The following is a 57457-nucleotide window of genomic DNA, read 5'->3' on the forward strand; positions in this document are numbered from 1 at the left end:
CACCCAGGCCCGCTGGCAGGAGAGCGGCACCATCGACGCTCACGGCGTGGTCAACCGTACGCTGCGCGAGCTGGAACAGGCGTCAAAAAGCCGCTTTGCCGAACTCGATACCCCGGTGCTCAACGCCACACCGCTGATTCGCGAGTTGATGGATCACGACACCACCGAGCAGACCGTGGCCGCCGTGCTGGCGGTGGAAAGCGATGACAGCTGGTTCGCTCGCGCCCAGAAAACCCTGGCCCACGGCAGCCCGGTCTCCATTACGCTGATCGATGAGCAGCTCAAGCGTGCCAGGTACATGTCGCTTGCCGAGGTGTTCCGCGCGGAGCTTGCACTTTCCGTGCAGTGTTGCCGCCACCGGGAATTTCCTGAAGGCGTGCGCGCGCTGCTGGTCGACAAGGACGCCAGCCCCGCCTGGGCCTACCCGGACGTGGCCTCCGTAGAGCAGGGTTTCATCGACGAACTACTGACCTCGCCCTGGGAGCAGAGTCCGCTCGCCAACCTGGGCGAATGACCCATCATCTTCATATAACAAGGACAATATCATGACCACGATCGCCTTCATTGGCCTGGGCAACATGGGCGGCCCCATGGCCGCCAACCTCTCCAGCGCCGGCTTCAACGTGCGCGCCTTCGATCTCTCCCAGGATGCACTGGACGCCGCTGAATCCCACGGCTGCGAAGTCGCCGCCTCGGCGGTTGATGCGGCCAAGGAGGCGGATGTCATCATTTCCATGCTGCCCGCCGGCCAGCAGGTGCGCGGGCTGTTCGTGGATGGCGAGACGCCGCTGTTCGAAGTGATCAAGAAGGGCGCGCTGGTCATCGACTCCTCCACCATCGACGCTGATACCGCGCGCAGCGTAGCCGCCGTCGGGGCGGAAAAGGGCATCGGGTTCATCGATGCGCCGGTATCCGGCGGGGTAGGCGGCGCCCAGGCGGGCACCTTGACGTTTATCGTGGGTGGAAGTGTGGAACAGTTCGAGCAGGCCCGGCCACTGCTCGAGGTGATGGGCAAGAACATCTTCCACGCCGGTGATCACGGCGCCGGGCAGGTAGCCAAGGCCTGCAACAACATGCTGCTCGCGATTTTGATGGCGGGTACCTGCGAGGCGCTCAACATGGGGGTGAAAAACGGCCTGGATCCTGCGGTGCTGTCCGACATCATGAAGCAGAGCTCCGGCGGTAACTGGGCGCTCAACGTCTACAATCCGTATCCCGGCGTGATGGAAAACGCCCCGGCCTCGAAGGGCTACCAGGGCGGCTTTCTGACCGACCTGATGATCAAGGACCTGGGGCTTGCCATGGATATCAGCCAGCAAAGCGCCGCGGCCGTGCCCATGGGGTCCGCCGCCCGGGCGCTGTTTACCCTGCACAAGGCAGAGGGCCACGGCCGGCTGGATTTCTCCAGCCTGATGACGTTCTATCAGGGGAAGAAGGGGCAGTAGCACCGACGTGCGGCACCCGAAGGTCGCCTTGCCACCCAGTCATGCCCAAGGCACACTCAGGGCGCTCTCATCCAGGACTCTCTCATTCAGGGCGCTGTCATCCAGGGCTCTGTCACCACCAAAACAAGGATTGCCATGATCACGCTTTGGGGCCGCAACAACTCTACCAACGTCAAGAAGGTGCTGTGGGTACTGGAGGAGCTCGAGCTGCCGTTCGAGCAGATTCAGGCGGGTCTTCAGCACGGTGTGAACAACACGCCGGAATACAAGGCCATGAACCCCAACGGCCTGGTGCCGCTTTTAAAGGATGATGCTTTCGAGACCCTGCTGTGGGAATCCAACACCATCATCCGTTATCTGGCCGCGCAGTACGGTGAAGGCAAACTGTGGATTGAAGCGCCCGCCAGGCGCGCCCAGGCGGAAAAGTGGATGGACTGGGCCAACAGCACGCTTTCACCCGCGCACCGCGTGATTCTGATGGGCTACGTCAGAACCCCGGAGGCCGAGCGCGATACCGCCGCCATCGATGCCGGCATGCAAGCCTGCGAGAAGCTCTTTGCGCTTTTGGATGGAACCCTCGCCAAGCAAACCTACTTCTCCGGCGATGCCTTTGGCCTTGGCGATATCGCCGTTGCCCCTTTCATCTACAACCTCTGGAACATCGGCCTGACCTGGCAGCCCCGTCCCCACCTGGAGCGCTGGTACCAGCAATTGACCGAACGCCCCGCGTTCCAGAACGTGGTAATGATCCCCGTCACCTGATCTTGTTGATATGCCAAGAACCTGAAGGCAGATACAAACGCGTAGCACGCGGTAACGCGCACCGCGTGGCACCCACGTCTGGCTGCCCAGAGGCTGAAAGATCCTGCCTGGCCGAAACAGAAACTTTCCTCCATATTTACAATAGGTCAGATGAAAGGCCACCGACGTACAACCGGCGGCAACGATAATGAGCGATCGCTCGAGTGAAAGGGGATGCATCAATGACAGGGACACATACATCATCATCGGCAGGATTCTTGAGCGATAACCGGGTAAGAGTCCTTCTGGTTCTCGTACTGGTTGCGGTGGCCTGGGCCGTGGTGGCGCATATCATTGCAAGCTCGCGACAAGACGATATTGAGGCACTCGAGGCGCGCCTGGCCGATACGGAGCGCGAGCATCAACAGATTCAAGCGCAGATGACGGAAGTCGAAGCCGCCGAGCTCGACCTTGCCACCTTGCGTCAGCGTAGGGAAGCTCTCGAGGTCGAACAGGCCGAGGCAGAGGCGGCGCTGGCGTCAACCCGCGCCGATATTGCCAATGCTGAAGACGATTTGACCGCGTTACGTGGGGAGCGTGAAACTCGTGAAGAAGAGATCCAGGACCTCGATGAGCAGATAGACGAAAGGCAGCGCCGTCTTGAGAAGCTCGATGAGGATGTCGCCGCGTTGGAAGACGAAGCCCAAGAGGCGCAAGCTGCCCACGATGACGCAGCACAGTCGCGTCAAAATGCGCAAGAAGCTCGCGACCAGGCCGAATCAGACCTGGAGGCTCTTGACGCTGATATCGAAGAAGCCAATGCCCGGCTTGCCGAGGCCAATAGCCAGCGCGATGCCATGGTTGAAGAGGTAAGGGCACTGGAGCGGACACGGCAGGCGCTTTCAATTGAAATCACGGCACTGAACGTGATGCGCCGTACAGCGCAAACACCTTGACGATGAAGGCGCTGGCGCTGGCGCATTACAGCTACACTACTGCCAGTATTCAATGCCACAATGCGCTGGGCGACTCTTCGTTAATGAAGGGAAGGGTCGCCGGTTACCAGCTTGAAACAACCAGCCACTTCGCTGCTACTGGTGTATTGAAAAACTACAGGTCATTGGAAAAGCGCTGTACAGCGTCGACTACCTGCCTGGCGCCTTCCTGAATCTCGACAATCACGCTGCCCGCCTGACTTGCCAGCTCCAGCCCTTGCTCGGCTTCTTCCCGGGTATTGAACATCTGACGCATGACGTCATTCGAGAGTGCCTGGTTTTTCTCGACGACGCTTACAATTTCCACGGTGGCGGCACTGGTGCTTGCCGCCAACTTGCGCACTGCCTCGGCCACTACCGCGAATCCGCGCCCCTGTTCACCGGCCCGGGCGGCTTCGATGGCGGCGTTTATCGCCAGCAAATTGGTCTGCACCGCGATATCGCCGATGGTCTTGACGATGGCATTGATCTGTACAGACTGCTTGTCCAGCGCTTCGATGCTGTTGGAAGCTACCTGCATTTCCGAGGCTATCTGGCGCATGGTTTCGACCGTCTGCTGCACCACCGTCGCTCCCTTTTGAGCGCTGATATCCGTCTGCTGTGAAACGTCATAAGCCACGTTTGCGCCCTCGCGCACCTGCGCTTCGCGAGCCACCTGGTCGGTGATCACGCTTGCAAACTTAACCACCTTCCACAAGTAGCCATCGGTGTCGTAGACCGGGTTATAGGTGGCTCTCAACCAGACATCGCGACCTTGGCTATCGATCCGCTGGAAACGGTCTGCCACATACTCGCCGCTATTCAGTTTTGCCCAGAAGGCGGTGTATTCGGGGGAGTCAGCCTGCTCCGAGGTACAGAACATGCGGTGGTGCTGACCGATTAGTTGTTCAAGCCGATAGCCCATGGCCTGCAGGAACTGCTCGTTGGCGGTGATGATGGTGCCATCGAGGTTGAACTCGATAACGGCGGTGGAGCGAAGCAGCGCGGCAATGAATGCCTTGCTCTCCGTTGCCCCCTCTACCTTCTGGGTCACATCGCGGCCGTACCCCTGCACACATTTGAGTTTGCCGCCTGCTCCGCGTATCGGAAGCCAGTCGACGTTCAGCCAGACGAGCGAGCCATCGGCACGCAAGTAACGGTAGTTGTCATTGATGGGTGCGAACGATGCAATGGCTTGATTGAAGTCTCGAAAGCAGGGTAGCTCCGTGACGTAGGATGGCACGATTTCTGACATTGGCCGCCCCAATAGCTGCTCTCGCGGGTAACCGAGGGCATCGGCAAAGCCCTGGTTGAGAGCAGAGATACACAAGTCGGCGTTCAGCGTGATGGACAGCAAGCCCCGTTCCATCTGGTCATGCAGTTGGCGCAGTGCCGTCAATCCACCAAGCTGCTGCTTGGGTTCTTTGTTGAGGCGAAGATGAAACATCAGAAAGCTCCAGGCGACGATAACAGTTAGCTATCGGCAGACTGAACCGGCGCTTGAGGTTTCCAGTTCAAAAATGGTGGGTATCCGAATGGATAGCTGGAATAGAGAAGTGGTATTGAAGTGCTGACACTGGATGATGAGATATTTACGTCTGACCTGAATCAACAATTCGCTTTAAATGATTAAAAAAAACTTGATCTTGCTGGCGCAGGCGGAGTCATGCAGTAGGCTGAAACCATAGGTTGGTTCTCATGCCCCCATCTTGCTGGGCAGCATCTTGCAGTCTTGATCAGCCTATTTCCTCGGCTACTTGAACCTCTTTTCAAGTGGCCCACATGCAAAAGCGCAATTAAGAGGCAATCACCATGGCGACGAAACCTAAAGGTAACGGTAGCGGCGGTAAGTCTTCTAATGCGAACTCTCCCATCCACTCGGTCGCCTGCGGGCCGGAGCGGCTTCTGTTGGCCGCGCTGGAACGGGGCGGTAACTGTTCGGAGACCGGACGCTATCTGGTCAGCTACCGGCAAGGCATGTTGGATGAAGGAATAAAGGCTCTCAAGGATCAGCAGTTTCGTGTCGCCGATGCGCGCGACTTCAACGCTCAGGCGGCCAATCTGGAAGATACAGGAGATGCCGAGGTGATGGTGTTCCCGGAGCTGGGGGTGGCGCTGCTGGGCGGGGATGCCCTGGAGCAGCGTGGGCTGCGTACGGACGACAAGCTCTTCGCCCAACAGGCCATCGAGTGTATCGAACCCGAGTATTTCGTGTTTGCCGAAAGCGCCGAATACCTGAGAGGGTTTCTACGCGCGGCCAGCACCATCGCTGAAGACCTGGGTAACCTCGAAAGAGAAGAAGGGCGTTTCGAGGCGAGCGTTGATCAGGTGACCTGGGGGCTTGCTCGATGCCGAGTGCCACAGAGCATGTGGACCGGTGCAGGTATCAACGTTGCTGTGCTCGATTCCGGCATGGACCTGGGGCACCCGGATTTCCTGGGCCGCTCGATGGAGAGCCGCTCCTTCGTAGGCCAGCCGGTTCAGGATCTGCACGGTCACGGCACGCACTGCATCGGCACTGCCTGTGGCCCGAGAACGGCATCCGGGCGCATACCGGGCTATGGGGTGGCGCATCAAGCGCAAATTCTGATCGGCAAAGTGCTCACCAACGCCGGCGGTAGCGCGGGGGCGAGTGTACTTTCGGGAATGAACTGGGCAATCGCCAACCGCTGCGAGGTGATCTCGATGTCGCTGGGTGGCCAGAGCCCGGTGCAGACGGCATTTACCAACGCCGGAGCCGCCGCACTGCGTAATGGTTGTCTGGCCATTGCCGCCTCGGGCAACGAAGGGCTCAATACCGGCTCGCCGGCCAACTCGCCCACCATCATGTCGGTGGCGTCGCTGGATCCTGACTTGCGACCTTCCAATTTTTCCAACTATGGCAAGGTGGAAATCGCAGCGCCGGGGCGAGACGTGCTTTCCTCCTGGCCGCGTCCGGTCAATTACCGCTCGATCAGCGGCACCAGCATGGCCACGCCCCATGTGGCAGGGTGCGCCGCGCTCTGGGCGCAGTCGGATGCCTCGCTCAGAGGCATGAGCCTGTGGCGGCGGCTGGTGGATTCCGCCCAGCGCCTGCCTTCCTCTGAAACCCGTGTTGGTGCGGGGCTGGTACAGGCGCCCTGATAGACCGATAATCCCTGGGCAGCTGCTACAGGCTGCCCAGGGCACTTATCTTGGAGACAAGACGATGCAGAAGATCGAGTTATGGGTCATCACCGTTTCAAGCGACCGGTCGATCACCGAGACCGCGGCACGACTCAAGGCCGAAGGCCTGACGATCTGTGATCTGCTGGAAGATATCGGCTGCATTACTGGTGAAGCAGATAACGCCACGGCCCAGCGTCTGAAACATATCGACGGCGTGGTGGATATCGCCCCGGATATGCCCATTGACCTGGGCCCGCCCGGCTCTGGTCAGACCTGGTAAGCGCCGGGCTGGCCAGTACGCTCATGTCTGCGCCGTCACTCTTGCTGCTTGCTGATATCATCCTGATCGTTCACGTCCTGTTCGTGGCCTTCGTGGTGCTGGGGCTGCTTGCCATCTACGCGGGCTGTTTTCTTGGGTGGCGCTGGGTGCGCAACAAGACCTTTCGCATCGTTCATCTGTGCGCCATTGGTTACGTGGTTGGTCAGGCCTGGGTCGGCGCCATCTGTCCACTCACCACCTGGGAAATGGCCCTGCGCGAGCAGGCCGGCGCCGCTACCTATTCAGGCTCCTTCATTCAGCACTGGCTGCAGAGCCTGCTTTACTACACCGCGCCTGAGTGGGTCTTCATCGTGCTCTACTCATTGTTTGCTAGCCTAGTGCTGGCAAGCTGGTGGGTGGTGCGGCCCGGTGGTCCGGGCAGGAATAAGCGTCAGAGATAATCCAGCACGTCGAAGTGATCACACCCTGGTACATCCAGAAACCTTGCCTGCACCTGGGCATCGCGAAGGGCCACGACAAAGTCGTGGCTCTGCTCTCGAAACGTGGGTGGGTCGTTTTCCGCCACCACTACCTGGCAGGGAGGAAGCTGGTCGAGCCGGCCAAACCGCGGACTGAGTGCCTGCGCCTGGGCGCTGCTCAGGCCTAGCGGCTGGTTGACGTAGGTATCTACCAGCGGTGTGAGATCGAACACGCCGCTGACCAGCAGCAGCTTGTCTATCGGCACCTTGCCCGTGGCGGCGACCCAGTACGCCAGCTGGGCGCCGGCACTGTGCCCGCCCAGGTGAATCGTCCACTCGCCGCCGTGCTCGGCCAATACGTGGCAGGTTGCCGCCACTCCCTGCTGGCACTGCTCGATCATCATTTCTATCGATGTGCCGGGGGCCAGTCCGTACTCGAGCGAGGCAAAGGCCATGCCGCGGGCAAGATAACGCTCGGCCAGAAAGTCCGTCGCCGTGTGATCCAGCGCCTGCCAGTAGCCGCCGTGGATGAACACCATCAACGGCCACGGGCCTTCGCCTTCGGGTATGAACAGGTTGAACTTGCGCCCTTGGCCTGCCTCGATTGACACCGGCGGATGGCGCTCGGCAAAGGCCCGCCCGGCTTCGGCCTGACGGGCGAGCGTGGCTTCATGATCCCGGGCGAAGCGGCTGGGCGAATAGGCGATATCCTGAGGCGTTTGCGTCATGGCGATATCTCAGGTCACCGCGCCGCGCACGTGAAACTGCGGGTGCTTGAACTCACCACGTTCCACCACTTCGCGGAAATGCCGGGCAGCCTGCCACACGTCCTCGAAACTGAGATAAAGCGGGGTGAAGCCAAAGCGCATCAGTCCCGGCTCGCGGTAATCCCCGATCACCCCGCGGGCAATCAATGCCTGCACGATGGCGTAGCCGTTTTCACCGTCGATGAGCGATACCTGGCTGCCGCGCTTGTCGGCGCTCGGAGTAATGTCCTTGATGCCGTGGGCATCGAACAGATCGCTCAGGCAGGCACGGAACAGGTCCGTCAGGGCGAGGCTTTTCTCGCGCAGGCCCTGCATGTCCACCTCGTTCCACAGCGCAAGCGAGGCTTCTAGCGCGGTGTAGGCAAGGGCCGAGTGGGTGCCGGTGCGAAAGCGCGAGATATCGCCGGCGGGGGCGTAGTCGGCATCAAAGGCGAAGGGCGCGGTGTGGCCGTGCCAGCCGGAGAGCGGCTGCCAGCCGCCGTCCTGTACGTTTTGCTGAACGTAGAGAAACGCCGGTGCGCCGGGGCCACCGTTCAGGTACTTGTAGGTGCAGCCCACTGCGAAGCGCGCCCCGCTTTCATTGAGACGAACCGGCAGTGCTCCTGCGGAGTGGGCGAGGTCCCAGATGACTTCGACGCCGTGGTCGTGGGCGAGCCTTGTAGTGGCGGCCATGTCGCGAAGTGCGCCGGTGCGGTAGTTTACCTGGCTGAGCACCACGACCGCTACGCCCTCCAGGTGTTCGGCAAGCTCGGCGCCTTCGGGTAGAAAGCGGTGTTCAAGGCCGCTGACCTGACAAAAGCCCTGGGCAATGTAGCCATCGGTAGGGAAGTTGCCGCCTTCGGAAAGCACTGCGCGGCGCTCGACCGGCGCCTGCTGGGTGATGTAGCCCAGGAGCTTGAAGATATTGAGCGTGATGTTGTCGGTCACGCAGACTTCACCCTGGCCCGCGCCGATGACCGGGGCCAGTAGATTGCCCAGGCGCTCGGGTGAGTCGAACCAGCCCTGGTTCCAGCCCTTGATCAGCTCGTCGCGCCACTGATCCAGCGTGGCGTTAACCGCCTGCCTGGCTGCGGTGGGCTGGGCGCCGAGCGAGTTGCCATCGAGATACAGCACGCCTTCCGGCAGGGAGAAGTGCGCCTTGAAGCCAGCCAAGGGGTCGTTTTGGTCGCGCTCTTGAACGCTTTCCAGGGTGATGCCGTTCAAATCTTGCGTCATATCCGCTACTCCAGAAAATCGAATATCGCTGCGGTGTATCACCGCCCGCCTAGATAGTGGTGCGCACGCTCCAGAGCTCCGGGAAGAACTGCAGGTCCAGCGCCTTGACCAGGTAGTTGACGCCCGCCGTGCCGCCAGTGCCACGCCGGTAGCCGATGATGCGCTCCACGGTCTTCATGTGGTTGAACCGCCAGCGCTGAAAGTTGAACTCCACGTCCACCAGCTTCTCGGCAAGTTCGTACAGATCCCAGTACTGTTCGCTGTTGCGGTAGATCTCGGTCCAGGCGGCTTCCACCTCAGGGCTTGCGGTGTAGGGCATGCTCCAGTCGCGTTCGACTTTATCCTCGGGAATATTGAACCCGCGGCGGGCCAATAGCTGCAGCACGATATCGTAAAGGCTCGGTGCCTTGAGACACTCCTGTAGCTTCTGATAGTGCTTGGGCTTGGCGCGGTGGGCCTCGATCAGCTTGGCGTTCTTGTTGCCCAGCAGAAATTCGATTTCACGGTACTGGTAGGACTGAAAGCCCGAACTCTGGCCCAGGCTATCGCGAAAGCTCGCGTAGTCTGCCGGGGTCATGGTGACCAGTACTTCCCAGGCCTTGATCAGCTGTTCCTGAATGCGCGATACCCGGCTTAGCATCTTGAACGCCGGGGAGAGGTTGTCGTTCTGGATATGTTGTGCCGCTCCGTGGGCTTCGTGCAGGCAGAGCTTGATCCAGAGCTCGGAGACCTGGTGAATGACGATGAACAGCAGTTCATCGTGCTCGCTTGATGCCGGGTTCTGGCAGGCCAGCAAGGGCTCGAGGTCCAGGTATTGGCCGTAGCTGATGTCCTGGTCCCAATGGATGGCTTCGTTATCGACGCTGTTTTTAGTGGTCATGGTGGTCTGCGCCTTTAGAAAGGTGAGTGTGTGCCTCAAGTTCGCCCAGGTCCCAGAATACCCCAGCGGCCATCTTTAACCCCTGCTCGAGAATGCTTTCCAGCAGGTGCTCGTCAGGCGCGTGCTGGTTGCAGGAGGGGTAGGAGTGGGGCAGCCATACCGTGGGAAGATTCAACGCATCGGAAAAGCAGTGGTTGGGAATGGTGCCGCCTAGATTGGGCAGGATATGTGCGGGTTCCCCCAGGCTCTGCTGGGCCGACTGCGCCACGAAACCGACCCAGGGATGGCCGGGGTCCAGCCGGGTAGCGGCGTAACCGCCAAGCATGTCGAGTTCGATGGCGTCGAAGCCGTGGGCATCCAAATGCGCGCGCAGGTTCTCTTCCACCGCCTGCCAGTCGGTGCCTTTCACGAAGCGCAGTTGCATGATGGCCTCGGCACTGGCGGGAATTGCGCCGACCGGCTTGTCCGTACGGCCCGCGCTCATGCCCAGCACTTCCAGGGTATTGGCACCGTACAGGCGCTCGCCGTTGGTCAGTGCCTTTTCGCCCCAGTCGGGATTGATGGCAGGGTCGGTGCTTCCGCCGCCGACCGGAAGATCACGAATCAACCGAGACAACGCCTCGGTCATGACCGGCGCGCGGAGGAAATCGACCTGAATGCAGCCCTCGCTCGAGAGCAGCGTCGCGATGGCGTTGCACAGCACCACCGCCGGATTGGTAATGACCCCGCCCCAGTTGCCCGAGTGGCGCCCACCGTTGCCTGGGTTGAGGGAGAGCTTGAACTGCACCACACCGCGCGAGCCCAGAAACAGGGTGGGCATGTCCGCACGAATACGCGGGCCGTCGGAAGCGAGAAACAGATCCGCCGCCAGCGTTTCCTGATAGGTGCGGCAGACCTCTTCGAGCCCTGGTGAGCCGATCTCTTCGCTCATCTCGAACAGAATCTTGACGTTGTAGCCCAGTCTGCCCTCACGTGCCTTTATCACCGCTTCGAGCGCAGCCAGATTGACGCTGTGCTGGCCCTTGTTATCCGCGGTGCCGCGCCCGTAGATACGGTCGTCGACAAAGGTCAGTGCCCAGGGGTCGATGCCGTCGCCCCAGGTTTCTTCCTGGCCATCGGTCACATCGCCATGACCGTACAGCAGTAGCGTTGCAAGGGCCGGGTCTTCGATGCGCTGGCCGATCAACAGGGGCGGGCGGCCGGGCAAGGGGTTATCGATGATATCGCAGCCAAACCCCAGCCGACTCAGAAGCGGCACCATTTCCCGGGTGAGATAATCGTGCAGGATGGATTGGCGAGCGGGGTCCTGGCTGACCGTCTGCATGGCCACCCGGCGCGCCAGAGTGGCGTAAAAGGTGCCATCCGTCAGAGTGTCAGTGGCAAGCTGGAGCGCGCGCTGGCGGCCTGAAAGTGATTGATCCATAAACTGCCCTTGTCGTTGTCCTTGCAGAAAAGCGGTGCGGGTAACCGTTGACCTTGAGCCTAAATCTTGCCGTGCCTTGCGACCATCATTAATATTTCAAGTATTCTTTCTAATTCTGGAAAGGCGAGGTTACCCATCCTCGGAGGCGATATGCTGGAACTCAACTTGCGTTATTTTCATAGTGTGGCGAAAACCGGCTCGCTCTCCGCTGCTGCAGAAGAGCTGCACGTCGCCGTCTCGGCGGTGAGTCGCCAGATCACCAACCTGGAGCAGCGCCTGCACCTCAAGCTATTCGAACGCCAGCCTCGTGGCATGCAGTTGACCGAGGCGGGCAGGCTGCTCCAGGCCTATGCACTGCGTAACCAGCTGGAAGTGGAGAGCGTGATCACCCAGATGAAGGAGGTCACCACTCGCCAGCAGAAAAGAATCAATGTGGCCTGCCCGGATGGCATGGCCTGGCACTTTCTACCCAGCGTGATGTCGGCGTTCATTCTCGAATACCCGGATACCCGGTTCGATCTGCAGGTGGTCGACTCCGTGCGTGCATCGAAGCTTGTGCAAGAGGGGGCGGTGGACATTGCCCTGACATTCAGCCTATCGCCGGATATCGGCATCCAGGTTGTATCAAGCCACAGCGCGGCAATTGGTGCGCTGATGTCCCGCCAGCACCCCCTGGCCGAACGCGATAACCTGTCGGTAAAAGCGCTGAGCCAGTATCCCGTGACCATGTCGCTCAACGGCTCGACCGTGCGCTATCTGTTCGACGTGGCGTGCAGTCTGGCCGGGGTCAAGGTGCAGCCGAGCTTCGTGTGTGATTCGCTCGGGGCCACCTACACCATGGTAAGCGAACACCCGAACATGGTCGGCCTGTGCAGCGCCGTGGCGGTGAGCGGCAAGACCGAAAGCGAAGGCCTGGTCTTCAAGCTGCTCAAGGAGCCGCAGCTGGCGCTTCGAAGTCTGCAGGTGCAGGTCATGGCCGAGCGTCATATGCCTGCGCATATCGACGCTTTTTTAACCTTTCTCGAAACGCGGCTGAAGGCGGCCTGCCTATAAAACATGCCGCCCCTGAGCTGCATGAATATCAGAAGGGACCGTAGTTGATGCCCACGGCCACCGCCACGAACACACCGCCGGTCACGACCCAGATCGCGACCAGGGGTAGTACAAACTTGAACCATTCGACGTAGGAGATGCGCGCGATGGCAAGGCAGGCCATCAGCGTACCGGAAAGCGGCGTGATGATGTTGGTGACCGCATCACCCAGCTTGAAGGTAATGAACGTTGCCTGGCGGGTAACGTCAAGCATATCGCCAATGGGTACCATGATGGGCATGACGATGGCCGCCTGACCGGTGCCGGAGGTGATCAGCCCGTTGAAGATCAGGTTGAACACGTAGAGAAGCTCCATCGCGACGATCTTGCCGTAGCCATCCAGTGACGTGGCCACGCTGTGCACCAGGGTGTCGATAAGCTGGGCCTGCCTCAGCAGCACGATGACCGCCGCCGCCACGCCGACCACCAGGGCGCCGTACATCACTTCACCTGCGCCGCTCATCAGACGTTTGATAAAGTCGTTGGGTGAAATCCGCCCGATGAACGCCGTGACGATTCCGAGTATCAGGAAGGTGGCTGAAAGCTCGGGAATGCCCCAGTCCCGGTCGAAGGCGCCGAAGAGGAAAAAACCGATAGCCAGGGGGAACAGAGCCAGCACCAGCTTGTGAGTCAAGGTAAAGCTGGGATAAACGTCCGGCTGGCCATTCTGACCTGCGCTTGCGAACGCCTCGACGCCCATCACGCTCAAGTTAGGGTTGTGCTTGATACGTTTGGCGTAGCGGCAGATATAGGCGGCAGTAATCGCCAGAAAGACCACAAAGATCGCCCCGCGGTAGAGGAAACCCGAAAACAGCGGAAGCTCGGCGATGGTTTGCCCCGTAACGGTCACGGTGGGGTCGAATACCCCGGCGCCAAAACCGGCGTAGGAGCCCAGGAAAATGATCCCGACGCCAACGACCGGGTCAAGCTTCATCGAGCGGGCTAGAATCAAGCCGATAGGAATGAAGGCGATGGCCAGATTGGCGCCCACGCCCACCGAGGCAAGCGTTGCGAAGGTAGCGCAGTAGATGAAGATCAGCAGGTTCTGACGGCCTTTTGCCAGGTTGAGCAGGCGGTAGATACCGGCGCTGATCGCGCCGGTCGACTCGATGACCTTCAACACGCCACCCACGATCAGAATGAGAAAGATCAGCGTCGAGGCGGCCACCAGTCCGTTATGGATAGCGGTGAACAGATCCATCAGGTCAAGCGGCGCGGCCTCGATATAGCGAAAGCTGTCCGTGGCCACTTGGGTAAGGCCATTGGCGGTACTGCGCTCGTAGGTGCCCGCCGGAATAAGGTACGACGCCAGCAGAACCAGCACCATGAAACCGAACAGGATGATGAAAACATCCGGCATGGGCAGCTTTTTCTTTCGGGGCGCCATGGCGCCTGCCTCACCGGGGGTAGTCTTTAGGGGCATGAAGAGTCTCCACTTTCAGGGGATTATCGTTTTAATGGGTAAAGCAGGCGTAGAGAAGCGTGCTTGGGTCGCGCCGCTGCTGGCTGTCGTGCCCGGCGCTTTCGTTAGCGACCTTGTAGTTGGAATAGTAGTGTTATTGAAAACCGCATTATGGCTTGAAAATCAAGCTACCAAGGAAGCCAAAAGCGGACAATTGTAAATAAAACAAACCTGTTTTCTGTTTTTGGCAAGGTGGGGCGCCTCTATCTGATCGCGACGATACAAGACTGCTGCAGTGGAGATTGGCCGGCGCATGGCCAAGCGGTATATCAGCGTCTATACAGAAGATGACACCGCTTGGGTGATGTCATCGTCGGGTTTTCAACAAGTTAAATAAAAGGGCTTAAGCGATGGAGTTGATCCGCAGTACCCTCATTGCCGAGTTTTCCGATTTCAACGACATCAGTGAATTCATAGTCGTGATGATCCGCTTGTTCATGGCGGCGTTGCTGGGCGGGCTTTTAGGGCTTGAGCGTGAGCTGAGCGGTAAACCGGCGGGGATACGTACCCATATGCTGGTGTGCATGGGGGCGGCGCTGTTTGTGTTGATTCCCGAACAGACAGGAATTTCGGATGCCGAGATGAGCCGAGTCATTCAAGGGGTCATCAGCGGGATCGGCTTCTTGTGTGCGGGCAGCATCATCGTGCGCAAGAACGAGCTGTATGCAACAGGGCTTACCACGGCAGCGGGGCTTTGGTTTACCGCGGCCATTGGCGTTGCCGTAGGCCTTGGACGTGAGCAGACGGCGTTCGTGTGTGCGTTGCTTGCGTGGGTGGTGCTTTATGTAGTGCCTTTCTTTTCACGCGCGATCACCGGGAAAAAGCCGGTTCGGCCAGCATCGAATGGCGTGGATCCGGACAGGAAGGCCGATTGAAGTAAACCTGTGACGATACAAACGTCAGGGCGTTTTACATCAACCTGAACTTATGCCGACATTCCATGCACATCGACACTCCTGCACAAGTTGGATAGGGGTAGGCTTCTATTTTTGGATAAGTGATAATTAATCTTTATTTGGCTCAAGAGATGCATTATGGGTGTCAAGGCTAGGACATTGGTCATGGCTGCCGCTGGTGTCGCGGTGGTGGGGATAGGTGGGTATCTGGCCGCTCAGGCAGTGGTGGGTAACGAAGTCGAAAAGGCGCTGGTCGAGAGCTTCGAACGCCTGGATCGTTCCCCCTCCTTGAGCGTTTCGGATGTCCATATCGATAAAACCCTGTTCAGTACGACCGCGACCGCCACGCTCGCCATGGCGGGGTACGAACAGACCACCGCCGAGCTCGACATGCACATCGATCACGGAATATTAAAAAGCCCGGTAACCGGCACGATTCATCCCAATGAAGCTTTCATTACCGGCGATATCGATATCGACATGATCGCCTCGATGAGTGGTGTGGAAGGGCAGTTGACTGCGGATACGCTCAAGCCAGCGGAAGCGGCGGTCGATGGGGCGATGACGGGCTTGGTGATCGATGTCTCCTATACCGATGAAAACCGTTGGCGCGTCGACACCCAGGCTGACGAAATCGCGTTCACGCGCTGGGTCGATATACCGCCGTTTCGAGTGATTTCTCCCCACTGGGCGATGAGTACCCAGGACGAGGAGAGTGAAAGCGTTGTCCAGCGTATGGACATACCCCGCCTTGAAATCACCACCCAGGGGCTTGACGTATACCTGGAGGCCATCGAGTTCGAAGCCGTCATGGAGCCTTCCGCCAAGGCTGACGTTACCCAGCGCCCGGTGCAGAACCAGAACGGCTCTTTCCGCGTGGCGGATATCGGCATCGACGATACGTCCATTGGAAGTCTCTCGATGACGATCCTTGCCAACAACTGGGACGGGCAGGCATTCCAGGATTACCACGAAGATTATGCCAATCTCGTGTTCATGAAGAACCGCTTCGAGGAGGAGCCCGAAAGTGTCGATGAAGCCCTCTATCGCCAGACGATCGATCGGGTCATCGAGAACGGTTATCTCTTCCTGTCGGCAAGCCCTGAGGTCGCCATCGCGCCTCTCGACGCTCATATTGCCATGCCGACACTTGGCCTGGATTTCAAACCCCACCTGAGCGCACAGATGCGCTTTGATGGAGAGGCGCTTTCCCGGGAAGCGCTCGACAGCCTTGCCTACACGAGCGATCTGGTATTGATCGACCCGCCCGCAGCGCAGGGCGGCATGAACGAGGAGCAGGCGAACGCGTATCTACTGAACCGGATCTACTTCGATGTTCGCCTGACCACTCCGCCGCGGGAGGTGCTGATGCAGCTGCCGCTGCTGGTTGGTTTGATGATCGACCCGGCGCTCGAGGAGCAGACACTCACATGGGATCGAGGGCAGTTGACCCTCAATGGCGAAACCGTGATGTAAGTGTTGAGCCCTATTGAATCGAAACTGTCGAGGGACCGAACATGTTGGCTATCAAACTTCTAAAGGGCGTGTTCTTGCTGTTGGGCGCCGTTTTTCTGGTACTGGCGTGCTTTCTTTACCAGCAATCGCGCGCGTTCTACGATCAGGCCGTTTCCGCCGAGGGGACGGTAATCGAGCTCGTCGAGCGGCGCTCCGAGGACTCGATCACCTATCGCCCGGTGGTCGAGTTCGTCACCGGGGACGGTACGCAAGTGGAGTTCACCTCCCGGGTAGGAAGCAACCCGCCAGGCTACGCGATTGGAGAGCGTGTCGAGGTGCTGTTCGACCCCGACAACCCGAACAACGCACGCCTTGACGGTTTTTTTGAATCGATGGGCGCCTGGCTGATCTTCGGCGCAATCGGCGCCTTGTTCTTTCTGAGCGGCGTCGGGTCGCTGCTGTATTCGCGCTTTACCGCGTCTCGAAACGCCAGGCTGCTCGAGCAGGGGCTGCGTCTCGAGACCACTTACCAGGGGGTTGAACTCAATACCAGGATATCCGTCAACGGCCGCCACCCGTACCGCATCACCTCCCAGTGGCTGAACCCGGAAAGCCTCGAGGTGCACGTGTTCAAGAGCGCCAATCTCTGGTTCGACCCTTCGCCCTATATCGATACCGACACTGTCGCGGTCTTCATCGAACCGGGCAATCCTAAAAAATATCATATGGACGTGAGTTTCTTACCTAAACTTGCCAAGTAGCGACAAGGCCACGCGCAAGGGCGCATAGCCTTGTCGCTTGCGTCACGTGCGCATCTTTCATCAATCAAGATGTTCATCAATCCTGACGTTCATCAATCAAGACAAGGATCCGTTATGGTAACTACCCTGATCATCGTGGCCATCATCGCCCTCATCGTTTTCTACATCATTGGTGTCTACAACCGCCTTGTGTCGCTGCGCAACCGCTTTCAAAACGCCTTTGCCCAGATCGAAGTCCAGCTCAAGCGGCGCCATGACCTGATCCCCAATCTGGTCGAAACTGCCAAAGGCTATCTGTCGCACGAGCGTGAAACGTTGGAGGCGGTCATTCAGGCGCGCAACTCGGCGGCGTCAGGGCTCAAGGCCGCGGCGGCCAATCCGGGAAGCCAGAAGGCGATGGCCGAACTCGGTGGTGCCGAGGGCGCGCTTACCCAGGCAATGGGGCGGCTCAACGTGGTAATGGAAGCCTATCCGGACCTGAAGGCATCACAAAACATGCAGCAGCTCTCGGAAGAACTGACCAGCACCGAGAACAAGGTGGCCTTCGCCCGCCAGTCCTTCAACGATGCCGTGATGCAATACAACTCCTACCGTCAGAGCTTTCCTCCCGTGGCAGTCGCGCCGCTGGTGGGCCACGGCGAGAACGCGTCGTTTCTGGAGTTCGAGGACAGCGCGCAGATTCAATCCGCGCCCAGGGTATCGTTCTAAGGCGTTCTACAAGGAAAGTAGCGCATGGATTTCTTTACCGCACAGGATAATGCCCGGCGCAAGACCGGGCGGCTGGTCGTGCTGCTGGTCGCGGCGGTGATAGCACTGATCGCGATGACCACACTGGCGATCACCATCGTCGTCTATTTCATGAGTAACCATCAAGGCGAGGTGACGGCAGATAGCCTGCTGGCCGGGCTGTCACCGGAATTGGTGGGCGCTGTAGCCGTTGGCGTGGTGGCGCTGGTGGTGACCGGCGGGCTTTACAAGCGCTACCAGCTGCGTCGCGGTGGTGGACGCGTAGTGGCCGAGGCTCTGGGCGGACGGGAAATTCCTCCCAACACCGACAACCCCAGCGAGCGGCGTATTCTCAACGTGGTGGAGGAGATGGCGATTGCCTCGGGCATGCCGGTACCGCCGGTGTATCTGCTTGACGAGACAGGCATCAACGCCTTTGCCGCCGGTTTCGATACCCGCGATGCGGTGATCGGCATTACCCAAGGCGCGATCGATCATTTGAGCCGCGACGAGCTTCAGGGCGTGGTAGCCCACGAGTTCAGTCATATCCTGCATGGCGACATGCGCTTGAACATGCGTCTGATCAGCGTGCTTCACGGAATACTGCTGATCGGTCTTCTAGGCTATATCCTTCTGCGCAGCACGGCCCATCGCGGGCGTTCTGTGCGCAGCAACAATCAAAATGGCAAGGGCGCTGTCGTGGTGCTTGCGCTGGGCGCGGCTCTGGCGGTCATCGGCTATTCAGGGACGTTCTTTGGCAACTGGATCAAGGCAGCGGTAAGTCGCCAGCGCGAATACCTGGCAGACGCCTCTGCCGTGCAGTACACCCGCAACCCCGCCGGCATCGGGCATGCCCTGATCAAGATCGGCTCCCACGCGCAGGGCGCCCGGCTTGAGGCCTCCCAGGCCAGCGAGTACAGCCACCTGTACTTCGGCCAAGGGATGAAGCTTGGTTTCAACCGCCTGCTGGCCACTCATCCGCCGCTGAACAAGCGAATCAGGCGCGTTATGCCGAACTGGAATGGCCAGTTCGATGCGGCATTCAGCGCGCCTGCCGCCGACGATATGGCCAGTAACGCAGCGCCATCGGCGAAAGGCGTTGCCGGCCCGGGCGTTGCTCAAGCCAGTGCAGTGATGAGCGGCGCTTCGGCCAAGGCGGCGATTGCTTCCATGGGCCAGCCTGGCCCCAGGCATCTGGTGGAAGCTCGTTCCACTCTCGCCAAGCTGCCCAGTCGGCTCAGGCAGGCCGCCCAGGATCCTTACGCGGTGCGCGCGCTGATGTATGGACTGCTGCTGAGTTCGGACACACACGTGCGCAAACGTCAGCTCGAATCGCTCCAGCAGGCTGCCTTGCCTGATGTATATCGGGCGGTCATGAGCCTTGCCGGGGAAGTACTGATGCTCAAGGCGTCGCTTCGCCTGCCTTTGGTTGAACTGGCGCTACCGGCGCTCAAGAATCTCTCCACGGACCAGGCGCTGCACTTTCGCCAGTGCATGAAAAGGCTGATCGAAGCCGACGGCCAGGTCAGCCTGTTCGAGTGGACGCTGTATCACTGGCTCGTTCATCACATGGGGCTGGCGTCAAACGACCGCGGCCAGGGCGTACGCAAGCTGAAAGACTCTCAATCCGAGTGTCAGGTGCTGCTCAACGTACTGGCAAGTGCCGGCCAGGATGACCTGGCCGAGATCAGCGCGGCGCTCAATGCCGCCGAACAGGAGTTGCCTTTTGCGTTGAGCGCCGAGAACAGCAGCAGCGATATACGCGCACTGGGCCAGGCAGTAAGCCGACTACGTCACTTGCCGCCCCGGCAGAAGCCTGCACTCTTGCAGGCCATGGCGCGCTGCATCGAACACAGCGGGCAGATAAAACCAGCAGAAGCGGAGCTGTTCCGTGCCACCGCCGATATGCTGGACTGCCCGGTGCCGCCGTTATTGATAGAGTGATGGGCTCAATACGGAGGTGCGGATATCGCTGCATGGGATTTCCGCGCCTTTTATTCGACTACCAACCTTCTGATACTGCTCAATTTATACCGTTATCTTGATGGGAGTTTTCAAAAAAAATCGACGTGCTTGCTTTTAACTGCTTCCAAGCCACGTTATTCAAATAAAAAAAGAGGGCACCAAGGGTGGCGGAAGAGCGTGGGAGTCGAACCCACCAAAGACTGCTGGCAGCCTTTGCCAGATTTGAAGTCTGGCCGCCCCACCGGGGGTCGATCCTCTTCCGTGAGCGTATCGTGCGTATTACCTAGTTCCAGAGGGTAGTGCGGCGAATGCAGCGTTCATCCTGTACCCGGCGCGTGAAACCTATCCTATCAAAGAATTCGAGGATGTGAATGGCCAGTTTGCGCCCCGTACCGATACGGTTGCGAAATGCGGCAACGCGGATGGTGCCGTGCTGCTCCATGACGTCGCGGGCGATGGCTGCCAACTCATGTGTTGCAGCGGCGAGGTAGAAGTGATCCTTGCGTACCTGATAGAGCCTGCCGAGGCGAGCACAGGCGGTGAGTACCTGGCGTATATGCTGTTCGTCGAGCCCGCTGATGGCGGCCAGGTCGCGAACCCGCGGTGGCTGGAAGGGCGATTCAGACAGCAGAGGCTCGAGCCGTTGCCAGATCGTCTCGTCTTGATCCTTGAGTGCAGCGCGATGACCGGGTAGAGAAATGAAGGGGCCACTGCTGTCGAGTTGGCCTGATGTGATCAGTTGCTTGAGCAGGCCGCGGAAGAGCGGGGCGGGCAACCGGGGAGCGGCCTGGCGATTCAGGCGCTCGCGCTCGGTACCCAGCATGGCGGGCTCGGCCTGATGGTTGTCCGCGACCACCTGGGTAATCCGCTCCTTTAATGACTCGATGGCCTCGCGGGAAAAAGCGCTTACTTCACCTTCGGCAGCGAGAATCTGACCTCCGGCTAATTCGACCAGCGACGCCAGCTCGTGAACGCTGATATTGAGGGTTCGCGCCATACTGTTGAGGCTCTGGCCTTCGGGATGCAGAACGAGTGCGGCACGCAGTGGTTCATGGAGGTCGTAGGGAGGGGCGGCGCTTGCGCATTCTGCAAGCGTTGCCAGCCAGGCCAGACGAGCGGGCGTGCGCTGGCCGCGGCGCGGCGGATCGCCGTCCAGAGCGATTCCTCCGCCGAGGGTCATGTGCCCGCCATGATCACGGATGACGAAGCGATCTCCCAGGCAGGCGTGTACCGGGTCGTCACAGACCAGTTGCCCCAGCATCTGCTTGCCGGGTTCGAGTCGTTGCCCTTCGAGCAGCGAAACCCGCCCCATGAGGTGGGCGGCCCCCAGGTGAATATGCACTGGCGTCCAGTGCTTGAGCGGTGGCGCCGAGTCGAGCAATCTCAGCTGCACGTCGAGCCGTTTGAGGGGAGGCGTTGGTAGCGTATCGGCGACGATCCAGTCGCCTCGGTTGATGCGATTTCGCTCTATCCCGGCACCTGCCAGGTTGAGCGCTACCCGGTCACCCTGGCGAGCCTGCTCGCTTTCCTGGTTCTGACGGCGCAGCTGGCGGACTCGGGCCTTGTTGCCGTCGGGTACCAGGCGCACCGTGTCACCCTTGGCGATACAGCCGCTGAGGGCGGTACCGGTCACTATCAAGCCAGCGCCCGGCATGGCGAAAACGCGGTCCACACCCAGACGAAAATTCCCATGGGGAGAAGGCGCCTGCTGTCGGGCTGCTTGAGACCATAGCGCGTCGCGCAGCGCCGCCACGCCTTCACCACTGTGGCTCGAGACATCATGCAGTGGCGCCCCGGCGAGCCGGGTGCCTGCCAGCAGTCGGGTGATGTCTTCTTTGACTTGCTGCCGCCGCGTCTCGTCGACGCGATCGATCTTGGTCAGCGCTACCACGCCGCGGTCGACGCCCAGCAAATCCAGTATCTGGACGTGCTCTATTGTCTGGGGCATGACGCCGTCGTCGGCGGCCACTACCAGCAAGACCGTGTCGATACCCGCGCTGCCTGCGAGCATGTTGTGCAGGAACCTCTGATGACCAGGTACATCGACGAAGCCGAGTTCCATGTTCTCCTCGACCTCGGGGTACGCGAAACCCGCTTCGATGGTCAGGCCGCGGGCCTTCTCCTCCTTGAGGCGGTCGGTATCGATGCCGGTCAGCCGCTGGATCAGGGCGGTCTTGCCATGATCGACATGGCCCGCGGTGCCGACGATCATGGCTGGCCATCCCGAGGCATGGCGAGGTCGCGCTGGTAACACTGCTTGAGCATCGGGAGCTGAGCAGCAAATGCCTCCTCGTCGCCAGGTCGGTGCAGGCAGCGCAGATCGAGATAGAGGGCCCCATCGTGGAGCCGGCCGATGACCGGACGGGGGAGCTGACGAAATGCTGTCTCGATGCGTTTCAGGCACCGCTCCCTGGCGTGGCGGTCACCGTGTAGCGGGCGCCAGACCAGCGCGTAGCTTGCCAAACGGTCGATGGGTAGCGAGCCGCTGCCAAGCTGACTTGCACAAGGGGCCAGGGTCACATCGAGGTCGTCGAGCAACGACTGGGCAAGGGAAAGCAGCCGCTCGCCGGTTGCCGCGATATCAACGTCGCTTCGCGTCAACATGGCCAGTGTGGGGACGTCCCGCTGTGGCGCGTCACTGTCACGATAGAGACGCAGAGTGGCTTCCAGCGCGGCCAGGGTCAGCTTGTCCAGACGCAAGGCACGCTTTAATGGATGGCGCTTGATGGTATCGATAAGGTCACGACGGCCAACGATGATGCCTGCTTGCGGGCCACCCAGCAGCTTGTCGCCGCTGAAGGTGACAACGTCGGCACCGGCAGCGATCGCTTCGCGAGGCTGCGACTCATGGGGCAGGCCAAGCGCTGCGAAGTCGGTCAGCGCGCCACTGCCCAGGTCGACCATGAAGGGCACGTCATGCGCGTGGGCAATGCGCGCCAGTTCGCGCTCGGACACGCTCTGGGTAAAACCGGTGATGGCATAGTTGGAGGTGTGTGCCTTGACGATCAACCCGGTGGCATCGCCCATGGCGGCCTGGAAATCCTTGGCATGGGTGCGGTTGGTAGCCCCTACCTCACGCAGCTGGCAGCCTGCCGCGGCCATGATGTCGGGCATGCGGAAGGCGCCGCCTATCTCGATCAGCTCGCCGCGTGAAATGATCGCCTCGCGGCCGCTGGCCAGGGCGCCCAGGGCCAGCAGCACCGCACCGGCGTTATTGTTGACCACCGTGGCTGCCTCGGCGCCGGTCAGCTCACAGAGTAGAGGCGCTACCAGGCGGTCACGGTCGCCACGGCCGCCGTTCTCCAGGTCATACTCGAGTGCCATGGGGTGGCGGGCAGCCTGAACCATGGCCTCGATGGCAGGTTCGGCAAGCGGCGAGCGCCCCAGGTTGGTATGGATCACCGTGCCGGTCAGATTGAAGACGCTGCGGCTATTGGGACGTGCCAGTCGTTCAAGATGCTCGAGCACCAGGCCAGTGAGGGTATCGAGCGCGCACGGCGCCGGATGCTCGCCGAGCTTGGAACTCTGTGCAAGGCGCGAGCGTTCGTTGTCAAGAACCAGGCGAATGGCCTGTCTTACCAGGCGCCCGCCATGGGCCTGCTGGGCTTGCTTGAGGGCGGGCTGTGCAAGCAACGTGTCTACGGCGGGCAGGTTTCGTCGAACGTCCATTGTCTTTTTCACATCGTTGTTTTTACATCCATGCCGGGCCAACCCCGATTTTGAAATCAAAGGTATAGCATGGCCGGGCGCGGGTCGTCCACGCCCCCTGGGGATGGCCTCATTCACCCACGATCAGCAGCGGGTTGAAGCCGCTGCGACGATACTGCCGCTCCTCGGCGAGGAGAAGGTCGAGTGCAAGGCTCGCCAGATCGTCGGCGAGTGGTTCTGCCTGCGCATCGAATTCACGCGGCATGATCTTGAGATAGGAGTGGCAGTCGCCACAGGTTTCGGCCTGAGTGGGCAGTAGATGCTCGCCTGTCTCGTGCTCGAGGCTCAGGTAGTCAAGCTTGCCGCTATGGTCGCAGACACTGCACTTGGAGCGCTCCAGATACCACTGGGTTGCGCACAATCCGCACTGCAGGTAACGCACACCACTACGTTGGGAATCGATCTGGATGACGCTCGCCACCGGCAACGAGCCGCAACAGGGGCAGATCGAGCGCGTTTCGGCAGTGGGGCGTCTGGGCGGCTGAGGCAGGGTGCTTGCCAGCCGCAGCCAGGCCACCTGCAACGCTGCCGCCACCAGCGGCATCAGCCCCCGGCGTTCCTCAGGGCCTGGGCGGGCCTCGAGAATATCCTGGGCGAGGCGGTTGATCTCCTCGCCGGGCAAGTCACGCAGAGCATCAAGTAACGGGCGTTGAGCCTCGCCAACATGCAAGTCGAGGCCATCGAGAAGGGCCATGAGTTCACCATGAACATCGACGTTGCGGCGAAGCGCCTGAGTGCCCAGCGGCGGCATGCCGTGCTCGAGTGCCAGGTCGAAGGCGCCTGGCTCGGGCTGCCACGCTGGCGTATGCTGCTCCAACGTTCGCTGCTGCGCCTGAGAGAGCTGTGCCATGAAGGCCAGGAAATCCCGCAGCGGTTCGATACGCTCGGAAAGATCATGCAGGCGCTGGGCGCGCTGGGCAAAGTGATCCTGCTCGGGCAGTACCACGGGAGGCGGGTCCATGATGCCCATGGGGGCGTTGCCATATGCATGATTCACTTGGACTTCTCTCCTTGCATGCTCGCGTGCTGTTGCTTGGTCATCTCGCGCTCCTTGCGCTCCTTCTCCATCTCCTCTTCGTACCACAGGTCATGGTGATGTTTCGCCCAGGACTTGCTGACCCGGCCACGCACCATGGCGGTGAACGAGCCCTTCACCCAGATTCCTGAGTAGATGTGAATGATCAGGGTAATGATCGCAAGAAAAGCCACATAAGCGTGTCCGAAAGCGGCCAGCCGACGAAGCGTAATGGGAATGGCATCGGCGAAGTAGGGCTGCCAGATGCACAGGCCAGTCACCAGCAACAACGGCACGCAGAGCACCATGACCCAGTAGACCAGTTTCTGCCCGGCATTGTTCTTGCCCACCGGCGGCAGGCGCTCGTCGTGGTTGGTCAACACGTCCTTGATCTGCTTGAGCCACTGAATGTCATGGCGCTTGATCAGGCTCACCTTGAAGAAGCGGACTGCCATGATCACGAAAAACAGTGCCATGAATAGCCCGATATACGGGTGCAGGATCCGCGTCATGGTCGGGCCGCCGAACAGGCCGGTCAACGACCAGAAGAAAGGGTGAAACAAGGGCAGCCCGCTGAGCACCAGCATCACGAAGCTGATCGCGATGAGCCAATGATTGATGCGCGAAAATGCGCCATAGCGCAGAATGCCCGGATCACGCTTGGAAGGGGGGTTGGGCGCTCTCATGGGCGTTTCTCCTCGGGCTCCTGGTCACGCTCTTCGCCCGCAAGCACCTCGTTCTCCTGCGTTTCTTCCTCTTCTTCCGGTGTCTCCTTGGGGCCAGCGGTGACGTAGTGAAAGAACCCGGCAAAGGCCGCAAGCCCGATGGCCACCGAAGCCAATGGCTTGGTGATGCCTTTCCAGCCATCGACCAGCGGGCTGATTCGCGGGTCCTTGGGCAAGCCGCTATAGATCTCGGGTTTGTCGGCATGCTGTAGCACGTAGATCACGTGGGTGCCGCCCACTCCTTGGGGGTCGTAGATACCCGCATTTTCATAGCCACGCCCCTTGAGAAAGTCAGTGCGCGTCTCGGCGAGATCGAGCATGTCCTCCTTGGTACCGAACATGATCGACCCGGTGGGGCAGGATTTCACGCAGGCCGGCTCCAGGCCATGCGAGACGCGATCGGAACACAGAGTGCACTTATACGCCTTGGAATCCTTTTTCGAAATTCGTGGCACATCGAAAGGACAGCCCGCGACACAGTAGCCGCAACCGATGCAGTGCTCGGAGTTGAAGTCCACGATGCCGTTGGCGTACTGGACGATCGCGCCGGGGGCCGGGCACGCCTCGAGGCAGCCCGGCTCGGCGCAGTGCATGCAGTTGTCCTTGCGGATCAGCCACTCCAGATTGCCTTGCTCGTTCTCGTGTTCGTTGAAGCGCATTACCTGCCAGGAGTCGGGCGTGAGGTCCGTGGGGTTGTCGTATTCGCCCACGCACTCACCCACTTCATCCCGCAGGTCGTTCCACTCGGAGCACGCCACCTGGCACGCCTTGCAGCCGATGCACCGGGATACGTCGATCAGCTTGGTGACAGCTTCAACGCCGCCGCTTCGCCTGTGGGGCGAAGGTACCGAGGTCGCCGAGCGGGCGATGATATTCTGCGAGTTGATTTGCTCTCCACGCATGCTCTGCTCCTTGCGTTATAGCTTGTCGACCCGTACCAGGAACGACTTGAACTCCGGCGTCTGGGTATTGGCGTCACCCACGGATGGCGTCAGCGTATTGGTCAGGTGAGCCCGCTTGGTTTGCCCCAGATAGCCCCAGTGGATCGGAATGCCTATCTGATGCACCGTTCGCCCCGCCACCGTAAGCGGGCGGATACGCTTGGTCACCACGGCCACCGCGTCGATGTGGCCGCGCTTGGAGCTGACGCGGACCCGGTCGCCCTTGGCAATGCCCAGTTCGTTGGCCAGGGTTTCGCCTATTTCCACGAACTTTTCCGGTTGGGCGATGGCATTCAAGCGGTTGTGCATCGTCCAGTAGTGGAAATGCTCGGTGAGGCGATAGGTGGTCGCCGCGTGGGGAAACTCCTCGAAGCTGCCGAAATTGGCCCGATCCTGATCGAACACCCGCGCCCCTGGATTGTTCTTGGCCAGCGGATTGTTGGGGTGCATCGGGTTACTCGCGATCGGCGTTTCAAACGGCTCGTAGTGTTCCGGAAAAGGTCCTTCGACCATACGTTCACGGGCAAAGAACTGCCCTCGACCCGTCTGGTTCATGATGAAAGGCCCCTGGCCAGACGACGGTGCGGATTCCACCGGGAAGTCGGGAACGTCGTTGCCTACCCAGCGGTTGCCGTTCCACCATACGACCGCCTTGCGCTCGGCCCAGGGCGTACCGTCGGGGCGTGCGCTTGCCCGGTTGTAGAGGATGCGGCGGTTGGCCGGCCACGCCCAGGCCCAGCCCAGCGTCTGGCCGACGCCGTAGGGGTCCGAGTTGTCGCGGCGGATCATCTGGTTGCCTTCTTCGGTCCAGCAGCCGGCAAAGATCCAGCAGCCGCTTGCCGTGCTGCCATCGGCGCGCAGCATGCCGAAATCCTCGACCTGTTCGCCTGCCCGGCAGACAATATTGCGCTGCTCGTCAACGACGTCCTCGAGGGCCCACCCGTTGTACTCCCGAGCCAGTTCATTGGCGCTCGGCTCCGTTGGGTAGCGATAGGGCCAGCTCAGGTTGAGCAGGGCGTCAGAAAACGCGCCGCCTTCAGCGCGATACATCTGCTGCATGCGAATGAAGATGCCGGCCAGTATCGCAGTATCGGGAAGCGCCTCACCCGGTGGCGGTGCCGCCGCCCAGAACCACTGCAGCCAGCGTGAGCTGTTGACGATGGAGCCGTCTTCCTCGGCAAAGGCAGTGGTCGGCAGGCGGAACACCTCGGTGTCAATCTCGGCCGTGTCCACGTCGTTGAATTCGCCGTGGTTCTTCCAGAACTCGGCGGTTTCGGTCCTCAGCGGGTCAATGACCACCAGATACTTCAAGCGAGAGAGTGCCGTACTGATCTTGGCCTTGTGCGGGAAGGCAGCCAGCGGATTGAAGCCTTGGCAGATATAGCCGGTAATCTCGCCATGGCTCATCCGCTCGAAGGTGTGCAGCACGTCATACAGGGTCTCGTTCAGCTTGGGTAGCCACTCATAGCACCAGTTGTTCGCTTCGGTGGCCGCATCGCCGAACCAGGCCTTCATCAGGCTGACATGAAAACGCTCGTAATAGCGCCAGTAAGAGACTTCACCTGCCAGCAGATCCGGGCGCGAGCGATCGAGAATATAGGCGTCATACTCCTGCTCGTCGGCCTCGGGCAGCGACATGTACCCAGGCAGCAAGTCCGAAAGCAGCCCAAGATCGGTCAGCCCCTGGATGTTGGAATGCCCACGCAAGGCATTGACGCCGCCCCCACGCATGCCCATGTTGCCTAGCAATAGCTGAAGCATCGCCGCGGTGCGGATGATCTGTGAACCGATCGAGTGCTGCGTCCATCCCAGGGCGTAGAGAATCGTCATGGTCTTGTCGTCCACGACGGTGGCGGCAATCATGTCCCAGACGTGCTGGATCTTGTTCGGGGGCGTGCCGCACACCGAGGAGACGACATCCAGGGTATAGCGGCTGAAGTGCGCACGCATCAACTGGAACACGCAGCGAGGATGCGTGAGCGTATCGTCGCGCAGGGCGTGGCCGTCATCGTCGTACTCGTACTGCCAGGTTTCCTTGTCGTATTCGCCATTCTCGGCGTCGTAGCCGGTGAACAGGCCATCTTCGAAGCCGAACTCCTCACGCACGATGAGGCTCGCGTCGGTATAGGCGCGCACGTACTCATGATGGATCTGATCGGTTTCGATCAAATAGCTGATCAGTCCACTCAGAAAAGCGATGTCGGTGCCGGTACGGATTTCTGCATAGTAGTCCGCTACCGCGGCCGTGCGGTTGAAGCGTGGGTCGACCACGACCAGACGTGCATCGTTATGCTCCTTGGCTTCCATCACCCAGCGAAAACCTACCGGGTGCGCCTCGGCGGCATTGCCACCCATGACAAGAATGAGATCAGCGTTGCGGATGTCGACCCAGTGATTGGTCATGGCACCGCGACCGAATGTTGGGGCAAGACCTGCCACCGTCGGTCCGTGTCAGACGCGTGCCTGGTTGTCGAGCACCACCATGCCAAGGCTACGGGCTATCTTCTGTGTCAGGTAAGCCGTCTCGTTGGTCGAGGCGGATGCCGCCAGCATCCCGGTCGTGGTCCAGTGGTTGACCGTATTGCCGTCATCGTCCTGGTCGACGAAGTTGGCGTCGCGATCATCCTTCATGTGCCGGGCGATACGGGTCAGCGCGTCGTCCCAGCTGATACGCTTCCACTCATGGGTGCCGGGTTCGCGTACCTGAGGATACTTGAGGCGCGATTCACTCTGGATGTAATCAAGCAGGCCCGCCCCCTTGGGGCACAGCGAGCCGCGGCTGACCGGGTGGTCCGGGTCGCCCTCGACATGGTAGATGCTATCGATACTGTTGATCGCCCCATCGCCGCGGCTATAGAGCAGCACACCGCAACCCACTGAGCAATAGGTGCAGTTGCTGCGCGTTATCTTGGCACCGGTAAGCTTGAACTGGCGAACCGAGGCGAGGGCGGGCTCTGGAGCAAAGCCCATCATGGCCATGCTGGATGTCGCCATGCCGACGGCGCCGAGTTTGAAGAACTGTCTTCGCGTAACTTTCAGAGTCATGACGGCCTCTTGTCGATTTGTTGTGTATGTCGCAAGCCTCTGACCAACAGACCTGACCGTTACGCAGGATGAGTCTATTGTTGTCTAGTGATGCGTGTTGTCTGGCGGTGCGTCGCGATGCCATCTGGTCAATGACAAGGCTGCCAGCAGGGCTTGCAATCAATGACTATTCGGGCGAATCAGACGTGCTGGCCTGAGCCTCGCCATCTTCACGGCGCCCACTGTCGTCGGCGCCCAGCGGTTCATCGGGTAGCTGCGCCTCTTCGCGCTCGGGTGTCTCGGTTTCGTAGGCGGCTCCGTCATCGGCCGAAGAGGCAGGGGTCTGGAACATGGCATCGCCACGTGATTGACCACCGCCGGTGGTCTCATCTTCCTGATCCATATCCGCGCCGGTAACGCCGCTTGTGGTGCCTGCCGTGCCGGTATCGATATTGGGTGCCTCAGGCATCGTGCGAGAAGTCAGGGCACCGGTTTCATCCTGGGAAACTGCAGGTTCGGCGGCCTGAAGCGTAGCCATGAAGCCAGCGCCGAGTAGAGCAACAAGGAAGGAGAGCCTGCGTCGTACCATATGTATATACCTCTCTAGGCCGGGACAATCAGGCCAGGGCCTCTCAAGCAAGTACTGCCTAAGGTTGATGTATACCCAAACAGCCGACCCAGGCTGACCTCCCTGTATTGGCGACGATGCCGCATCCTGCCTTCTGTATAGTCAGTAGTAGCGCCTCACGCAAGAACATGGGTTAAGAGGCGTTCACCTCGCCAGTATTGCTCTATTGCTTGCCCGGATCGTTACGTCTTCTTTTTGCCTGATTTTTTTTATAGCGCGTGGCACCGCTTCTTCCTGGCTTGCCTGTGCGCTTGGCCGGGCCTGCAGCGACGCCTTTTGCCGTTTGCAGGCTCTGCCGGAGCTTGTCTGCATCGCTTTGCTCGAGCAGGGCGCGTAGATCATCGAGCAGGGCCTGCTGGAAGGCGCCGGGGTTATCCGCCTGTTCGGCAATCGCTCGCAGGCGCTGCTCCCATAGGGCGGTACGTTCCGGCGTGCTGACCGCGCTGGGCAGCGCGGCAATCAGTGCACTACCCAGTTGCGTCGCGCGCAGGGCCTTCTGCTGGCGCACCAGATACCCACGCTGCACCAGGGTTTCGACGATGCCGGCGCGGGTGGCCTCGGTGCCCAGTCCGTCGGTATCCCGCAAGGTTTTACGAACGTTCGGGTCATCCACGTAGCGACCGATGTTCATCATTGCCTTGATTAAACTGGCATCGGTAAATGGCTCAGGGGGGCGAGTTTCCTTCTCCTCTACGCCGGCGCCCAGTGCCTGGCAGGCTTCTCCTTTGCTCAGCGTTGGCAGCGGTGGCGCTTCTTCTCGGGTGGTGAAGAGTGGCTTCCAGCCAGGGTCGAGAATGCTCTGGCCGCGCGCACGGAAGGCCTCCTCCAGCAGCGTGAATTCGGCCTTCACTTCAAAGGTGCGCAAGGGCCGATAGAACTGCGCCATGACGTTGCGCACCACCAGTCGGAATACGTGTCCCTCAGTGGCCGACAGCTGACTGAAATCCGCCGGTTTGCCGGTGGGGGCCAGCGCGTGGTGGGCGCCTACCTGCTTGTCGTTCCAGGCTTTGGAACGCAGGGTGAAATCGGCGCTATTGAGCCATTGGCTGAGCGTGGCGTCGTTCTGGCAGGCACCGCTCAGGCTTTGCCTGGCAAGCGGAAGATGCTCTTCGGGCAGGTAGCGACAATCCGAGCGCGGGTAGGTGATCAGCTTGTGCTGCTCGTAAAGGCGCTGGCAGATATCCAGCACCATTTGCGCCGATAGCCCATGGCGTCGGGCGGCATCCACTTGAAGCGCGGAGAGCGAGTAGGGCAGTGGTGGCGCCTGACGCTTTTCCTGCTGGTCGAGCGTGGTCAACTGGCCTGATGCGCCTGGTAATCGAGTGGCCAGCGCGTCAGCGGGCCTACGATCGATCAGGCGGCCCTGATCATCCAAGGGCTGATTTTCCCTGGGTGCCCACCAGGCGCGCAGCTGGCCGTTGGCCACCTTGAGATCCACCCAGAGCGGATAAAACGGGTGGGGTCTGAAATCGCGAATGGCGTTGTCCCGGCGCACGATCAGCCCCAGCACCGGGGTTTGCACCCGGCCCACGGAAAGCACGCCGTCAAAGCCTGCCTGGCGGCCGGTCAGCGTCCAGGCGCGGGTCAGGTTGATGCCGTACAGCCAGTCGGCTCTGGAGCGCGCTTGCGCGGCCTGAAAGAGCGGCTGAAATTCGGCGTTGGCGCGCAGCTGGGAAAGCGCTCGAGTGACGGCGGGGCGGTTGAGGTCGCTGACCAGCAGGCGTTGAACCGGTCCGCGGTACTTCAGGTGCTCGATCACTTCCTGCACCAGAAGCTGGCCTTCGCGGTCCGGGTCGCCGGCGTGCACGACGCTGCTTGCCTGTTTGATCAGTTTGCGAATGATGGCGAGCTGGCCGCGCGCCTTGGGGCGCGGGGCGAGTTTCCAGGTGCCGGGCACGATGGGCAGGCGATCCAGGCGCCACTGCTTGTCGGCAGGGTCGTAGGCCTCCGGGGGCGACTGCTCGAGCAGGTGGCCCAAACACCAGGTCACGGTGGTATCACCGCACACAATGGCGCCTTCCTGGCGTTTGGGGCTGCCCGGAAGCCCCTCGGCAATGGCCCGGGCGAGGCTGGGTTTTTCAGCAATGATCAAGCGCATGCAACGCGTGGCCTTAACGTCTGTTCGAGATGCCCTATAGTAGCAGAGCCTTGCAGGTCACCAGAACAGAGCGCCAGACGTCAGGCCACGCAAGGGCTAGAACTTGACCTCTACCCCCATGCCGTACAGATCGTCGCGGCGCTGGCCATCGATCTGCAAGCGGTCGACGTTGTATTCGGCGTACACCTTGGCCCGCGGCAGTAGACGGTAGGAGACGCCGATGACATATTCGTCTACCCGAGTGCCTTGATAGGCCAGGTCATCTTCGCCTTTCTCGTTGTTGTACCCCACCATGAAAAGCGCCTTGCCAAGTTCATAGGCAGCGGACAGTTCATAAAAGTGCGTGGAAAACGTCTGGTCATTGGCGGCGTCCATGCGCTTGTAGCCATTGATGGCGCCGAAGTAGAACGGGTCGAGGCGCCAGCCCACACCTACGCCCCAACTGGTCATGTCGCCCAGGGTATCGGTGGTGCCTTGAAAGTTCTGACGCTCGTAGGCGCCCACGAAATCGATCTCCGAGTCGGTGGTATAACGTACCGAGACGCCGTACTGATAGTCGCGGTCGCCTGCGCTGGTTTCACGCGGGCGGCGCTCGTCCTCGAAGACGTAGCTTGCGCGAAGATCCCAGTTGCCGATGTCGTAGCCGATGGTCAACTGGTCATCCTTCTTGCTTTCAAAGGGCTTGATGCCGTTGATCTTGTTCTCGTTGGCGGTATCGCCAAACAGCTCGAAGATGTCGGTGACATCACTCAGTTGGCTCGTCGCGCTCTTGGTGCGGCCCATGGCCATTTCCAGCTGATCCATGTAGCGAAACCCCAGCCATGCATAGCGCACGTCCAGACTATCGGTCTTGGCATCGTTCTCATCTTCGGCGTTCATCTGCCACTCGAGTTTACCCAGCAAGTCGATCTCATCGGTAAAGTGATAGCGGAACTGGGTTCCCAGGCGCGCTTTACCGTCGCCGCCAAAGTTGAGGCGCTGAGTCGGGCTCTGCTTGTCATACTTGAATGCGCCCGCCTCATACTGAAGCTTGCCGGTCAGGTCTATTCGCATCTCGTCGTTCTTGAACACGGTGGCAGCGTGTGCCGTTTGAGTGGCGGCCATGGTAAGAGCGGTGGCGAGCAGTAATTTCTTCATGTTTTCAGTTCTCACGGTAACGTCAGGCAGCAGTTGACCGCTCTTTTAATCGAAGGATTAAAAGAGGGCGATATTTCAACAAGTTAAAAAACGAAGTGCGTTTTAGGGCTAGAAATCGTTTTTGAGCGCTTCGATGTCGTCATCCAGGGTGTTGTCAAGCGCGATGCCGCTTTGGTTGACCTTGTCGGCGTAGTACGTCTTCACGCTTTCCCAGTCGTAGTAGGGGTAGTGCTCGGTTGGCAGGGGAAAGGCTATCTCGCGTTCGTTGTGCAGCATCTTGACCAGCGTATCGTCACCGCCGTCGTTCTGATAAAGAACCCACTGAATGTTGGCCGCCATTGCGGTGATCGCCTTGCCGTTCCAGGTGGCGCTTACCTGGGCGGGGTCGTCCTGACTCTCATCGGCGCCTTCGATCTCGAGATATGCGGCCAAAGGCATGATCAATTCCGCATGGGAAAAATTGAAAATGCCGCTGGCACTCTTTTGCGCGAGCGCTTCGTCAGTCGAGGTGATCAACTCCTTGACCATGGGGGCGGCGATTTCACGGGGCAGGTTGCTGCTCGTAAGCGATGGGCCCTTGGCGTAGAAGGTTTCCATCAGGTCGAGGTCTTCGTACCAGGCCAGCTGCTCTTCGCTGAAGTAGCGGCCGAAATCGAATTCCCCCTCGCGCTCGATATTGGGCGAGATGATATAGAGCTGGTAGAGGTTGTTGGCTGCATCCGTGGGTGTTGCGAGCGCGACGCGTCCCTTTGCATCCTCGAGAGCCAGCTCGCCGCGTTCGAGTTCAGCGAAAAGTTCGTCATCGATGAACTGGCCGATGATATCCCGGGCGAAAGCGTCGGTTTCGCTGCGCTGATCAAGATAAGCGTCGATGACCGCCTGCCACTCGCCACTGCTCTTGTAGTCGCGATAGCGGCTGGCCAGATCATAAGGGCGGAGGTAAGGGTCACGGCCCTTGGCGTACTGGCGGGCGTCGATGGGGGGCGTCGCCTCGCCCAGCGCACTCTGCAAGCCGCTCAGGAAATGGTCGCGGCTCTGGGGGGTGCGGTCCTTGTAGGTCGCGTGGGCGATGATGGGTCGACCCTTCTCGAATATCTCGGGGAAACGCTCGGCCAGGCGCTCGCCGATAGCGTGAAGCTCCTCGCCGCCGAGTATCGAAAGCTCGCCGTAGACGTCTTCCTGAACGGCGATCAGCTGGGCTATTTCCTGCTTCAGGGTGCGCCCGGCTTCGGTGAGCTGACCGCGCTCCTCGGCGATGCTCAGTAGCTCGAAAAGTGTCTTGTCGTACTTGGCGCTGGAAAGGTGGCGCGAGCCATGCCGACCCACGAACTGGACCAGAGTCGGACGATACCCCGGCGGGGCGGGCGTGAACTCGGTGGGAATGTAGCGGTAAGGTGTTTTCGTGCTGTAGTGCGTATCGTCCGCTGCATTGATGGCCTGGGTGGCCAGGGCCGGTGTGGTGGCTAGCCAGCCGGCGGCGAAAGCGGCGGCGCCAAGGTAGCGGTTCGTCAATGCTTGCATCGGTGTTCTCCTCGAGAATTGATCCATCTCGCGTTCAAAAATCGCGTTTGAAAAGGACAAGAAAGCCCCTTCGCCGGCGGTGAGGCGAATAAAATCAGTAGGTTGTTTTATTGTTTGCGTTGTCTGGCGAGGCGTCAGCCAGGGCGGATGGTACTTCGCCACACGGGCTGGGCCGGTAGTTGAATCATCTGGCTGATAGGCGCTTCATCCGCCAGCTGCTTGGCGATGCAGGCCGCAATGTCCTCGACCGGGTGGTGAAAGGTGGTCAGGTCGTAGCTTTGCCAGCTGGCCTGCTCGATGTTGTCAAAACCCATGACACATAGATCCTTTGGAATATCGAGCTTGAACGTCTGGCGCGCAGTATCGATAAAGCCGCAGGCCAGAAGATCAGTGGTGCAGAACACGGCATCCGGGCGCTGTGCGCGGGCGAGGAGCTGGCGTGCAGCGGCCTGGCCCGTGGTGTACTGCGTGGGGCCCGCCCGCACCGTGGTCAGTGAAAGCCCGGCTTCATTTATCGCCTGGGTAAAGGCCAGCTCTCGCGCCAGCAAGCTCGGTGTGCCGGCGGTGGAGGTTACAAGGCCAAATGAGCGGCATCCCGCCCGGTAGAACAGCTCGAAGGCTTCCTGCATGGCCGATTGGTGATCGAGGGTGACATGTACCGGGCCACTGTATTCGTGGCCGCGATTGACCAGCACCACGCGCAGTCCGCTTTGAATGCAGGTCTGCACTAGCGATTCCGCGGGTGCCCCGGAGAGCACCACGATGGCACTCGCCCGGTACTGCAGTGCCTGGTGCAGGGCGCTTTCCACGGTATCGGGCTCGCCGGAGGTGTTGATCAGCATGACGGCGCGGCCCAGCGCCTGGATGTGCCGACTCACGGCCTCGAGCAGGCTTGAAAGAAACGGCGACCCCAGGTTGTCGCCCACCAGGCATACCGGGCGCGAACGCTCCTGAGAAAGTCCGCGGGCCAGGTGGTTGACGTGATAGTTGAGCTCGCTGGCCGCTGCCAGCACCTTTCGGCGCGTTTCGTCCGATACGCTGGCACCGTCGGTAAAGGTGCGCGATACCGCCGAGCGTGACACGCCGGCCAGACGCGCGACTTCTTCAGCGCTAGCAAACTTGCGGGAGCTGCTCATCGGGTGTCTCCTGGAGTAACTGCTTTATCTGCCGTGCCGCGATGCGGGCAGCATCAAAAAGCTCCGGCTTGGGCGTTTCGAACCACTCATCCGGATGCAGCTTGCGCTCCTGGCGCACGTGGGCCACGGCGCTTTCCAGCGTCGGGTAGCGGTGGGGCAGCTCCAGGTGCAGAAACAGCGACACCAGCGTGACCGAGCGGCTGCGCCCACCACGGCAGTGCACCAGCACATTGCCCTTTTCGCGCAGCGGGTAAGAAGGCTTGTCCGGCATGACCTGATCGAGCGCGGCTCTCAAGATGAAATAGGCGGCCAGCATCTGCTCGTGCGGATTGCCTGGGCCGTCGATCATGCCGATCTTGTAGTAGCGAAAACGTCCCGGACCCTGAATCAAGCCGTCGGGCGTCGGAGGCGTGCTCGGGTCGACCAGGTTGATATCCAGATTGACGGCGCAGTTGATCACCGTGGTGATGCCGTGGTCATCGAGCAGTTTCGGGCTGCTGGCAGCCTGGCTGTCGCCGATATACAGCGCCACGTTACGCCCGGGCAGATTCTGCTCGATCAGGCTCATGGGCGGGCGCGGGTAGTGAGGTTTTGTCATGCGATTTCAAGCTCTTCGAGTTGGCTGTAATGGGTAAGGGCATCCGCAATGTGCGGCGCTGCCGCCAGTACCGCGCCACCGGTGTTCAGCGTGCCGGGCAACGAGAGATAGGGGCGCGTCACGCCACCTGCTTCGCGCACCAGTAAAAGGCCGGCCAGGCTGTCCCAGGGGTGCATGTGATGCTCGAGATAACCGTCGATGCGACCCTCCGCCACCCAGGCAAGAGCCAGTGCCCCTGATGCTCCACGGCGAACGTTGGCGCCATGCGACAAGAGTGCTGCCTGTGCATTCAGGTAGGTCTGAAGCTCGGTTCGAGTGGACCAGCCCATTTCGATGGTCGCGTGGGTGAAGTCATCGGTCGTGGCGACATGAATGGGCTCATTGTTCTTGTAGGCACCCTTGCCGCGCCGGGTAAAATAGAGCTCATCGGTGCAGGGGTTGAAAATGGCACCCAGCTGGGTCTTGCCGCGATCGATAAAGGCGATGCAGATGCAGAAATGAGGAATGCCCCTGGCGTAGTTGGCGGTACCGTCGATCGGGTCGACGACCCAGGTAGCAGTACCGTTGGCACGCCCGCCGCTCTGCTCATCACTACTTTCCTCGCCCACGAAGGCGTCGTCGGCAAAGCGCTGCGCAATGGCGACCCTGATCTCCTGCTCGATGAAGGTGTCGGCCTCGGTCAGAAAATCCTGATGGCCCTTGAGCGTGTAGCGCCCTGGCTTGCGAGTTTCGAAAAGCTGGCGGGCTTTCAGGCCAGTGCGGTGAATCAGATCCTTCAGAAATTCAGCGCGGGCGTCCAGTTCATGGGGCAGAATCGGCATGGCAGTCCTTATGCAGTGCAATGTAAGCGTTTGATGTTGTTGTTGGCTGTCGTTGACGCAGTGTGTCAGCGGCGATAGTTCAGCATCCAGAGATCCTGCCAGTCCTGACGGTTCTCCCAGTCATCGATGGCCGTACCCGGCGAGTAGTCGAAAAGCTGTGCCTTGAGCGCCCCGATGCCTGAAGGCTCGCTGGCCGGCAATGCAATGTCGGAGCGGGTCGAGATTTTTCCATCCTGCGCCTGGGGGGCGATGCCTTCTTCGGTCAGCAGGTAGTAGAGAAAAAGCTTGGCAGCATTGGGGCTCTGGGTGCCACTGGCAATAAGGCCAATGGAGGGATAGGTCCAGCCAAGCCAGGGATCCAGGTCTTCGCAGATGCCAAGCGTCATGCCGTTGGCATTGTCACGGAACTTGGCCGTACTGGTCAGGCCGATGAAGCTGTCCTGCTGGTCGGGGGAAGCGACCGCTTCCGCCGCATTGGAGTCCGAGTCGGTCAGAAGCGGGGCGTTGGCGGCCAGCGCCTTCACCCAGGCGCTGGTAGCGCTCTCTTCGTTGGCCAGCGGGTGCCCATAGTGAGCCTCGTAGGCCGCTGCCATGGCCTCATCGCCGTGCTGGGCCATCTGGTTGAACCAGTCCACATAGGAGGGCTTGCCCAGCGGGTCCTGCATGGTCACGCGGCGCGTCCATTCGGGCTCGGTCAATTCCCAGATATTGCCGATCGGGCAGGTGTCGTGAAGTGCGGTGTTGTAGGTCCATACATTGGGTGCCATCACGATGGCCAGCGGGTCGCGGTAGCGCTCGCTGATGGTGTCGACCAGCTCGTCGGGAAACCAGTTGTAGGCAAAGCCGGTATCCAGCAGCTGAGCGGCTGCCGCCGGCGCATCGGCAAGAATGGCCACATCGGTTTGAATATTGCCTGCCTGGGCCTCACGAATGATTCGCTCGAGGGTGTGTGGCGCCTTCGATTTCACTCCTTCGGCCTTGAGGCCGTACTTTTTCGAAAAGGCTTCGGCCTGCTCAATGATCTTGCCGGTGGAGTCGTAGACCGTGATCGCAGGCTCCTGGCGGGCGGCTTCGAGCAGGTCGTCGATCGCGCTGGAGTGCTCGGCCCACGCCATGGGTGATGAGGCGAGGCTGATGGCAATGGCAAGTCGTGACAGTGAACGCATGGATAGACCCTTTTAAACGGCGTGCATGTAGGAGGTGGAGAGGGCGCTTTGGCAAGTCGTGACCGCCGGCGCACTATTTTCAAGCTCATGCTCGAGGCGGTTGCCCTGGGCATTGAACAGATGCAGGTGTCGGGGCTGTATCTGGCAGTAGGTGTGCTCGCCTGCCTTTACCTCGGGCCGAACCTGGGTCGAGAGCTGCAGGCACTGGCCTTCTATTTCCATCTCCAGCACCCAGCTGCCGCCGGTGGGCATGATGCCGCACACCTTGGCGGGCAGCGTATGCACAGCGCCGGGCTGGGCCAGATGGATGTCCTCGGGTCGGATCCCCAGCATGTGCGTCTCGGCCTTCTGGGCGAGCCGGCGCCCCAGGGCGGAATCCGCGGCCACCTGGTTGATCGGCGGATTGCCGATGAACTCGGCAACGAAGCGGTTGGCCGGGCGTGCGTAGATATCGTCCGGGCTGCCTACCTGCTGCAGCTGGCCCTTGCTCATCACGGCAATGTTCGTGGCCAGTGTCATGGCTTCCCACTGGTCGTGGGTGACGAACAAGATGGTGGTGTCAAACGCCTGGTGGAGCCGTTTGAGCTCCGCGCGCATCTCCAGGCGCAACGAGGCGTCAAGGTTGGAGAGCGGCTCATCGAGCAGCAGCACCTTGGGGTTCAATACCATCATGCGGGCGAGTGCCACGCGCTGCTGCTGCCCGCCGGAGAGCTGTGACGGGTAGCGCTTGGCGTAACCGGCAATGCCGAGCTTCTCCATCACGTCGCCTGTGCGAGTACGGCGTTCGCGCTCGGTCACCTTGCGAAGACGCAGGCCAAACTCGATGTTCTGCTCGACGGTCATGTGCGGCCACAGCGCGTAGCTTTGAAATACCAGGCCCAGGCCGCGCTTTTCCGGCGCCACGAACGAGCCGCGTTCGGGGGAGTCCACCAGCTGGTCGCCGATATGGAGCTGCCCGTGGCTCAGGTGCTCAAGGCCTGCAATCATGCGCAGCATCGTGGTCTTGCCGCAGCCTGAGGGACCCAGCAGGCACATGAAGTCGCCGCTTGGAATGTGCAGGTCGATATTCTGGACAGCGGTTGCCTGCTGGCTGTACTGCTTTGAAACGGATTCCAGGGTGATGGTAGGCATGATCAGCTCTCCAGGCCTTGGGCAAGGCCCGTCTTGGTTAATTTCTGGGTCAGCACCGTGCCGCCCCAGGCGAGCAGGGCAATCATCAGCACGACGGCGTTGGCCGCCTGGGTGTAGTTGTAATCCACCAGGCGCAGAGAGTAGGTGGTCAGCACTTCGGTGGCCGGAACCGCGAGGATGATGAACAGGCTCACGCCCTTGATGCCGGAAATGAAGGGCAGCACGATGCCCACGACCAGCGCGCCTTTCTGGATGGGAATGATGATGCTGACCATGCGCTTGAACCACGAGGCACCCGAAATCTGAGCGGCTTCTTCCGGCTCCTTGCCCAGCTGCGTCATTGCCGAGATGCCCGCCCTCGATGCAAAGGGCATCTGGTCGGCAATCAAGGCCAGCATCAGGATCAAGGAAGTGCCGTAGAGCGCGGGTACCGGGCCGCGCTGCACGGCGAACAGGGAAAGCGTGGCGGCGGCAAAGGCGATACCCGGCACGAGGTAAGGCATGAAGGTGAGCTGGCGCAGCGTACTTGCCAGCCAGCGCCAGGGCGTACGGGTAACGACATAGCCCACCAGCAGGCCCAGAAGTCCGGCACAGATGGAGGCGGTACCCACGATGCGCAGACTGTTCCAGGTGGCCGACCAGAACGCCGGCGTCAACAGAATGCCGTTTGAGAGCGCGACCGTATCGAGATTGGTGCCGATCCAGTAATCAAGAGTGAAGTTGGATAGCGCGAAGCGTCCGGGGATACGCATGATGGTGGACAAGAAGAGGGTCAAGAGCGGCAGTACCACGCCCACCACAAACAGGGCAGCGGCAAGGAGGGTGGCAGGCAGGCGCCATACGCCGAGCGGGCGCCGACGCTCCATGGCGCCCTTGCCACCAAGGGTGACGAAGCGGCGCGCTTCACGCATCAGGTAAAGGTCGATGGTCAAGGTAATACAGCCCAGCACCATGATGGCGCCGGCCAGCACCGAGGCAACGCCGGTCTGGCGGGAGGAAATGGCTCTGAACAGCGACGTGGAGAGCGTGTCGTACTGAACGGGCAGGCCGAGAATGTAAGGCACGGCAAACTCGCCCAGCGCGTCGGCCAGGATCAGTACCATGGCGGACATCAGTGCCGGGCGCATCAATGGCAGGATGATGCGAAAGGCAACGGTAGCGCGGCTGGCGCCTAGAATGCGCGCCGAGTCCTCGAGCTGGGCGTCTAGCCGACGCAGGGCATTGCCGAACAGCAAAATGACCAGCGGAATGTAGTGAAGCGCCAGGATCAGAACCATCGGCACCGGCCCATAGGCCAGCCAGTCTGGCGAGGAGTAGCCCATCGATTCGAGCCAGCCGGGCTGACCGCCCATCGAGCGGTTCTTGAACAGCGTGGTCCAGGCAAGTGCAAAGGTCCACGTGGGCAGCATGAACGGCACGATCAGAACCGTAGCGAACCAGCCGCGTCCCCAAAGATTGGTACGACTTAAAAGCCAGGCCATTACCCCGCCGATGACCATGGCGATGCACATGGCACCAAGCGCCACGCTGAGAGTGTTGAACAACGGTTGCCAGAAAAGGCGCTGCGAAATGGGTGAGGAGAATACGCGCTCTAGGTAGTAGAGCGTGAAACTCCCCTGGGGCGCGCCGATACGGTTTGAATCCCCGAAATTGACGTTCACGGCATCCATGAGAATCGAGATGACCGGCGCGAGGATGAGATAGCTGAACGTTATGAGCAGGCCAATGCCAAGCAGCGTCGCCGGCTCCTTGAGACTGAGCTGTAGCCCCCGTTTCGTGGGGCGTGCTGTAAAGATCCACCCGATCATTGGTTTTCCTCATTGACGCATCAAATAGCCGAATCACCGGCTGGATTGATGGGTATTCTAGGGAGGAAAAATGACAGAACGTTTACGTATTGCACGTATGTGCAAAATATAAATTTTATAATATTTGTTGTTAAATCAATTATTTGAATATTTGTACAGGATTGATGTTATTAACGTAAAAGGTTTTATTGCACCCAATTACAAATGTGTCAGCGTATTAGTGGCCGTGCTATAGGCCTTATGCGCTACGCTAAGAAGCTGACAGGGACTTTGACCTGGCCGACTGCTATCGAGAGGAATCTTTCCATGCGCGAACGCGGCAGAACACGCAGATTGATGGGCCTGGGCGCACGCACCGGCGGGGCGATGCTCAAGACACGCCTGGGTGGCCAGGCCGATTGGCGCGCGCTGGGCGAGGCGCTGTTCGAGGGGCTTTCCGAGCTGAAAGGCCCGGCCATGAAAATGGCTCAGATGATGTCCCAGTGGGATGACCTGCTGCCGCCGGACCTGGCCGAGGAGCTTTCCCGCCTGCAGCGCCAGGCCGAGCCCATGCCCTGGCCGCGCATTCGTGAAGCGCTGGTGCTTCAGTATGGTGATCTTGATCAGCATTTCAGCAGGATAGAGGAGCACCCCTTTGCCAGTGCCTCCATGGGGCAGGTACACAAGGCGGTGACGCTTGACGGTGAAACGGTCGTGCTCAAGGTCCAGTATCCGGGGCTTGGCGAGGTGCTGGAGAGTGACCTTGCTCAGCTGAAACGGATCATGCGCCTGGGGCGCTGGTTCAAGGTGCCCCAGGCACGCCTGGATGCGATGTTCGAGGAGCTGGCCGCCGGGCTACGCGATGAGCTGGATTACCAGGCCGAGGCACGTGCGCTTGCCCGCTACCGCGAGCGCTACGCAGACGAGCCGCGGCTGGTGATTCCCGAGCCGCTTTTAGGACTTTCGGGCGCCCACGTACTGGCCATGCGCTTTGTGGAGGGTACGCCGCTGCGCGAGCTGGAGAGTGCCGATGATGCCACTCGACAGCAGGTTGCCAAGACCCTGGCCGACTGGATCACACGCGAGCTTTTTACCCATGGCGAGTTTCACGCCGACCCCCACGCGGGCAACTTTGCTGCCGATGCCGAAGGGCGGCTTGTCATCTACGATTTTGGCGCGGTGATAGCGGTGCCCCAAGCGCGGCTCGTTGCCATGATGGCGCTGCTGGAGGCGACCCTTTCACGCGATGCCATGGCCATGGATGATGCGATGGTCAAGCTGGGAGGGCGCCAGGGCCAGGGCGCGCCGCTTTCACTTTATCGCGAGGCGGCCGAGAGTATCGCGCCGCTGTTCGAGCCTGGCGAGCAGGACTTTGGCGATGTGCGCGTACATCGCCAGCTGCGCGAACTCTCCCCCAAGGTATGGGCGGCGATGGACCGCCTGCAGCCGCCCGCCGATACGCTGCTGCTTTCACGCGCCCTGAACGGTCATTACTGGAACCTGGTGCGCCTGAAAGCGCGCCTGGATATGCATGAGCGAGCCACACCGCTGCTGGCCTGGGCTCGCGAAAGCACTCGCTAGCCAGCCCATCCAGCAAGGAAAGGTAACGCTGATCAGTTCAGCGCCTTCAACCAGAATACCAGGGTCTTGTCGCTCTCCTGGGCCTCACCGATATCCTTCCAGGAGAAGGTGGTCTTCAAATCGGCGCGGCGCCGATATCCTTGACATTCCCAGAAGCCGTGGAGCGGCTGATAGTTTTCCGGCCGCCGGGGGTGATCGTCGGGTCGCTCGACGGCGCAGAAGGCAGCCGTTTCATACCCTTCACCTGTGGCATGGGCTTCGCGCGCGGCCATGAATGCCTTGCCCACACCGCGGCCGCGGTAGTCATGCAGTAGTACCGACTCGCCGTAATAGAATACCTGGGAAGGAGCAGTACCGGCTGCCTCGAACGGACGGCGGAACTCATCGACCTCGTCATCGAGCGGCTGGCCGGTCGCGGCACCCACCAGATGCTCTCCATCGAAGGCGAGGACGAAGAGGCTTGCCGGGTTTGACGCATAGCGGCCCAGGTAATCGGCTTCGTACTCCCGATTGCCATCGTAGAGATAGGGAAAGTCGTGAAATACCCGAATGCGCAGCGCTGCAAGGGCATTCAGGTAGGGCGCAATCGCCTGCCCTTGGCAGGTCATGAGCGTGAGTTCGTTCATCGCGTCTCTTCCACTGGGTAAACGTTGCACACTAGCAGCCGCAGTGCGTTACGCCAATCGCCTGCGCGACGGCTGGTGCCATGCTAGACTATGGCGCTTTTAAATCGCGCTATTCAACGACAGTGGAGACGGCAATGCTGGCGGTATGGGTCGATCAGCTGCTGGGATTTGCCTCCGGGGCACTCTCGGCAATCAGGCAGCAAGAACACTATCCCGATTTCATGACCTGGGTGCGCGCCGAGGGCGCCGCGTCTTTTAATGGCGATATTGCCACCGCCCAGGCGCTGGCTCCCATCTTATGGTCGCAGACGCCGCTTGAGCGGCTGGATTTTGCCAACGAGCCGCTGGCCACGCCAGGACGCAACGAGCCCTGCTGGTGCGACTCCGGGCGCAAGTACAAGCAGTGCTGCTATCGGGTGGATTTCCCGACGGATATTCCCGAGCAGATGATGTGGATGCTTTCGCTACGCGAATGGAAGGGCGCTACCTTGAAAGCCGCGCTGGAGAGCCGTCAAGCGCCACCGCAGGCACTGCTGGAGGCAGGCCTGATTGCTGCCGAAAGCGGTCAGACCGGCCGTGCCATGCAGATTCTCGAGTCGCTGTTTGACGGCAGCGACTGGTCGCGGCTGCCCGAGCAGGCCGAGCCCGCCTTCGAGATCCTGCTGGATATCTACCAGGAGCGCGGCTTTACCCGCAAGCGCGCCGACCTGCTGGATGACGTGATGGAGCGCGGGCCGATGTTCCTGCGCGGCGTGGCGCTGGAGCGACTCTGCCTGATGCATCTGGACAACGACGACCTGGACAGCGCCCGGGCGGCCTTCGTGAAAGCCCAGCAGGCGCTGCCTGACTCGCCCACGCTGGCTTACATCGAAGCCATGCTGCTGTTGCACGAAGGCCATGAAGAAGAAGCCAGGGAGCGCGCCAATTTCTGGTACCGGCGCCTGGTGCGCCAGGGTGGCCTGGATGAAGAGCAGCTGGATTTTCTGGCTGCCCTGGCCGACAACCCCGGTGCGACGCTTGCCGACCAGCTGTTGAGTGCCGAGGAAGACCTGGCAACGCCGCTGGTTTCGTTGCAGGCGCTGCTGGCGGCACTGCCCACCGCACCAAAGCTCGATATCACCGTGGATACAGGCACTGGTCACCTGCTCTACACCGCCACGGCCCGGGAAGCCACGCTGTTTGCCGCCTGGCACGAGCAGTTTCAGGTCATGGTGGATGAAGACGTGGCGCTGGGCTTTCGCGATGACCCCTGGGGCAATGCAGTGGAGTGGATGTCGGCGCTGTGCGCCAACCCCGAGTGGCTGGATGCCCCGCAGGTCGTGCAGGATCTGACCCTTGCGCTTACCAATCGCTTCGGCAGCCTGCCGTGGATGGCGCCAAGCCTTCTGGAGCCGTTGGCGCTGCGCCTGTCGCGCTGGCTGGAGCAGGCGCGCGCCGAAGGCGAGGGCAGTCTGTGCTGGGACGACGGTGATAACGCCATGCTGCTGCGTACCGGCCTTGCGCTGGTGGTGGGTATGGAGCGCGGCGCACGCCAGCACTCCCGCAAGCTTGCCGAGGAGCTGCTGGCGATCGACAAGGAGGACAGCCTGGGCCTCAAGGAGCTGGTGCTCGATCAGCTGTTGCGCGATGACCGCAATCAGGAAGCGCTGGCGCTTGCCGACCAGCCGAGTGACGATGGGTCGCTGGTACTGGGCCTGTTGATGGGCCGCACGCTGGCGCTTTTCCGTCTGGGCCAGCAGGAGGAGGCTGAAAAGGCGCTGGGTGAGGTAATGGCCCACAGCCGCCACGCCCTGGAGATGATCTGTGCCGAGAACCCGCGCCCGGCCATGCCTCACGCCGATGGCCAGGTAGACCCTGGCTCGCGGGCCGAAGCCTGGCAGTACCGTACGCTGATGCGCGATCAGTGGCGCACCACGCCGGGCGCACTCGATTGGTTGAACGAACATCGCTAGCACTTGCCCCCAGGCTGCTCAGCGCGGCTTGGGGGCGGGCACCAGCTGCTTGTCACGACTGATCCAGATGGCCAGCGCGACGGCTGGCAGGCCGAGCAGCGTGGCAATCACAAAGAAGGTGGCATAGCCCTGCGCCGTGACCACCAGTCCTCCAAAGCCGCTTAGAAACTTCCCCGGTAGCGTCATCAGCGATGAGAACAGTGCGTACTGGGTTGCCGTATAGGCCCGCGACGTCAGGCTGGATAAGAAGGCGATAAATACCGCACTTGCCAGGCCGTTGGCCAGGTTGTCGCCGATGATGGTGATCACCAGCATGGGCACCTGATTACCGATCAGCGCAAGGGCGGCAAACAGCAGGTTGGTCAGCATCACAAAGCCCGCGCCAACGATCAGCAGTGGGCCGATTCCGTAGCGCGCCACCAGAAGGCCGCCCAGCAACCCGCCCAGAATGCTCATCGCGATGCCGAAGATATTGGTGACGTTGGCAATGGTGGCCAGCGAAAAGCCTACGTCGATATACAGCGGGTTGGCCATCGAGGCCATGATCAGATCGCTGATACGAAACACCGCGATAAATACCAGAATCCACAGCGCCTTGACCCCGTAACGGCTGAAGAAGTCGGTGAACGGGCAGACGATGGCGCCAATCGCCCAGGCACCCAGGCGACGCAGTACCTTGGGATTGCCTCGGCTTGCACGAATGAATGCCCGTACCCTGGGTTCATGAATCAACTGAACGCTGAGCGAGGCACGCCTGGGCTCCGGGCGCAGCAGCACGGTTACGAATCCGACGCCCACCAGTGCCGCCATGGTCAGGTACGCCACGTCCCAGGAGGCTGCCGCGGCAATGTAGAGCGCGCCCGCGCCTGCCGCCATCAGCCCGCCTCGATAACCGATGATGTAGGTGGAGGCCATCGCCGCCTGAACGTCATCCTCCGCCGACTCGATGCGATAGGCGTCTATGGCGATATCCTGGGTGGCCGAGCCAAAGGCGACCAGCAGCGCGAATAGCGCCACCAGGCCAAGATGACCCACCGGACTTACCCCGGCGAGCCCGATGAGCCCTGTGGCGATGGTGGCCTGGGCCAGCAGCATCCAGCCCCGGCGCTGCCCGAATACGCGGGTAAGTACCGGCAGGGCGAGGCGGTCGACCACCGGCGCCCAGAAGAACTTGATCGAGTAGAGCATGCCGATCCAGGCAAAAAAGCCGATGGCGGCAACGTCTACGCCGTCGCTTCGAAGCCAGGCCGAAAGCGTGGAGAACACCAGCAGAAACGGCAGGCCGGCGGAGAATCCCAGAAACAGCATGGTAACGACGGGCGCCCGACAATAGATCGCCAGCGCGGCAAGCCAGCTGCGCTGAGGTAACGGGGTGGGCATATGGTTCGACTCCAAAAGACGTTGGCGCAGGCCGGATGATAAACTGCATCAATATTTTACGACAAAGCCGACAGCTTACCGGAGAGGTGTTTTCCATGTCGATTACGGCACATCAGGTCGTCACGCTGCACTATGTGTTGACCGAGGTATTGAACGATGAAAGCGAGCAAACGCTGGACGACTCGCTGGCGCGTAACAAGCCCCTTGAGTACCTGCACGGCCATGACAATATCGTGGCCGGCCTCGAGCAGGCGCTGGCAGGCTTGAAAGTGGGTGACAAGAAAAGCGTAACGCTTGCCCCCGAACAGGCCTATGGCCTGCGCAATGAAGCGCTGGTGCAGGAAGTGGGGCGCGGCGCGTTTGGCAATGCGCAGCTGGCACCCGGCAGCCGCTTTCAAACCGAAGGCGAAGCCGGCCCGCAGATCGTTACCGTGGTGGACGTCGCCGGGGACCGCGTCACCGTAGACACCAATCATCCGCTGGCCGGGCGCACGCTTTGCTATGCGGTCACCATTTTGGACGTGCGCGATGCAACGCGCGCCGAGCTTGCCAAGGGGCACCCGCTGCCGCCAGGCACCGAGCACAGCAAGGTCGAAGATCGTAAAGTGCTTTAAGAGGGAGAACCGTCAAAAAGTTGACCCATGTCAGCTACTGTTCCCATCAGGCGCGCTACAGTAAGGCCATACCCGAATGACAGGCAGCCAACCCTGCAAGGGACTGTTCTGGTCATCGAGGGTAACGAGCTTTTGGCGGGCAGAGCGAGGTATTCTCTGCCAGGCCCGATGTCAGGGGAGGGAGCTTACTCAATCCAGTAAGCTTTCTTGTTACCGGCCCACTGGGCCGGTTTTTTTTTGCCTTGATGAAACCGGGCACCTATTGATAACGCATGACATCGCCATACATGGGCGCAAGCTGGCCAAGCAGCGCGTTGCGGGCGTTCAACGCCACGCCTTCTGCTGCCAGGGCCGCATCGAGGTGTTCTACCAGGCGATTGAAGTGCCTATCCTTCACTCCCATATGTTGATGCGCCCGGTCCATCGGCGGGCCTTCATAATGGCAGGGCCCGCCACTTACGTCGCAAATCATGCTGCCAAGCGATGCGGCCAGCTTATCGATATTGGTATTGGCAAAGAAGCCGACCAGCTCGGTGTCATCGGCAACGCGATAGAGAAAATTCTCGACGATGGCATCGATGTTGGTCTGCCCGCCAAGACGTTCATAAAGTGTTGACTGGTGCTGCGCACAGGCGGCCAGCATCAGTGTCAGGCCTGCAAGGGCGAATGCCAGGAAAGTGCGGTGCATCGTGGCTTCCTTAATATAGGGGGCGTAGCTGAGATATAGGGGCGTGGCTGAGATATAAAGGGCGTGGCTGACGAAGAGCATGTCAAAAAGCGGCTTGCAGCGACAGGTATCCGCCCTGTTGCGAGGGCAAGCCGGCAATGGTGCCGAGATCCAGCCAGGCGCCGGTCAGCGAAAGATGCTTATTGAAGAAATAAGCGCTGTAAAGGCTTTGCCAGTCATCCTCTCTGGCGGCACTCATGTTATCGGGTTTTTGACGATACTCGGTACCGACAATCCACTGAGGAGTGATGAACACACCCACACTGCCTTCCGCCACCCAGGAGCGGCCCCCCTGGTCGCCGCCAAAGCCGAGCAGGCCGCCCTGGTTCGCGCTGGTATTGCGCAAGGTGGCATTGAGGAGCACGTTACGGCCTGCAAAGGCGCTGAACAGCAGCTTGCTGGCACTGAGATAGACATCGTTGCCCTGCGTGTGCCGCGCCCCCAACGCGACAGGAATGGTGTTATCGCTTACCCGCTTGTGTTGAGCGCCAATACTCCAGATACCCCAGGGGTGATAGAGCACATCGCCGAACAGGCGCAGTTTCGCAGCATATATGTCTTGCTCCAGCTCGCCGCCCAGCGTTTCCAGATCCAGCGTTTGGCGAGCGACCGAGACTTCGATGCGGTCATGGACATTCACGCTGGCGCCGGTCACGCTGAGACGGTAATCATCTACCCAGGCGCGGGTGGCCGTGGCCGTGACACCCACTTCCTCATCGCTTGGCGTACCTGAAAGCACGGCCCAGGGCGAAAGCCCGCCACCCGCCGCGCCTTCAATGGCGGTTACCGCACCGGTGGCCAAAAGTCGGCTGCCAGCGTAGGCCGGCGCGGTCGCAAGGATCATCCCCAGAACAATGAATGCCGTAATGCGTGGTACCAGCGTTGTCAGGTAACCAGTGAACGAAGCGGGCGTGTGGGGGGATGGCATCATGGCACTCTCTGGGGCGTCTTCATCGAGGAGACGGGTTGTGGTAAGGCAGGAGATTCGAAGCTGTCCAGCCAGGCGATCAACTGTTCAGACGCCATGGGCTTGGCAAGCCAGTAGCCCTGCAGATAATCGCAGCCAAGCGTGCTCAGAAGCTCTGCGCTGGCACGGTTTTCGACGCCTTCGGCGACGACCTCGAGGCCCAGGCTATGGCCCATTTCGATGGTCGAGCGAACGATGGTCAGGTCATCCTCTTGTGTATCAATTGCCTGTATGAAGGATTTGTCGATCTTGAGCTCCTTGACCGGGAGGCGTCTGATCTGAGCTAAAGAGGAGTAGCCTGTGCCGTAATCGTCGATGGCAAGACGAATGCCCAGCCGATGGAGTTCCATCAGCGTGTTCATCGCGGCGTCCACGTCCTGCATGACAGCGCTTTCGGTCACTTCGACACTCAGCTTGTCCGGAGCCAGGTGATGACGCTCGAAAAGCTGTGTTAGATGATGCGCCAGGTGGTGGTCGATCACATCACTGGCAGAAAGGTTGACCGCTATGGACAAGCGATACCCCTGCTGCTGCCAGGTATCGAGCTGAGTGCAGACGTGTTCGAGTAACCACTGGCTCAACATGCCAATACTGCCCGAGCGTTCCGCCAGACCTATGAATTCATCCGGAGGGACAAAGCCAAGTGTAGGGTGATTCCAGCGCATCAGCGCCTCGCACTGCATTACCGCTCCCGTTCGCGGAGCAAGCTTGGGCTGATAAGCCACCCATAATTCACCGTTGGCTACCGCGTCCTGCAAGTCCCGAATCAGCGTCAGCTGGCGCAGGTGCTGCTCGTCCTGACCCTCGACGTATCGCTGGTGTGAGTGGCGGTGACGAAGTGCCATGTCCAGGGCTATATCGGCCCGGCGCAGCAGAAGCTGCGAGCTGTCGCCATGAGCCGGAAAGCTGGCTTCGCCGGCACAGATCGAGGGGGTAACGGGGGATTTGTTCAGGTCGATGGGCTTCTCCAGGGTCGCGAACAGGTGCGCGCGCCAGGCCGCATCGCTTTGCACCTGGTTGGTAAGCAGCAGAAGCTCGTCGCTATCCAGCCGGTAGGCTTTGCTGCGCGGCGCGTCTAGACACTGTAACCGCTTGGCCAGCGTGACCAGCATATGATCGCCAAGCGCATAGCCAAAGGTATCGTTGATAGCGCGATAGTTATCATTTTTCAGCCGAATCAGGCTGAAGGGTTCGCCGTTTTGAATGGCAAGGTCGATATCCTCCTGGGCGCTGATCCGATTGGGCAGGTCGGTCAACAGGTCGTGGCGCGACTGATGGCGCAGCGCCGCCTCACGCTTGGCAATACCCTCCTGCATGGTCAGAAGCGTTGCAGCAAGCAGTCCTGTTTCGCTATGCCTGCCCCGCATGGGAAGCTCAAGGACGCGCTCACCCCGCCCGATGCGCTGCGCCGCCTGGGACAACGCCCTCAAGGGCTCGCTGATACTGCGTGCGCTCCATATGGCTACCAATACGGTAAACAACAGGATAAGCGCAATGATGCCCAGCAACTGCCCCTGCAGCGAACGATAGGCGCCCAGCAGCTCACCGCGTGAAATCTGCAGCAGTGCGTAGGTCTGATTGCCCCTGTCCGTGTAAAGCGGGCTAGCATAGGAGAGGTATTCGTCATCCTGTGTCATTTCATTGCGCAAGAGACGTCCACCCTCGCTGATCAGGTGGATACTTTCACTGTCCATCAACTGCTGAGCAAGCGCTGCCTCATGGGTGCTTGCCAGGTAACTGATGCGCGTCGCGTCTTCGTAATTGATCACGCTGATATCCAGGCCAGTAAGCGCACGGACTTCGTTGATCAGCGATTCATCGATCAAGAAGCCCATGCCTACCCAGCCAATCAGATTCGGAGCGCGAACGGGTAGCAGCGCCACCTCGTAAGGCTGTCCCTGGATGATGACGACGCCGGCTGCGCTGCCCGCCTGGCGAGCACGTTCGAACAGCTCGGGAAAGGGCATGGGAGTGTTCTGGGGGTGATGACTGCTCGCCAGAATGACACCGTCAAGGCTGCTCAAGAACACGGTATCCGCCTTGGCCCGGTCGCCATAATTGGCCAGGGCGGAATATAGCGTACTGGTATCCTGGCTAGATACCGCGCTTTTGAAACCGAAGTCGTCGGCAAGGATCGCGACGTTGTTGCTCAGCTGTTCGCCGCGCACGCTCAGCAGTTGATCGAGCACCTTGGCGCCTAGTGCCAGACGCTGAGAGCCTTTGGCGATGATGTCGTTTTGCGTGGCGCGAAGAAAGGCGGCCCCTGTAATGAGTTGCGAGACCACCACCACGGCAAGCAGAGCCAGCATCAGGCGCGTTCGAAAGCGCATGGCCACCTCAGTAACGACCCATCGATGATGATAGCCGATGCCATGCTCAACCAGCGTCTCTAAAGCGCTGTTGAAGGGGCGATAGCGGTGGCTTGGGAGGGGCGACGGCCTTCAGCTCGAGCTGGATGCTTGGGGAGGTATCGGCCACGACCTCGCCTTCCCACCAGACCTGCTGGCTGTCATCGAGACGTGGATGCCAGACCCGCATTCGATGCGACCCGGCAGGCAATGTGGGCAGCGCCAGCATGCCCGAGGCATCTGTCTTGGCGGCAAAGGGAGCGTCGCTGACCACGATGAACGCCTGCATTTGGTCGTGGATATTGCACCCCAGCACCACGATGCCCGGCTGATCAAACAGCAGCGGTTCCGGCGTCTCCTGCAGGTAGAGATTCAAGCTGAAGGTTTTCGCGGCGGAAAAGGAGTAGACGTTATGGCGTGTCGTGTCCTGATTGGGAAAGGCGACATGGCTACCGGTGGGTATCGTGGTGACATGTGGGTGAAACGTTGCATCACGTTGATAGACGCTCTGCACCTCTGTCGTCATGGGCGACGTCGATGGTTCGTAATAGATTTCGACCACGGCGTCTTCAAGGGGTTGGCCGTCGGTGCTGCTCACCGTAACGTAGTCCGACTGGGCTGGCGAGGATATCAGCAACGCCGTCAGCGTCAGCATACCCAGGCAGGTCTTGAAAACACACGACAGGTTGGCCAGCGAAGGCCGAGGTTGTATGCGCATGGGGTTCCATGGATAGCTGACGAAAAGATAGAAAGAACGTGATGTTAATAGTGTAGGTAAATTGCGGAAAAGTCATGCGGTTGACTCGATGCAAAACGCTCGCCTATTCCCGCTTTTCATACAACTCGAGCAAGGGTTCGACCGGCAGCGACTCCCGGCAGGGGAGAGGCGCTTCAAGGAGAAGGGGCGCAGTGCAAGAGAGGGGCCATCGCTACCGCGCCGGCGCGGTAGCGATGGATTATACTGCTTATCCGCGCGTTTTTTCGAGCAGGAAGTCGACGATCTGGTCAGCGGCGACCATCGTGGCTTCGCTGTCGCGACGGCCCTTGTACTCGAGTTCGCCGTTATCCAGGCTGCGATCGCCAATCACCAGACGGTGCGGTACACCCATCAGCTCCAGGTCGGCAAACTTGACACCAGGGCGCGTGTCGCGGTCATCCAGCAGAACGTCCAGGCCGGCGGCGGTCAACGCTTTGTACAGACGCTCGGACTCTTCGCGTACGCGCTGAGACTTGTGGGCGTTCATGGGCACCAGTGCAACCTGGAAAGGCGCAATGGCGTTGGGCCAGATAATGCCGGCGTCGTCGTGGTTCTGCTCGATGGCGGCAGCGACCACACGGGTGATGCCGATGCCGTAGCAGCCCATCCACGGATGGCTGGTTTTACCGCTATCTCCCAGAACACTTGCATTCATGGCTTCGGAGTATTTCTGGCCCAGCTGGAATACGTGGCCCACTTCGATGCCGCGCTTGATGGACAGCGTGCCCTTGCCATCCGGCGAGGGGTCACCTTCAACGACCTTGCGCAGATCGGCGACTTCCGGCAGGGCCACGTCGCGCTCCCAGTTGATGCCGAAGTAGTGCTTGCCTTCGATGTTGGCGCCAGCGCCAAAGTCGCTCATCAAGGCGACGCTGCGGTCCGCAATGATCGGCATGTCCAGATTCACCGGACCCAGCGAGCCAAAGCCTGCTCCGGCGGCGGCGCGAATTTCTGCTTCGCTGCCCATGGTCAAGGGAGCTGCCACCTGGGGAAGGTTTTCGGCCTTGACCTCGTTCAGCTCATGATCACCGCGTACCAGAAGTGCTACCAGACCGCCTTCGGCGCCCTTGACGATCAGCGTCTTGACGGTCTTCTCGATGGGCAGGCCGTGCTGTTCGACCAGCGCGGCGATGGTCTTGGCGTCTGGCGTATCGACCAGATGCATTTCCTGGGTGGGCGCTTCACGCTTGGCGTCGCTACCCAGCGGCGCGGGCAGGGCTTCGGCCTTTTCCATGTTCGCCGCGTAATCCGAGGCGTTGGAGAACACGATGTCGTCTTCACCAGAGCTTGCCAGCACGTGGAACTCATGAGAGCCCGTGCCGCCGATGGAGCCGTTGTCGGCGATCACCGGACGGAAATCCAGACCCAGGCGGGTGAAGATGCGCGTATAGGCATCGTACATCGCCTGGTAGGTCTCTTTCAGGGAGACTTCATCCAGATGGAAGGAGTAGGCGTCCTTCATGATGAATTCGCGCGAACGCATGACGCCAAAACGCGGGCGGATTTCGTCGCGGAACTTGGTCTGGATCTGATAGAAGTTGACCGGCAACTGCTTGTAGCTGGCAATCTCCTTGCGCACCAGGTCGGTGATGACCTCCTCATGGGTCGGGCCAACGCAGTAGTCGCGCTCGTGACGGTCCTTGACGCGCAGAAGTTCAGGGCCGTACTGCTCCCAGCGGCCGGACTCCTGCCATAGCTCTGCGGGCTGAACGGCAGGCATCAGTACTTCCTGTGCACCGGCGCTGTTCATCTCCTCACGCACGATGGCTTCTACCTTGCGAAGCGTGCGCAGGCCAAGAGGCAGCCAGGTGTACAGGCCCGACGTCAGACGTCGGATCATTCCTGCACGCAGCATCAACTGGTGGCTGATGACTTCGGCGTCGGCCGGGGTTTCTTTCAGTGTGGCAATGAGCAATTGGCTGGCGCGCATGAGCGAAAGATTTCCTTGATGGTAAAAAAGCCGCGGGCTTAACGTTGAATGCGAGCATTGTACGACTTAGCGGTTAATGCGGCAAAATCCTGCGCAGGGCTGGCGGCTGTACTGGTTGTCGTTTGTGCTAATATAGCCCGGTTTTTGCAGGCGGCAGTTACCGGCAAGCCAAACCATCGACGCCCGGATGCCGCACTTTTATGATTCTTGAGGGAACCTTCATGCAGCAATCTGTACGCCGTTGGGCAACCGGGGCCGTGCTTGGCGTCTCCATCGTTGCGCTGAGTGGTTGTGGTACCTTGTTTCACCCCGAACGAAAAGGCCAGCTAAGCGGCCAGATTGACCCCGTGGTAGCAGTGGCCAACGGCGTAGGACTCTTGTTTTTTATCGTACCAGGTGTGATTGCCTACGCGGTCGACTTTTCAAATGGCACTATCTATTTGCCCAGCAATAACAGTGCGTCGGTCGATGTACTGCATCTTGATGGTGCACTGGACGTGGCGTCACTTGAAAAGCTGCTGTCAGACAAGGCGGGCCAGCCGGTAAGTCTTGAAAGCGAGCTTGTGAAGATCGAAGAGATGACCAACCTCGAAGAAGCGTTGGCCATGGTGCGCATGTCCGGCGTTCTTGATGAGGAGCGTCTGGCCACCATGTAACCTGCAGGTTACTCGGATGGCTGATATGCCCCCAGGCCGGATAAACCCGCCTGGGGGCATATCGTTTGCGGCTACGAAACCTGTCTGGATGCGGTCAGTTTGAGCGTGACCAGGCCTGCTACCAGTCCCCAGAACGGCCCGCCGATACCCAGAAGCGTGATGCCTGAACCTGTCAGCAGAAAGGTGATGATCGCCGCATCGCGCTGCTGGGGTTCTGCAAAGGCGCTCGTAAGCCCGCCAGCCAATGTGCTCAGCAAGGCGATACCGGCCAGGGCGATGACCAGCACGTTGGGCAACGCATTGAATACGCCGGTGACCGTCGCGCCGAAAACACCCATGATAATGTAGAAGACGCCCGCGGCCATGCCGGCCGTATAGCGGCGGCGTGGGTCGGCGTGAGCATCTGGCCCCAGGCATACGGCAGCGCTGATTGCCGCCATGTTTAACGCAAACACGCCAAACGGGGCCATCAGCAGCGTGACGCCGCCGGTCCAGCCGATCAGCGGCGAGCTGTTGGGCTGATAACCTGCGGCTCGCAGAACGGCTACGCCCGGCAGGTTCTGTGTCGCCATGGTGATCACGAACAAAGGAATGCCCACTCCGATCAGCGTGGAGAGCGACAGTGCAGGCGCCATGAATACCGGCGTAGTCGGCGTCAGGGGAATATCCTGAAGATCGACCTGCCCCTGAAGCAGGGCAAGGCCAAGCCCGGTCAACAATACGCCGGGTACGGCCAGGGTAGGCCACAGGCGCCGGCCGACGACCCAGGCCGCCAGCATGACAAGCGGCATCAGCCATTGGCTCTCCATGGCACCAAACAGCTCGAGCCCGAAGCGCAGCAGGATACCAGCCAGCATGGCCGCGGCAATGGCGCCGGGAATATGACGCATGAGGCGTTCGAACAGCCCGGTAATTCCGCACAGTGTGATCAGAAATGCCGAGAACAGAAACGCACCGATGGCTTCGTCGAGCGGTATGCCCGGCAGGCTGGTGGCCAGAAACGCCGCCCCGGGTGTCGACCAGGCGGTCAAGAGCGGCATACGATAGCGTAGTGAAAGTCCAAACGACGTGATGCCCATGCCGATGCCCAGCGCCCAGAGCCAGGAACTGATCTGGGCCTCTGATGCACCGCTGGCGGCGGCCGCCTGAAAGATGATGGCGGCAGAGCTGGTATAGCCGATGGTGACCGCCACAAAACCGGCGGTCACGGTAGAAAGAGAAACATCCTTCCAGGCGCGCGACTGCGGCGTCGTAGTGGTCGGCATGGCAATCTCCGTGGCTTGCTGGGTTAACATGCTGAGCTAGCATGTGCGCTATAACGCATGAATAGGCACATTATCATCGTGCGTCATAACGCACAATCGGCAGAAATGCAGCGCCGAAAATATCGTCAGGCAATCCAGGAGGAGCTCATGCCTACACAGCCCCAAGCCATTGCCGAGCACGTGGCCAGCACCGTCAAGCGCCTGCGCAAGGAGCAGCGCTGGAGTCTGGATCGGGCGGCGGCTGAGACCGGAGTGAGCAAGGCGATGCTGGGCCAGATCGAACGCGGCGAATCGAGCCCTACGATATCCACGCTCTGGAAGATTGCCAGCGGTTTTCGGGTATCGTTTTCCACGCTGTTCGATAGTCAGACGCCGGCACTTGGCGAGCTCAAGCGCGACAGCTGGGAATCCGTGTGGGGCGATGACAGCGCCGGCATGCAGGCCAGGTTGCTGTTTCCCTACGATCCGCTGCTGGGTTTTGAAATGTTCATGATCGAGCTGGCGCCCGGGGCGATCAGTGAATCGTCACCCCATGCCGAGGGCGTGGTGGAACACATCGTGGTAGTGGAAGGGGAAATGGAGCTGCGTATCGATGAGCGCTGGCAGACGCTGCGCGCAGGCGAGGGGCTGCGATTTTTTGCCGACCGGCCCCACGCCATGCGCAACAATACCGCGACGCGGCTACGTTTTCACGATGTGATTCACTACTTGCCCGGTGCTGCCTCTGACACCTGAGCGCGCAGCCAGCTGATTTCATCACGCCAGATGTCGGGTTCCACCGTTTCCAGAATCAGCGGAATGCCACTGATACGTGCATCCTGCATGATGGTGGTAAACGCCGGCAGGCCGATATTGCCTTTGCCCAGGCTGTGGTGGCGGTCGACCCGGCTGGCGTAGGCGCTTTTGGCGTCGTTCAAGTGCATGCCGCGCAGGTACTCGAACCCCACTACGCTGCCCAGTTCGTCCAGTGTTGCCTGGGTGGCCTCAGCGGTGCGCAGGTCGTAGCCCGCGGCAAAGGCGTGGCAGGTATCGATGCATACCCCCACTCGGGCCTTGTCATCCACGTGACGAATGATCTCCGCCAGGTGTTCAAAGCGCCAGCCCAGATTGGAACCTTGCCCGGCGGTATTCTCGATCACCGCGGTAACGCCTTGTGTCTGGGCCAACGCTTCATTGACCGATTCCGCGATACGTTTTAAACAGTCCGATTCGCTTATCTTGTTGAGGTGGCTGCCGGGGTGAAAGTTGAGCAGCGTCAAGCCCAACTGCTCGCAGCGCTGCATTTCGTCCAGAAAGGCGGCGCGAGATTTCGCCAGCCCCTCTGCCTCTGGATGCCCCAGATTGATCAGATAGCTGTCGTGGGGAAGAATCTGCTCCGGCGTGAAACCGTGCTGCCGGCAGGCGGTCTTGAAGGCGGCAATGGCCGTTTCGGTCAGCGGCTTGCCCTGCCACTGGCGCTGGTTCTTGGTAAACAGCGCAAACGCGTCGGCGCCAAGCTCGACTGCGCGGTGCACCGCCTGATCAGCGCCGC

General features: G+C 60.5%; 49 protein-coding genes and 1 tRNA gene (2 of these 50 cut by a window edge). 18 read left to right on the forward strand and 32 right to left on the reverse strand.

Going from position 1 to position 57457, the window contains the following annotated elements; all coding sequences use genetic code 11:
- From HW452_RS04525 to HW452_RS04540, 4 genes are all read left to right on the forward strand, one after another.
- A protein-coding gene (locus HW452_RS04525) for an enoyl-CoA hydratase/isomerase family protein (RefSeq protein ID WP_224104905.1) crosses the window boundary here: on the forward strand, positions 1-514 show its end. Its footprint begins 608 nt before the window's first position; only the last 514 of its 1122 coding nucleotides appear in the window; its start codon lies beyond the left edge, outside the window; the stop codon is at positions 512-514.
- Between the two features lie 31 nt (positions 515-545).
- Positions 546-1445, forward strand: a complete 900-nt coding sequence (mmsB, locus tag HW452_RS04530; RefSeq protein ID WP_224104906.1) for a 3-hydroxyisobutyrate dehydrogenase — start codon at positions 546-548, stop codon at positions 1443-1445.
- 135 nt (positions 1446-1580) lie between these two features.
- Positions 1581-2207: a glutathione S-transferase family protein gene (locus HW452_RS04535; RefSeq protein WP_224104907.1), complete on the forward strand. Its 627-nt coding sequence runs from the start codon at positions 1581-1583 to the stop codon at positions 2205-2207.
- A gap of 221 nt (positions 2208-2428) precedes the next feature.
- Entirely contained in the window at positions 2429-3142 is a 714-nt protein-coding gene (locus HW452_RS04540; protein WP_224104908.1) for a hypothetical protein, read from the forward strand.
- 154 nt (positions 3143-3296) lie between these two features.
- Here the strand turns inward: HW452_RS04540 and HW452_RS04545 are convergent, their stop codons facing one another.
- A complete protein-coding gene (locus tag HW452_RS04545; protein ID WP_224104909.1) occupies positions 3297-4607 on the reverse strand; it encodes a methyl-accepting chemotaxis protein in 1311 nt (436 codons plus the stop codon).
- Positions 4608-4972: 365 nt separating this feature from the next.
- On the opposite strand from HW452_RS04545, the gene HW452_RS04550 reads away from it, so the two are divergent.
- The 3 genes from HW452_RS04550 to HW452_RS04560 all read left to right on the forward strand — a co-directional run bounded on the left by HW452_RS04550 (position 4973) and on the right by HW452_RS04560 (position 7027).
- Positions 4973-6283 (forward strand): S8 family serine peptidase, encoded by a 1311-nt coding sequence (locus tag HW452_RS04550; protein WP_224104910.1) that lies wholly within the window; start codon positions 4973-4975, stop codon positions 6281-6283.
- A 64-nt stretch (positions 6284-6347) separates the two neighbouring features.
- Positions 6348-6587: a hypothetical protein gene (locus HW452_RS04555; RefSeq protein WP_224104911.1), complete on the forward strand. Its 240-nt coding sequence runs from the start codon at positions 6348-6350 to the stop codon at positions 6585-6587.
- A gap of 23 nt (positions 6588-6610) precedes the next feature.
- The gene (locus tag HW452_RS04560; RefSeq protein WP_224104912.1) at positions 6611-7027 is read left to right on the forward strand and encodes a DUF2784 domain-containing protein; all 417 of its coding nucleotides are present in this window, start codon (positions 6611-6613) and stop codon (positions 7025-7027) included.
- Here HW452_RS04560 and HW452_RS04565 read toward each other — a convergent pair.
- Genes HW452_RS04565 through HW452_RS04580 form a run of 4 tightly spaced genes read right to left on the reverse strand, consistent with a single transcriptional unit; the run spans position 7018 to position 11330 of the window.
- Complete coding sequence (locus tag HW452_RS04565) at positions 7018-7773, reverse strand: alpha/beta hydrolase (protein ID WP_224104913.1); 756 nt, start codon at positions 7771-7773, stop codon at positions 7018-7020. The two genes, HW452_RS04560 and HW452_RS04565, sit on opposite strands and share 10 nt — an antisense overlap.
- Before the next feature lie 9 nt (positions 7774-7782).
- Complete coding sequence (gene kynU, locus HW452_RS04570) at positions 7783-9027, reverse strand: kynureninase (RefSeq protein ID WP_224104914.1); 1245 nt, start codon at positions 9025-9027, stop codon at positions 7783-7785.
- Between the two features lie 49 nt (positions 9028-9076).
- Complete coding sequence (kynA, locus tag HW452_RS04575; protein WP_224104915.1) at positions 9077-9907, reverse strand: tryptophan 2,3-dioxygenase; 831 nt, start codon at positions 9905-9907, stop codon at positions 9077-9079.
- A complete protein-coding gene (locus tag HW452_RS04580) occupies positions 9897-11330 on the reverse strand; it encodes a M20 family metallopeptidase (RefSeq protein WP_224104916.1) in 1434 nt (477 codons plus the stop codon). The genes kynA and HW452_RS04580 overlap by 11 nt, the downstream gene beginning before the upstream one ends.
- A gap of 150 nt (positions 11331-11480) precedes the next feature.
- Here HW452_RS04580 and HW452_RS04585 point away from each other — a divergent pair, with 150 nt between their 5' ends.
- Entirely contained in the window at positions 11481-12383 is a 903-nt protein-coding gene (locus tag HW452_RS04585; RefSeq protein WP_224104917.1) for a LysR family transcriptional regulator, read from the forward strand.
- 28 nt (positions 12384-12411) lie between these two features.
- Here the strand turns inward: HW452_RS04585 and HW452_RS04590 are convergent, their stop codons facing one another.
- Positions 12412-13845 (reverse strand): YfcC family protein, encoded by a 1434-nt coding sequence (locus HW452_RS04590; RefSeq protein ID WP_224104918.1) that lies wholly within the window; start codon positions 13843-13845, stop codon positions 12412-12414.
- A 389-nt stretch (positions 13846-14234) separates the two neighbouring features.
- On the opposite strand from HW452_RS04590, the gene HW452_RS04595 reads away from it, so the two are divergent.
- The 5 genes from HW452_RS04595 to HW452_RS04615 all read left to right on the forward strand — a co-directional run bounded on the left by HW452_RS04595 (position 14235) and on the right by HW452_RS04615 (position 19666).
- Positions 14235-14759, forward strand: coding sequence for an MgtC/SapB family protein (locus HW452_RS04595; protein WP_224104919.1), 525 nt, complete (start codon positions 14235-14237; stop codon positions 14757-14759).
- 186 nt (positions 14760-14945) lie between these two features.
- Positions 14946-16256, forward strand: coding sequence for a DUF945 family protein (locus HW452_RS04600; RefSeq protein ID WP_224104920.1), 1311 nt, complete (start codon positions 14946-14948; stop codon positions 16254-16256).
- A 41-nt stretch (positions 16257-16297) separates the two neighbouring features.
- On the forward strand, positions 16298-16996 hold the full coding sequence (locus tag HW452_RS04605; protein WP_224104921.1) for a DUF3592 domain-containing protein: 699 nt from the start codon (positions 16298-16300) through the stop codon (positions 16994-16996).
- Between the two features lie 114 nt (positions 16997-17110).
- Positions 17111-17704: a LemA family protein gene (locus tag HW452_RS04610; RefSeq protein WP_224104922.1), complete on the forward strand. Its 594-nt coding sequence runs from the start codon at positions 17111-17113 to the stop codon at positions 17702-17704.
- A gap of 24 nt (positions 17705-17728) precedes the next feature.
- Entirely contained in the window at positions 17729-19666 is a 1938-nt protein-coding gene (locus HW452_RS04615) for a M48 family metallopeptidase (protein WP_224104923.1), read from the forward strand.
- A 186-nt stretch (positions 19667-19852) separates the two neighbouring features.
- On the opposite strand, the gene HW452_RS04620 is transcribed toward HW452_RS04615, so the two are convergent.
- From HW452_RS04620 to HW452_RS04705, 17 genes are all read right to left on the reverse strand, one after another.
- A tRNA-Sec gene (locus HW452_RS04620) sits at positions 19853-19948 on the reverse strand.
- A 22-nt stretch (positions 19949-19970) separates the two neighbouring features.
- Positions 19971-21899, reverse strand: coding sequence for a selenocysteine-specific translation elongation factor (selB, locus tag HW452_RS04625; protein WP_224104924.1), 1929 nt, complete (start codon positions 21897-21899; stop codon positions 19971-19973).
- On the reverse strand, positions 21896-23356 hold the full coding sequence (selA, locus tag HW452_RS04630) for an L-seryl-tRNA(Sec) selenium transferase (RefSeq protein ID WP_224104925.1): 1461 nt from the start codon (positions 23354-23356) through the stop codon (positions 21896-21898). The genes selB and selA overlap by 4 nt, the downstream gene beginning before the upstream one ends.
- A gap of 109 nt (positions 23357-23465) precedes the next feature.
- Positions 23466-24392 carry a formate dehydrogenase accessory protein FdhE gene (gene fdhE, locus HW452_RS04635; RefSeq protein WP_224104926.1) on the reverse strand — a complete coding sequence of 309 codons (927 nt, stop codon included), beginning with the start codon at positions 24390-24392 and terminating at the stop codon, positions 23466-23468.
- Positions 24389-25096: a formate dehydrogenase subunit gamma gene (locus HW452_RS04640; RefSeq protein ID WP_224104927.1), complete on the reverse strand. Its 708-nt coding sequence runs from the start codon at positions 25094-25096 to the stop codon at positions 24389-24391. Before HW452_RS04640 ends, fdhE begins: the two co-directional genes overlap by 4 nt.
- On the reverse strand, positions 25093-26037 hold the full coding sequence (fdxH, locus tag HW452_RS04645; protein WP_224104928.1) for a formate dehydrogenase subunit beta: 945 nt from the start codon (positions 26035-26037) through the stop codon (positions 25093-25095). The genes HW452_RS04640 and fdxH overlap by 4 nt, the downstream gene beginning before the upstream one ends.
- A 15-nt stretch (positions 26038-26052) precedes the next feature.
- Positions 26053-29115, reverse strand: coding sequence for a formate dehydrogenase-N subunit alpha (gene fdnG, locus HW452_RS04650; RefSeq protein WP_263433563.1), 3063 nt, complete (start codon positions 29113-29115; stop codon positions 26053-26055).
- Between the two features lie 172 nt (positions 29116-29287).
- Complete coding sequence (locus HW452_RS04660; RefSeq protein WP_224104931.1) at positions 29288-29638, reverse strand: hypothetical protein; 351 nt, start codon at positions 29636-29638, stop codon at positions 29288-29290.
- Between the two features lie 253 nt (positions 29639-29891).
- Complete coding sequence (locus tag HW452_RS04665; protein ID WP_224104932.1) at positions 29892-31826, reverse strand: DNA topoisomerase III; 1935 nt, start codon at positions 31824-31826, stop codon at positions 29892-29894.
- Between the two features lie 96 nt (positions 31827-31922).
- The gene (locus HW452_RS04670; RefSeq protein WP_224104933.1) at positions 31923-32963 is read right to left on the reverse strand and encodes a porin; all 1041 of its coding nucleotides are present in this window, start codon (positions 32961-32963) and stop codon (positions 31923-31925) included.
- A gap of 108 nt (positions 32964-33071) precedes the next feature.
- Complete coding sequence (locus tag HW452_RS04675; protein WP_224104934.1) at positions 33072-34484, reverse strand: histidine-type phosphatase; 1413 nt, start codon at positions 34482-34484, stop codon at positions 33072-33074.
- A gap of 134 nt (positions 34485-34618) precedes the next feature.
- A complete protein-coding gene (locus tag HW452_RS04680) occupies positions 34619-35620 on the reverse strand; it encodes a substrate-binding domain-containing protein (protein WP_224104935.1) in 1002 nt (333 codons plus the stop codon).
- Complete coding sequence (locus HW452_RS04685) at positions 35595-36218, reverse strand: dual specificity protein phosphatase family protein (RefSeq protein ID WP_224104936.1); 624 nt, start codon at positions 36216-36218, stop codon at positions 35595-35597. The genes HW452_RS04680 and HW452_RS04685 overlap by 26 nt, the downstream gene beginning before the upstream one ends.
- Positions 36215-37039: an inositol monophosphatase family protein gene (locus HW452_RS04690; protein ID WP_224104937.1), complete on the reverse strand. Its 825-nt coding sequence runs from the start codon at positions 37037-37039 to the stop codon at positions 36215-36217. The genes HW452_RS04685 and HW452_RS04690 overlap by 4 nt, the downstream gene beginning before the upstream one ends.
- Positions 37040-37104: 65 nt before the next feature.
- On the reverse strand, positions 37105-38205 hold the full coding sequence (locus HW452_RS04695; protein WP_224104938.1) for an ABC transporter substrate-binding protein: 1101 nt from the start codon (positions 38203-38205) through the stop codon (positions 37105-37107).
- A 12-nt stretch (positions 38206-38217) separates the two neighbouring features.
- A complete protein-coding gene (locus HW452_RS04700) occupies positions 38218-39336 on the reverse strand; it encodes an ABC transporter ATP-binding protein (RefSeq protein WP_224104939.1) in 1119 nt (372 codons plus the stop codon).
- 2 nt (positions 39337-39338) lie between these two features.
- Positions 39339-41144: an ABC transporter permease gene (locus HW452_RS04705; protein WP_224104940.1), complete on the reverse strand. Its 1806-nt coding sequence runs from the start codon at positions 41142-41144 to the stop codon at positions 39339-39341.
- 306 nt (positions 41145-41450) lie between these two features.
- On the opposite strand from HW452_RS04705, the gene HW452_RS04710 reads away from it, so the two are divergent.
- Positions 41451-42704 carry an ABC1 kinase family protein gene (locus HW452_RS04710; RefSeq protein WP_224104941.1) on the forward strand — a complete coding sequence of 418 codons (1254 nt, stop codon included), beginning with the start codon at positions 41451-41453 and terminating at the stop codon, positions 42702-42704.
- 32 nt (positions 42705-42736) lie between these two features.
- On the opposite strand, the gene HW452_RS04715 is transcribed toward HW452_RS04710, so the two are convergent.
- On the reverse strand, positions 42737-43330 hold the full coding sequence (locus HW452_RS04715; protein ID WP_224104942.1) for a GNAT family N-acetyltransferase: 594 nt from the start codon (positions 43328-43330) through the stop codon (positions 42737-42739).
- Between the two features lie 134 nt (positions 43331-43464).
- Between HW452_RS04715 and HW452_RS04720 the strand changes: the two genes are divergently transcribed.
- Positions 43465-45282: an SEC-C domain-containing protein gene (locus HW452_RS04720; protein WP_224104943.1), complete on the forward strand. Its 1818-nt coding sequence runs from the start codon at positions 43465-43467 to the stop codon at positions 45280-45282.
- 18 nt (positions 45283-45300) lie between these two features.
- Here HW452_RS04720 and HW452_RS04725 read toward each other — a convergent pair whose 3' ends face one another.
- Positions 45301-46662, reverse strand: a complete 1362-nt coding sequence (locus tag HW452_RS04725; RefSeq protein ID WP_224104944.1) for an AmpG family muropeptide MFS transporter — start codon at positions 46660-46662, stop codon at positions 45301-45303.
- A 95-nt stretch (positions 46663-46757) separates the two neighbouring features.
- Here HW452_RS04725 and HW452_RS04730 point away from each other — a divergent pair, with 95 nt between their 5' ends.
- Positions 46758-47276, forward strand: a complete 519-nt coding sequence (locus HW452_RS04730) for an FKBP-type peptidyl-prolyl cis-trans isomerase (protein WP_224104945.1) — start codon at positions 46758-46760, stop codon at positions 47274-47276.
- Between the two features lie 259 nt (positions 47277-47535).
- Here the strand turns inward: HW452_RS04730 and HW452_RS04735 are convergent, their stop codons facing one another.
- The 5 genes from HW452_RS04735 to HW452_RS04755 all read right to left on the reverse strand — a co-directional run bounded on the left by HW452_RS04735 (position 47536) and on the right by HW452_RS04755 (position 54005).
- The gene (locus tag HW452_RS04735) at positions 47536-47964 is read right to left on the reverse strand and encodes a group I truncated hemoglobin (protein WP_224104946.1); all 429 of its coding nucleotides are present in this window, start codon (positions 47962-47964) and stop codon (positions 47536-47538) included.
- A gap of 82 nt (positions 47965-48046) precedes the next feature.
- On the reverse strand, positions 48047-48934 hold the full coding sequence (locus HW452_RS04740; RefSeq protein ID WP_224104947.1) for a DUF3034 family protein: 888 nt from the start codon (positions 48932-48934) through the stop codon (positions 48047-48049).
- Positions 48931-51300 (reverse strand): putative bifunctional diguanylate cyclase/phosphodiesterase, encoded by a 2370-nt coding sequence (locus HW452_RS04745; protein ID WP_224104948.1) that lies wholly within the window; start codon positions 51298-51300, stop codon positions 48931-48933. The genes HW452_RS04740 and HW452_RS04745 overlap by 4 nt, the downstream gene beginning before the upstream one ends.
- 46 nt (positions 51301-51346) lie before the next feature.
- Entirely contained in the window at positions 51347-52036 is a 690-nt protein-coding gene (locus HW452_RS04750) for a methylamine utilization protein (protein WP_224104949.1), read from the reverse strand.
- Positions 52037-52283: 247 nt separating this feature from the next.
- On the reverse strand, positions 52284-54005 hold the full coding sequence (locus tag HW452_RS04755) for a proline--tRNA ligase (protein WP_224104950.1): 1722 nt from the start codon (positions 54003-54005) through the stop codon (positions 52284-52286).
- A gap of 221 nt (positions 54006-54226) precedes the next feature.
- On the opposite strand from HW452_RS04755, the gene HW452_RS04760 reads away from it, so the two are divergent.
- Positions 54227-54661, forward strand: a complete 435-nt coding sequence (locus HW452_RS04760) for a hypothetical protein (RefSeq protein WP_224104951.1) — start codon at positions 54227-54229, stop codon at positions 54659-54661.
- A gap of 71 nt (positions 54662-54732) precedes the next feature.
- On the opposite strand, the gene HW452_RS04765 is transcribed toward HW452_RS04760, so the two are convergent.
- Entirely contained in the window at positions 54733-55926 is a 1194-nt protein-coding gene (locus HW452_RS04765; RefSeq protein WP_224104952.1) for a benzoate/H(+) symporter BenE family transporter, read from the reverse strand.
- A 147-nt stretch (positions 55927-56073) separates the two neighbouring features.
- On the opposite strand from HW452_RS04765, the gene HW452_RS04770 reads away from it, so the two are divergent.
- The gene (locus HW452_RS04770; protein WP_224104953.1) at positions 56074-56661 is read left to right on the forward strand and encodes a helix-turn-helix domain-containing protein; all 588 of its coding nucleotides are present in this window, start codon (positions 56074-56076) and stop codon (positions 56659-56661) included.
- On the opposite strand, the gene nfo is transcribed toward HW452_RS04770, so the two are convergent.
- A protein-coding gene (gene nfo / locus HW452_RS04775) for a deoxyribonuclease IV (protein WP_224104954.1) crosses the window boundary here: on the reverse strand, positions 56631-57457 show its 3' portion. 34 nt of this gene lie beyond the right edge of the window; the window shows 827 of its 861 coding nt (coding positions 35-861); its start codon lies beyond the right edge, outside the window; the stop codon is at positions 56631-56633. The genes HW452_RS04770 and nfo overlap by 31 nt on opposite strands.

The organism is Vreelandella aquamarina (assembly GCF_020075495.1).
Classification (GTDB): domain Bacteria; phylum Pseudomonadota; class Gammaproteobacteria; order Pseudomonadales; family Halomonadaceae; genus Vreelandella; species Vreelandella aquamarina_A.

Coding starts and splice junctions, on each gene's coding strand:
- mmsB (WP_224104906.1), top strand. CDS start 546: ATGACCACGATCGCCTTCATTGGCCTGGGCAACATGGGCGGCCCCATG.
- HW452_RS04535 (WP_224104907.1), top strand. CDS start 1,581: ATGATCACGCTTTGGGGCCGCAACAACTCTACCAACGTCAAGAAGGTG.
- HW452_RS04540 (WP_224104908.1), top strand. CDS start 2,429: ATGACAGGGACACATACATCATCATCGGCAGGATTCTTGAGCGATAAC.
- HW452_RS04545 (WP_224104909.1), bottom strand. CDS start 4,607: ATGTTTCATCTTCGCCTCAACAAAGAACCCAAGCAGCAGCTTGGTGGA.
- HW452_RS04550 (WP_224104910.1), top strand. CDS start 4,973: ATGGCGACGAAACCTAAAGGTAACGGTAGCGGCGGTAAGTCTTCTAAT.
- HW452_RS04555 (WP_224104911.1), top strand. CDS start 6,348: ATGCAGAAGATCGAGTTATGGGTCATCACCGTTTCAAGCGACCGGTCG.
- HW452_RS04560 (WP_224104912.1), top strand. CDS start 6,611: ATGTCTGCGCCGTCACTCTTGCTGCTTGCTGATATCATCCTGATCGTT.
- HW452_RS04565 (WP_224104913.1), bottom strand. CDS start 7,773: ATGACGCAAACGCCTCAGGATATCGCCTATTCGCCCAGCCGCTTCGCC.
- kynU (WP_224104914.1), bottom strand. CDS start 9,027: ATGACGCAAGATTTGAACGGCATCACCCTGGAAAGCGTTCAAGAGCGC.
- kynA (WP_224104915.1), bottom strand. CDS start 9,907: ATGACCACTAAAAACAGCGTCGATAACGAAGCCATCCATTGGGACCAG.
- HW452_RS04580 (WP_224104916.1), bottom strand. CDS start 11,330: ATGGATCAATCACTTTCAGGCCGCCAGCGCGCGCTCCAGCTTGCCACT.
- HW452_RS04585 (WP_224104917.1), top strand. CDS start 11,481: ATGCTGGAACTCAACTTGCGTTATTTTCATAGTGTGGCGAAAACCGGC.
- HW452_RS04590 (WP_224104918.1), bottom strand. CDS start 13,845: ATGCCCCTAAAGACTACCCCCGGTGAGGCAGGCGCCATGGCGCCCCGA.
- HW452_RS04595 (WP_224104919.1), top strand. CDS start 14,235: ATGGAGTTGATCCGCAGTACCCTCATTGCCGAGTTTTCCGATTTCAAC.
- HW452_RS04600 (WP_224104920.1), top strand. CDS start 14,946: ATGGCTGCCGCTGGTGTCGCGGTGGTGGGGATAGGTGGGTATCTGGCC.
- HW452_RS04605 (WP_224104921.1), top strand. CDS start 16,298: ATGTTGGCTATCAAACTTCTAAAGGGCGTGTTCTTGCTGTTGGGCGCC.
- HW452_RS04610 (WP_224104922.1), top strand. CDS start 17,111: ATGGTAACTACCCTGATCATCGTGGCCATCATCGCCCTCATCGTTTTC.
- HW452_RS04615 (WP_224104923.1), top strand. CDS start 17,729: ATGGATTTCTTTACCGCACAGGATAATGCCCGGCGCAAGACCGGGCGG.
- selB (WP_224104924.1), bottom strand. CDS start 21,899: ATGATCGTCGGCACCGCGGGCCATGTCGATCATGGCAAGACCGCCCTG.
- selA (WP_224104925.1), bottom strand. CDS start 23,356: ATGGACGTTCGACGAAACCTGCCCGCCGTAGACACGTTGCTTGCACAG.
- HW452_RS04640 (WP_224104927.1), bottom strand. CDS start 25,096: ATGAGAGCGCCCAACCCCCCTTCCAAGCGTGATCCGGGCATTCTGCGC.
- fdxH (WP_224104928.1), bottom strand. CDS start 26,037: ATGCGTGGAGAGCAAATCAACTCGCAGAATATCATCGCCCGCTCGGCG.
- HW452_RS04660 (WP_224104931.1), bottom strand. CDS start 29,638: ATGGCTACGCTTCAGGCCGCCGAACCTGCAGTTTCCCAGGATGAAACC.
- HW452_RS04665 (WP_224104932.1), bottom strand. CDS start 31,826: ATGCGCTTGATCATTGCTGAAAAACCCAGCCTCGCCCGGGCCATTGCC.
- HW452_RS04670 (WP_224104933.1), bottom strand. CDS start 32,963: ATGAAGAAATTACTGCTCGCCACCGCTCTTACCATGGCCGCCACTCAA.
- HW452_RS04675 (WP_224104934.1), bottom strand. CDS start 34,484: ATGCAAGCATTGACGAACCGCTACCTTGGCGCCGCCGCTTTCGCCGCC.
- HW452_RS04680 (WP_224104935.1), bottom strand. CDS start 35,620: ATGAGCAGCTCCCGCAAGTTTGCTAGCGCTGAAGAAGTCGCGCGTCTG.
- HW452_RS04685 (WP_224104936.1), bottom strand. CDS start 36,218: ATGACAAAACCTCACTACCCGCGCCCGCCCATGAGCCTGATCGAGCAG.
- HW452_RS04690 (WP_224104937.1), bottom strand. CDS start 37,039: ATGCCGATTCTGCCCCATGAACTGGACGCCCGCGCTGAATTTCTGAAG.
- HW452_RS04695 (WP_224104938.1), bottom strand. CDS start 38,205: ATGCGTTCACTGTCACGACTTGCCATTGCCATCAGCCTCGCCTCATCA.
- HW452_RS04700 (WP_224104939.1), bottom strand. CDS start 39,336: ATGCCTACCATCACCCTGGAATCCGTTTCAAAGCAGTACAGCCAGCAG.
- HW452_RS04705 (WP_224104940.1), bottom strand. CDS start 41,144: ATGATCGGGTGGATCTTTACAGCACGCCCCACGAAACGGGGGCTACAG.
- HW452_RS04710 (WP_224104941.1), top strand. CDS start 41,451: ATGCGCGAACGCGGCAGAACACGCAGATTGATGGGCCTGGGCGCACGC.
- HW452_RS04715 (WP_224104942.1), bottom strand. CDS start 43,330: ATGAACGAACTCACGCTCATGACCTGCCAAGGGCAGGCGATTGCGCCC.
- HW452_RS04720 (WP_224104943.1), top strand. CDS start 43,465: ATGCTGGCGGTATGGGTCGATCAGCTGCTGGGATTTGCCTCCGGGGCA.
- HW452_RS04725 (WP_224104944.1), bottom strand. CDS start 46,662: ATGCCCACCCCGTTACCTCAGCGCAGCTGGCTTGCCGCGCTGGCGATC.
- HW452_RS04730 (WP_224104945.1), top strand. CDS start 46,758: ATGTCGATTACGGCACATCAGGTCGTCACGCTGCACTATGTGTTGACC.
- HW452_RS04735 (WP_224104946.1), bottom strand. CDS start 47,964: ATGCACCGCACTTTCCTGGCATTCGCCCTTGCAGGCCTGACACTGATG.
- HW452_RS04740 (WP_224104947.1), bottom strand. CDS start 48,934: ATGATGCCATCCCCCCACACGCCCGCTTCGTTCACTGGTTACCTGACA.
- HW452_RS04745 (WP_224104948.1), bottom strand. CDS start 51,300: ATGCGCTTTCGAACGCGCCTGATGCTGGCTCTGCTTGCCGTGGTGGTG.
- HW452_RS04750 (WP_224104949.1), bottom strand. CDS start 52,036: ATGCGCATACAACCTCGGCCTTCGCTGGCCAACCTGTCGTGTGTTTTC.
- HW452_RS04755 (WP_224104950.1), bottom strand. CDS start 54,005: ATGCGCGCCAGCCAATTGCTCATTGCCACACTGAAAGAAACCCCGGCC.
- HW452_RS04760 (WP_224104951.1), top strand. CDS start 54,227: ATGCAGCAATCTGTACGCCGTTGGGCAACCGGGGCCGTGCTTGGCGTC.
- HW452_RS04765 (WP_224104952.1), bottom strand. CDS start 55,926: ATGCCGACCACTACGACGCCGCAGTCGCGCGCCTGGAAGGATGTTTCT.
- HW452_RS04770 (WP_224104953.1), top strand. CDS start 56,074: ATGCCTACACAGCCCCAAGCCATTGCCGAGCACGTGGCCAGCACCGTC.